A 55,389-nucleotide genomic window follows, 5' to 3' on the forward strand; every position below is an offset into this window, starting at 1 on the left:
GTTGCGGGAGCGGCACGGCGGCGCTCGTCGAGCGGCCCGCGGCGTCAGGCGCCGCCCGCCTCGCGGGCCGCCGGAACCGGGTACACCGAGCCGTCGTACGAGGCCGCGAGGAAGGTGTCCGCCTCAGGGGCGTAGTGGAGGCTGGAGATGCCGGCGGTGGTGGGCTTGCCGACGTACGGCCAGGCTCCGGTGCGCGTGTCGTAGACGGCGACGGTGCCGCCGTACGAGCCGGTGGCCACCAGGGCCCCGTCGGCGGAGGCGGCGACGCACTTGATGGAGTGGTCGTGGGGGGTGGGCACGGCCGTCGCGCCGTCGCCGTCCCACAGGCGCAGGACCAGGTCCCGGCTGACGCTGGCGAACCGGCCGCCGGGCAGAGGCGCGCAGCCGTTGGCGATCCGGGTGTGCGCTTCCTCCACGCGAGCGGTCTCCTGGAGGGTCTGTGTGCTGAACCAGCTGGCCGAGGCGTCCGCGCACACGGCGAAGATGGTGTCGCCGGAGACGGCCAGGCCCTTCACGGCGTTGGCGAGCAGCGGGAGGGTCGCCACGTGCTCGACCGCCCCGTCCGCCCGTACGGCGAAGACGAGTCCCTCACCGGTGTAGGCGCCGACGACCACGTGCGGTACGCCGTCGCGCTCGAAGGCGGCCGCGCAGTTCAGCGGGGAGCGGTGCTGGTGGAGCGTCTCGCCGGTGTCCGCGTCGAAGACCCGGCCCAGCTGGCCGCCGGTGAGGACCCGGCCGCCCACGGGGACCAGGAAGTTGCACAGGCTGTCCGGGCGTCCCCCCTCGACTCCGTCGACGCGGACGACGCCCGCGTCCCCGACGGTGTAGGTGCGCCCGTCGGGCAGGGTGGTGACGGCGTTCACGCACCGTGTGCCCTCCACCAGGTCCAGGTTCCAGGTCGCGGAGCGGGTGTCGTACGTCGCGTACGTGGAGCCGAAGGTGGCGAAGGCGAGCGTGTGGTCGTCGAGGAACGCGCAGGAGCGGGCCCAGATCTCCGCGGGGAACTCGGCGGTGTGCAGCGGGCGCAAGCCGTCGGTCGTGTCCCAGACGCGCAGGGAGCGGTCGTAGCTGAGGCTGACGAGGGCGCCGGTCACGGAGTTGAGGACGAGGCGCTTGATGCCGGCGTCGTGGGCCGGGAAGTACTCGGTCTCGCCGTTCTCGATGCGGATGATGGCGCCGTCGTCGTTGCCGGCGAAGACCACGCCGCCGCGCGTGATCGCGATGGTGTCGGTCTCGACGCCGTCGAGGTCGATGTCGGCGGTCATCTCGCCCGTGGCGAGCGACCAGCGCTTGATCGTCCCGTCGTCGCTGGAGGAGATGAGCTCGCCGGTGGCGGGCAGCCATTCGACGGAGATCACGTCGGCGGTGTGGCCCTCGAAGCGGCGGACCACGGCGCCGGAGAAGTCGTACACGCGGACCGTGTGGTCGCGGGAGGCGGTGGCGACCAGTTGCCTCTCCGGATGGAAGACGGACATCTCCACGTCGTCCTTCTGGTCCCCCAGGACCGCGCGCAGTCGCAGGTCGGGGACCGACCACAGGCGTGCGGTGTAGTCGCTGGAGGAGGTGACGAGCAGCGAGCCGTCCGGGCTGAACGCCACCTGGTTGACCAGGTGGTCGTGCATGCCGCGGGCCAGGGGCGTGTGCGCGGCGGCGTCCCAGAGGATGACCTGGTTGTCGTAGCCGGCGGTGGCCACGTGGCGGTCACCGAAGGTGGCGACCCCGCTGATCGGGCCCTGGTGTTTGATCACGCGATCTTCTCCTTGAGGCTGATGGTGTGCAGCGTCTTGTCGGCCTTCGCCGTGAGGTACGAGATGTTGTGGGGGTTGGCGAACACCCCGGTCGGCACGGTGTTGCGCACGGCGATGCCGTGCCGGTTCAACTGGCCGGATTTATCGGGGTTGTTCGTGAGCAGGTCGACCTCGGTGATCCCCAGGGTGCGCAGCATCTGCGCCGCGGCCGTGTAGTCCCGCAGGTCGTCGCCGAGGCCCAGGGCGCGGTTGGCCTCGTAGGTGTCCAGACCGTCGTCCTGGAGTCGGTAGGCGTCGAGTTTGTTGTAGAGGCCGATGCCGCGCCCCTCCTGCCGCAGGTAGAGCAGCACGCCGCCGACGCCGTCGATCATCCGCAGGGCCTCGTGCAGCTGCGGACCGCAGTCGCACCGGGCCGATCCGAAGACGTCGCCGGTCAGGCACTCCGAGTGGAGGCGGACCAGGGGGACGCCGTCGGCCGGGCGGGAACCGAGTTCGAGGGCCAGGTGCTCCTTGCCGTCGGCCAGCGCGTCGAAGGTCGTCACCTGCGCGTCGAGCCGGGGGCCGGGCCCGAGGCTCAGCGGGACGCGCACCCGGGAGCGGACCGTGGGGCGGGCTCGGAGGGGCCCGAGGTGGGTCGTCGTGCAGGCTGTTTCGGTGATTTGCCGCATGGTGATTCCTCCTGGACGTTCGATTCGGGGGCGATCGGCGCGGACGGCCGGGCCCAGTCCTCGCGGCCGCGCCTGAGGTACCAGAGGGCCGAGCACGCGCCCAGGCCCAGCACGAGGAAGGTCCCCCGTGCTCCGACGGCCTCGGTCAGCACCGGGGTGACGGCGGGCGACAGCAGCGCGGCGCCGCCGGTGATGAGCCACATCAGCCCCGAGGCGCGCCCCAGCACCGGACCGGGCAGGTACTTGACGCGCATCATCACGACGGTGCTCAGGACGGCGCCCTCGCCGAGCGCGCCGAGCGCGACCGCCGCGAGGAACACCGGCCACCACGGCACGGCCAGCAGCAGCAGCGACACGCCGCAGGCCGTCATGCCCAGCGTCAGGGTGATCCGCGGGCGGATCCGCTTGCGCTGGGCGACGAGCAGGTTGCCCGCGAGCATGCACGCGTTCATCACGGTGATGACGGCGCTCACGGCGCGGTCGGAGAGGTGCCAGGTGTGGCCCAGCGAGTAGACGACCAGGGCTTGGAAGCCCGCACCGCAGGTGATGGCGAGCACCACCTGCACGATGAGCATGTCGAGGACACGACGGTCCGCGACGATCGCCTTCCAGCCCTCGGAGAGCTTCCAGTTGCGGCCCGTGCCCGGCCCGCCCGGCCGGACGCGGGGCGGGTGCAATCCCATCGCCCAGACCGCGACCGGAGCGAAGAAGGTGGCCAGGTTGAGCCACAGCAGGCCCTCGTATCCCATGAAGGGCAGGCAGAGGGAGAAGACGACGGGGCCGATGAGGGTGGCGGCGAAGAAGAGGCTGTTCAGCGTTCCTCGCGCACGCACCGGGCAGTCGGGGAACATCGCCGGCACTCCGGTCATCCAGCCCGTCCGGTACGCGGCCGCGCCGATCGCGACGAGCAGCGCGCAGACGAAGAGCGAGGCCGGGGTGGGCGTGCCCGCGTGCAGGACGAGGTTCATGACCAGGGCCGCGGCGGCCTGCAGCAGCAGCCCCGGTACGACCAGGACCCGAGGCCCCCAGCGGTCGGCCACCCAGCCCAGGGACGGTGCGAGGAGCATTCCGACGGGGACCGCGGCGGCCAGCAGCGTCATGATGGCGAGCGAGCCGGTCAGCCGGTAGGCGAGCAACGGCAGGGCCGTGGCGTACATCGCCTCGCCGATGTTGTTGATCGCGTTCCCCGCGGCGAACACCGTGAACCGCGGGTTCTGGAAGGGCGAGGGCTCGATCACCGCGTCCGAACCGGAGGCGGGGCCGGCCTTGGGTGTGGTGGCCGCGGGGGAGCTCATCGTGGGCCGGCGTTCGGGTAGTCGCCGGTGGAGGTGGGCAGCCACAGGTCGCGCACGGCGGTCAGCACGCTGTCCTTGCGGTCGCGGTCCAGCCGGTAGAGCCGGAGGAATCCGCCGCGGCCGCCGATGACGACGTAGGTGGTGCCGTCCTGGCCGCGCAGCGAGGCGATGCCCTTGGGGAAGTCGGGCAGATCCTCGTGGAGCCCGAGGAGTTCACCGGATTCGTGGTCGTACGCGGCGACCTGGAGGCCGTAGGTGATCGCGACGAGGATGCCGTCGGCGATGACGCAGTTCTCACCGGTGTTGTCGAGCAACTCGGTGAAACGCTGCCCGAGTTTGGGCTGCCCGACCTCGAACTCCTTGATGCCGCCGCCACCGGTGGCGCGTACCCGGTTGCCGTCGACCAGGAGGCGCTTGGGGTAGCTGCCGAGTTCGGTGGTCCAGGTGGCCTCGCCGTCGGCGGAGTAGGCGGACATCACCCCGTTGCGGGTGGCGACGAGCCGGCTGCCGTCCTCCAGATAGGCGCTCGCCCAGGCGCTCGCGGGCAGATCGTCGATCCGGGACAGCTCCTCGCCGGTCGCGGCGTCGAGCTCGATCGCGCCCTCGTTGCAGGCGACGAGGAGGCGGCTGCCGTCGGGGGACCGGCTGAGCGTGTGCGAGATGGCGGGCATCTGCCGCTCCCACACCACTTGGCCCGTGCCGGAGACGCGACGTACGGTTCCCGGCCAGAACACTCCCGCCCAGCCGTCATCGAAGGTGACGAGGCGGCGGGTGAAGCCGAGGCCCGAGAATTCCTGTCCGGTCAGGACGAGCGCCGGGTGGCCCGGGACCTGCTCGACCAGGCGGAGCAGGGCGGTGCCGTCGTCGGTCGCGGCCAGCAGGGCGCGGTCGTCGCCCGGGACGGGCTGGAGGTCCCACACGCACTGGCGCTCGTAGCCGAGCCGGGCGCGTACGGTGCCGTCCGCCGTCAGCGCGGTCACCTCGCCGTCCTGGGTGAGGGTGTAGACGTCGCCGTGCTCGTCGATGGTGATGTCGATGATCTGGTGGCTGAAGCCGCCGACCCGCTTGGCCACGCGCAGCTCGGGGTCGGTGTTGTCGAAGATCAGCAGCTCGCCGTCGAAGCCCCCGGTGTAGACGCGGGAGAAGTCCGGTGAGAAGACGAGGCCTTCGACGTCGTTGCGTGCGTAGTCGAAGCGCTCGCCGATGGTGCCGTCGAGACCGACGGTGATCAGGCCGTTGGTGATGTTGTGGGTCTCCCCCATGCCGGCGTCGCCGAGGGCCCACAGACGGTTGTGTCGGGCGTCGTAGACGACCCGGTGGACGTTGGAGGTGTCGACCTGGACGACCGTCGGGAAGGAGAGCTCGGGCAGCGAGCCGAGGTGGATGCGGCCGGACCGGTCGGAGACGGCGTGCACCCCGGGGGCGTCGGTGCAGAACCATTCGAGCATGTCGTAGCCGTGCGGCCACTCGGTGATCCGCTCGATGGTGAAGGTCTCCAGGTCGATGACGACCACCTGGAAGTAGCCGTTGTTCGTGTAGAGCTTGCCGTCCCAGACGCCGATGCCGCGGAGCATGGTGGGGGCGGGCTGCTCGCCTTCGAGGAGCAGCGAGGTGTCGGCGGTCGCGGCGGCGTCGAGGCGGTCCGAGAGCCGCAGGGTGTCGGCGTGCCAGCGGGAGATCGTGCCCGTCTTGTCGCGCGTGATGATCCAGTCGTCGACGAAGGTGACGGCATAGACCGGGTCGCCGGCAGGGTCCTGTGACGGGGCGGAGGAATTGGACGAACTCAGCACATTGAGATCGCGGTCGAGCCAGTGCAGACCGCCACGGGCGTCCGCGCCCAGGAGGCCCCGGCCTGGACTGTTCACGATACGGGTCAGGCGCTCCAGGTTCGCCATGGAAATACCTCCTGTTGGTAGGTGGGTTCGATGGGACAGCCCCCGGGGAAAGCTTTCGCTTTCCCCGGGAGACATGTGCCCGAGGAGGTGTACCCCTCAGCTGGGATGCGGATTGCGCATCAGATGTCGTGACGGACGACACGGCGAACGATCTTCTTCATGGAAATTCACCTCCTTCCGCGGGTGAGATATCAGGAGCGATCCGGTCCCGGAGGACTCAGATCTTGTTACGGGTGACACGGCACACGATGCCCTTGGTCATGAAAGTCACCTCCATCACTGCGTGATACCGGGAATGGTCCGGCGGCCCCGGAGGAGACGGCTCAGATCTTGTTGCGGGTCACGCGGCGAACGACCTTCTTCACAGAAATCACCTCCTTCGCGAATTCGCTGGCGGAAGCGACCGATCCGGCCCGGAAGGGATCAGATCTTGTTGTTGATGACGCGACGGACGATGTTCTTCTTCACTCAAATCACCTCCTTCTGCGGGTGGAGAATCGCTGTGCCCGGCTGGAGGCCGCCGCCCCCTCGTGCATACCCGTGGGCATGCACGAGGGGGCCCGGCGACCTAGGCCGCGACGGGGACGCGGTGGTGAGCGCGTACCGCGTCGACTGTGGCGTCGACGAGGTCTTCGAGCTCGGCCACCACGGAGGGTTCGGTGATGGTCCCGTCACGGCCGACCAGGAATTCGGCGTTGCCGATGGCCACCCGCGCATGGTCGATCAGTACGGCGCCGCACCTTTCGAGGACCCTGCGCGTGTCGGGCTGCGCGTCGACGCCGCCGTACGTCCCGGGGGAAGCGGTCAGCAGCGCGACGGGCTTACCGGAGAGCGAACTCGCCTTCCACGGCCGAGAGAGCCAGTCGAGAGCGTTCTTCAACGCCCCTGTCATGGCACCGTTGTAGGACGGGGTACTGATGATGGCGGCATCGGAAGCGATGAGCAGCTCGCGTGCCGCATGCACCGCCACCGGCCCGGGACCCACGTCCAGATCCTCGTTGTAGTAGGGCAAGTCGGCGACCCTGATCACCGACGTGTGGAATTCACCGCCACGCCGGTCGAGAATGCCTCGGATGGTGGCGAGAGCAGCACTGTTCACCGAGTGCCGGCGCAGACTCCCCGACACAAGAACGATCCTGACCATCCCCCAACCCCCAACCGATCAGCGACCATCCGACTCCTTGGCGGCGGCCTTCCTCGTGGGAATGAGATTGCCACCTGCAGTTCAATGAAGACAGCGCCGATTTCACGATGAATCAAGTCGAAGGCAAACCGGTCCGGGAATCCGGACCGTCCCACCGGATTGGCATGAGTGTTGAATTCGCGAACGGCGCCGACCCCGGCGAGCCCCCCACGCCGCCCGTACGAAGGTCCACCGACGGACCGTTGCAGCCGGCTGACCGGAGCCCCCTGGTCCGCTGCTCCAGGCTTGGCAGCGGACCAGCCAAGCCTCATGACCGGCTTCGTGCTCCGAGTGCGAACGACGCCCGTTCCCGCCACTTCACTCCGTCGTGCACCATCAGTTCGACCGACGCGACGTGCGCCGTGAACGGGACCCTGCCGGCGAGGTCGGCCTCGATCTCCTCCAGAACGGCGTCTTCCTGTCCCTGAGCGACGGTCAGGTGCGGCACGACCTCGGCAAACCGGCCTCCATACGGCGGAGCCTCAGGCCAACGGCCCACGATCGCCTCCGTGAGCTGCCGCAACTGCGTGTCGGGCTCGGGGACGAGACACAACACTTCCGGAAGCCGTCCACACCTCTCGAACCGCAGGTCAAAGGCCTGGTGGTTGCCCAGCACGTCCGCGAGAGCGGAGTACACGAGCGCATCGATTCGGCTCTCGTCGAGGAACGGGAAGAGCACGGTGACGTGGGCCGGAACCCCGGCCTGGGCTGATGGGTCGAGCCGTTCACGCCACTCTCGGACGGACGGCTCCGCTTCCGGGATCCGGACGATGAGCCCCGTCTGGCCCGCCTGAAACGCACTGGTGCTGTCATCTGCCATGACACCGCATGGTGTCACCTGCGCCGCAGACGGCGAGGCCCCCGACGGCTCTGGAACGCGTCACCGGACGCAGGCCACACCCTTCAATCAGCCCAGCCCTCGGTGTTCGAGCATGACTCGTAGGAGTAGCGCGTGTCGCGGTCCCACTCCTCCCCGGTGATGCGTTGGTATGCGCGGTCCGGTGTGTAGAGCGGGTGCTCGGCCCAGATGAGGTCGGTGGCGCAAGGAGTGAAGGCCGCAGGCTCCCGGAGGACGCTGTCGAACGCGGTGCGGCCGGCGGCGGCGACGGCACGGGTGTAGAGGAAGGCGTCATCGGACAGGTCGTGTCCGTACTCCTCGCGGTCCAGCCGGTAGAGCGCCCATGACGGCTGTTCTGCCGGTACCCCTGGTTGCCGCTGGGTGCCTCATCACCCGGCCCGGGACCAACCGCGCCCGCAGGGAAGCTTGTTAATGTGCCTGCGTGACGACTTGCGTGGAATGCGGTTTCGAATACGACCTTGCCCTGGCTCCCACGGTCTCGGCGCTCGTCAAGACCACCGCGGGCGCATACGCGGATCTACTGCGAGCCGAACCGCGCGTATTGCGGCGGCGCTCGGCGCCGGACGTGTGGGCACCTCTTGAGTACGCCTGCCACGTGCGCGATGTGCTGATCGTCCAGCGGGAACGGGTACTGGCCGCGCGACGTTCCGATACGCCTGTTGCCGAGCCCATGGGACGCGACGAGCGGGTGGAGCACGATGGATACGTCCACCAGCAGCCCGCCGATGTCGCCCGCCAACTCCAGGACACGGCACTACTGTTCGCCAACGTCCTCGACCGACTGTCTCCCGCCGATTGGGAGCGCACACTGATCTACACCTACCCCGAGCGGGCAGAACGCTCACTGCGCTGGCTCGCCGTGCACACCCTGCACGAACTACGCCACCACCTGCTCGACAGTCATCGCGGGCTGGAACAGCAGGTCAGAGCCGATGGAGCTTCGGGAGCGGGAGCCGGGAAGGTGTGAGCTGCGCGTGGGCGCCCCGTGCGTTGCCGCCCGCCGCAGAATGCGGCCGTATCCATGTCCGTGCCGTGGGGGCCGGACGCCGGGATCCGCTTCTAGGATCGTCTCGACGCCCGCCGGATGCGCTGCAGCCGTTCCTGGTTGCGCGGGGCTGTATCGATGCCGAGCCGGGCTCGCCGCTCCAGGCGGTACTCGACCACCTCACCGAGGGGCCTGTCCGCGGATTTTCGCCACTGACCGGTCCCTCGGCGAGCGAACTGCACCTCCGAGTCGTCCACCGCCCCGCCGAACGCCCGAAGTCGCTCCAGCGCCAGTTGCTCGCCGCGGCGCAGCGCATGGTGCCTGGCCCGCCGCGAGCGCGGGATGTTCTTCCGGGAGCTCTTCTGGTTCTCGCCGTAGACGTTCCGGCGGTCCTTCAGATAGCTCAGCCGCTTCTTCTCCTGAGGTGACCTCTGCCGCATGCCCGCCATGCTCGCCGACCCGGAGCGGTCCCCGCACCACTTTTCCGGCGCGCAGCCGCCAGGGCTTGCCCATGCGCGGCGGTGGCGTGCCGGACAGCCGTGGCACCGTGGTCCGCAAACGCGCCCGGGTGCACCTTGTCGGCCCGGCTCACGCGCTGCCGGAAAGCTCCGCCTCCTGAAGGAAGTCCGGAACACGATGGTTGAAGACCTCCATGGGGATGCCGTGCCCCGCATGGGCCACCACCTCGGTCCGTACGTCCGGTATGAGGCGCCGCGCGCGGGCCTCCGCACGGCGGGAATCCATGACGCGGTCGGTACCGCCGAGCAGCACGAGGGTGGGCACCTTGATCGATCCCAGCTCCTCATCGCTCATGGGCCGCGGCTGCGGCAGCCGGACGCGGAAGCCGTTGATCGCCTCCAGAGACAGCAGCATTCCCGCCTCGGCCTCCTCCGCGGCCACGCCCGTCTCACCGATCAGGCGCATGAACCAACGGCGTTGGAAGCCCGAGGAGCCGCTCAGGGCGCCTGCGACGGCACCCAGCAGGAACCCGGGCTTGAGCGGGGCGAGGGCCCGGGGCGGTTCGTAGACGGCCACAGACGCCACCCTCTCCGGCACGCGCACCGCGTGCTGAAGCGCCACGCAGCCGCCGTACGAATGCCCGACCAGGTGAACGCGTTCCAGGCCCAGGCCGGCGAGGGTCTCCTCCAGCCAGGCGGCGGTGTCGTCGCCACCACCGATCGGAAGGCTCTGCGAGCTGTACCCGGGCTCGCCCACCCGGTCGACAGCCAGTACGCGCCGGCCTCCCCGAGCCAACGCTTCGACATGGGGTGCCCATTCGGCAGGTGTCGCGCTCTGCCCGTGCAGCAGCACGACCGGAGTTCCCTCGCCCGCACCGTGTGTGTGGACCCGTGTCGTTCCGAAGCGGGTCGGAACGTCCTGCTCCTCGCGCGGCTCAGGCCAGTACGCCATCGCCCGGTCGTAGGCGGCCAGGACACGCGTCCGCGCCGCGTCATCGGTGAAAGAACTGATTCGTGCCGTCATGGTTGCCTCCCCTGGAACAGCGGGCCCCGTGGCCCACGTTGTGATCTTCGCAAGGTGACCGGACGGGCAAACCGGCGGGCCTTCCGCGCCTACAGCGCGCGGCCGAGCCGGCCGACGCACGCCGGCCCACTCACCCACGGATGCGGTCCGCGCCCGGCGCGGGGATGCGTTCGAGTACTCCGCCCGCGAAGACGTCGTACAGGGGCAGGGTCTCCAGGTGGACATAGCCGATGTGACAGTCGCATGTGGCCAGCGGACAGGCACGCGGGCGCAGGGCGGCGCGGTAGGAATTGTCGTACAGGTTGCCCAGCTCGGCCTTCACGAAGTGGCAACGGCGGACCGTGCCCTCGCCGTCCACCGAGATCACCGACTCGCCGGTCCGGCAGGGCAGTCCGGCCGAGCGGTGCGGGTGGCGGCTGTAGGGAAAGAGCGGGTCCAGGGCGGTCCACAGCGCCGCCTCGGGGTCCGAGTAGCGATGGCCCTCCGCCGCGTTGATCCACAGGTACACCTCGGGCGGCAGCTCCGCCCGCAGCCGCCGCGCCTCCTCCAGGTGCGCCGGGAGGCCGACCACGCCCACGCTGAACCGGATGCCGCCGTCGGCCAGCTCGCGGCAGCGGGTGAGAAAGCGGTCGAACGGCGTCTGCCCCGGGTGGTACGTGCACCAGAGCGCGAGGGTGTCCGGATCGGCCTCGGCGGTCCAGCCGGTACGGCAGCTCAGGTTGGTCTGGATCGCGACGCGCCGGACGTGCGGGAGGTGTGACAGCTCCACCAAAGCGCGCCGGTACCAGGAACGGACCAGGCCCTCGCCCCACGGCGTGAACAGCACGGACAGCCGGTCGCCCGTGTTCGCGGCCGCCCAGTCGACGAACCGCTCCAGCGCGGCGCGGTCAGCGGTGAGCTGCGCCCGGCTGTCACGCCGCTTGGCGAACGGGCAGTAGGGGCAGTCGTAGTCACAGGAGGCCAGAGGGCCCCGGTAGAGGAGTGTGAGGTCCATGCCGTCGGCCCCGGTGACCTGGGCAGCCGCCTTCACTTGCGCTCGTACGCGGCCATCGCGGCGCGTACCTCCGCCGAGAACAGCGCCGGGCCCACCGCGTCCGAGTGGGCCAGGCCCTCAGCTGTGAGCCGGAGCAGGCCGGCCCGGTCCTCCAGCCAGCCGTGGGACGCGAAGGCCGCCAGTTCGCGCGGGAAGTCCTCCCACGGCCCGGTGCCGAACCGGTCCCGGTACTCCGCCTCCGGCATGCCCGCCGCCTGAAGGAGCGACTGCATCAGGTGGCGCCGCCGGGCCTCGTCCGCGTCGATCCACCGGCCGTACTCCGCCCGCGCGAAGTCCTCCCGGGGGCGGGCCACGAAGTCGTCGACGATCGTGCGTATCTCCCGCATGTCGACGGCGTAATCGAAGGAGTAGTGCAGCTCGGAGGTGTAGGAGCGGGCGCCGCAGCCGAGCCCCACCATGCCGTCCGTCTGGCACGCGTAGTCGTCGGAGGCCGCCGACGGGGCTCCCGGGCGACGGAACATCCGCATCGACACCTGCTCGTAGCCCGCGGCCAGGAGGTGGTCTCGACCCGTCCGGTACAGGCGCAGCCGCTGCTCGTCCCAGGCCCCGGCGGGCTCGTCCGCCCGGCGGCCGAGGCCGGTCAGCGGGCGCACGTACAAGGGGTACAGGTAGAGCTCCTCCGGGCTCCAGGCGAGTGCGGCGTCGAGCGAGTATCGCCAACTGGCCTCGGTCTGGCCGTCGATGCCGTAGATCAGGTCGATGTTCAGCACCGGGATGCGGGCGTCGCGGATGCGGGAGAGCGCCGCCTCCACCTCGGCGCGCTTCTGCGGGCGGACCGCGGCGCGGGCCTCCTCCGGCACGAAGCTCTGCACGCCCAGGCTCAGCCGGGTGGCGCCGCGGCCGGCGAGCACGGCGAGGCGGTCTGCGGTGGCCGTGGACGGCGATGCCTCCACCGACAGCGGGACGGCCCTCAGGTCGGCGCCCGCGTTCAGCTCCGCGATGTCGCACAGGCGTTCCAGCTCGGTGGCGGTCAGGAAGGTCGGGGTGCCGCCGCCGAACGCGGCCGCCGCGTACCTCACCGGCGCGGCTCCGTCGCTGCCGGTCAGCGCCTCGTGGACGGCGTCCGCCTGTCGTTCCAGTGCGTCCAGGTAGGCGGTGGTCAGGCCCTCGGGAGCGCCGATCCGGGTGAACAGGTTGCAGAAGCCACAGCGCACCTCGCAGAAGGGGATGTGCAGGTACAGGGAGAGGGCGTGGGTGGGCCGGCCCGCCCACAGGGCGCGCAGCTCGGGCCGTTCGGGCAGGGCCCGGTAGGCCGTCTTGTGCGGGTAGGCGTACACGTAGCTCTCGTACGGTCCGGCCGCGGTGGTCATGCCGGCGATGGTGGTGGCAGGCGTGGCCGTCATCGGGCGGCCGTCCTCTCGTGGGTGGGTTCGAGGAAGAACTGCGCGTACGGCACCGTCCAGACGGCCTCGTGCGCGAGGCGGTGCCCCGTGTAGCCGTCGTCCCCGTACGTGGTCCCGTGGTCGGAGCAGACGATCGCGAAGCAGCGGCGGCGCGAGCGCATGGCGTCGAAGAGCCGGCCGATGTGCCGGTCCACGTACTCCAGTGCGGCCGCGTGCGATTCCCAGGTGTCAGCGGTCTGCGCGGTGGCGCCTTCCAGGTGGAACCAGTTGGGCTGGTGCATCGCCGAGACGTTGAGGAAGAGGAACAGCTTCCGGTCGTGCGGGAGGGCGGCCACGACCTGCTCGGCGCGCGCCACCTGCGCCTCGAAGGAGGTCGGCGACGCCACCCCGAACTCCGGCTCCCAGTGGCTCTCCTGGAACATGCCGGGCAGAACGGAGCCGAGCGCGCCCTGGCGGTTGAAGAAGCCGACTCCGCCCACGCACACCGTGCGGTAGCCGGCTCCCGCCAGCCCCGAGACCAGGTCGGGGGTGTCGAACACCCAGGTGGGGCCGATGGTGGTCTCGCTCCCGGCGAACCGGCCGGCGAAAAGCCGGGGGTGCGGGCCGGGCGCGGCCGGGGTCGGCAGGAATCCGGCGAAGAGGGCCTGGTGGGAGGCGTAGGTGAAGCTGCCCGGCGCGTGCCGGCGCTCCCATCGACCGCCGGGGAGGTGGGCCGCGAGGTGGGGGATGCGGCCTTCCGCGGCCAACTGGGCGGCGACGTCGTGACGGAGGGTGTCGAGGGTGACGAGCAGCAGGTCGTCGCGGCCGACGACCTCGTTCATGTCGGGCGAGGTCGCGGCCGGGGTCGCCGACATGGGAGCGGGAGGAGGTGGTGCGTGGTGCATGGGGGTCCTGTCAGGCGGTTGCGTGTACGGCGGCCAGCTGTGCCGCATAGGTGTCGAGGCCGGCGGCGGGTGAGCCGGGCAGTCCGGTGAGCCCGGGGAGCAGGTCGCCGAAGGCGTTGACCTCCCCGATGGCGAAGGAGCGCCAGCCGGCGGCGGGCAGCAGGTCCACGCCGGTGCACAGGGTGGCGGGGAAGGCGGCCGCGGCGCGCTCGCAGACGGCGAGGGCGTCGCGCTCCCAGTTCCCTCCGGCGGCCGTCACGGCGGCGATGGCCGCGCCGAGGTCGCCGCGGGCGCCGCCGAGGTGCAGGTTGGTCATCGGCCCGTGTGCGGTGCGGACCACGGCGTGCGTGGCGCGGCCCGCGACGGTCACCACCCGCAGGTCGGCCGACCGCCCGTACTGCGCGGCCTTCGGCAGCCAGCGCTCCACGTGCAGGCCGTCCGGGGCGAGCGCGTCGACGACGGCCCCGATCACCCGCTCGTCCTCGTACCGGCGCACCCGCAGGGAGTTGTGCAGGGCCCCGGAGGGGGACCGCTCCACGGAGGTGGTGGCCCGGACGCGGCCGCCCGGGCCCGATGCGAGGGCCAGCACCCCCGAGGCGGAGGAACCGTGGGCGGGCTTGACGAACGTCCGGCGCAATCCGGGCCGGGAGAGCAGGTCCCGTACGTCCTCCCAGCCGCGCACCGGGACGGCGGCCGGCCCGGAGGTCGGCGAGGCCGGAACGGGCAGCCCGGAGGAGGCCAGGACGTGATGGCAGCGCCGCTTGTCGAAGAGGACAGCGAGGTCCGCCGGGTCGGTGAGCAGGCGCCCGCCGGCCGCCGCGACACCGGCGGCCACGGCGTGCGCTGCCTCGGTGAAGCGGCGGTACCAGCGGGCGGTCCCCTCGACCCTGGTGGTGTCGGAGACTCCGCGCAGCAGCTGCTCGACCTCGGGGTCCTCCCCGGGCGAGTCGATCCGTACGGTCTCGCCCGGGTGGAAGACGGCCCGGCCGTCCAGCACGTCGCGCCAGGCCACGACCCGTGCGGGCGGCAGCCCGCGGGCCCGCACGGCCTCCTGGAAGAGGGCGACCCGGCGGCCCGCCGGGTTGCCGACGACGGCTAGCGGGACGGCAGTGCTCACTCCGCCACCGCGGTGTACCGGTCCTCGCGGTCGGCACCGTCGGCGTTGCGGTGCGACAGGTCCACCTCCACTCCGTAGGGAGCGAGCGCCCGGACCAGGCGCTCCTCGAACGGAGCGCTGATGAAGTGGTGGTGCAGGTCGAGCTTGTCGAGGTGGGTGAGGGGCTGGCCCTCCAGCAGGGCCGTGACCCCTTCGTCGCCGAGGGTCCCCATGGACAGGTCGAGCACCTTCAGCCGGGCCACGACGGGGGCGCCCGCCAGTGCGGTGGCGATCTCGCTCTGTATCTCGCTGTTGCGCAGGGCGAGACGGCGCAGGGCGGGCAGCCGGACACCGCTGAGGATGGGTTCCACGTCGGAGACGTCGGCGTCCGCCCCGTACCAGGAGGTGCCCAGCCAGAGGTCGAGGTCGGTGAGGGCGGGCAGTTCACAGGCGGCGACGGCGCGCACCACCTCCTTCGGGAGCCCCCCGGTCTCGATCCGGAGCACGCGCAGGGCCTTGTGCTCCATCGGGCGCAGGACCAGGCCCTCGCCGCCGCGCACTCCGAACTCCTCCAGCGCCGGAAAGGCCTCCAGCAGCGGGGTGACGTCGGACTGGTGCAGCCAGGAGATCTCGCACTCCTCGTACGTCACGTCGCCGATGAACAGCGCGCGGAGCGCGTTGAGGTCGCCGGCCGCCTTCGCCAGGGCTTCGACGACCTCGGTGTTGGGGGTGTCGTACGCCTCGGCCCAGCCCCCCGCGATCAGGGACCGCACCTGCCGGGTGTCCACGGTCGCGAGGAAGCGGGCGAAGACCTCGGGCCAGTCCTCCTCGCCGTCGTACACGTCGGCCGAGATCCGCCAGGCGACGGAGTCCGCCGGGGGCAGCGCGGAGGCGTCACCCGGTCCGGGGAAGTCGAAGGCCGGCAGGCCGCCCAGCTCGCTGAGGTGATCGCCGATCGTCATGTGCGGTGCTCCGTGCTCCTGGTGTGGCCGCTTGGTGCGGTGCGACACCAGTTCTACCAAGTCGCGCCGACAGCCCTGTCCGCAGGAGGGCGACGGCCGCGGGCCGATTGTCGGACCCGTCCCCTACCGTCACTCCCACGACCGGCCCGAGGGAGGCCGGCGGGGAGGGGAACGCCATGTACAGGCAGGGGGACGTGCTCATCGTGCCCGTCGCCGAGGAGGCGGTCCCGGCGCACGCCGTGGACGCCGCCGGCGAGCAGCGCGACGCGCGGGGCCGGCTCGTGCTGGCCCTGGGCGAGGTCACCGGCCACGCGCACGCGGTTCCGGGGCCGGGCCGGCTGGTCCGGGAGGGCGGGCCGTTCGGGCCGATGCTGCTCCACTTGCCGCAGGGCGGCCGGGTGGTTCACGAGGAGCACGCGGTGGTGCCGCTGCCGCGGGGGTGGTTCAGGGTCGTCCGGCAGCGGGAGTACGTGCCGGGCTCCGTGCGGATCGTGGCGGACTGAGCGGCGGCGGCCCGGAGGAAGGACCGCCGGCTGCCGCGACACGACACCGCGGGGCAGGGCGCAGGACGGCGCGCGCACAGCGCCCGCATCGGCACGGCACATGACAGGACAGGGGCGGGACATGACGGACGGCAACGACACGGCGGCGTACGAGGGCGGCGGATGGCGGGCCGTCGCGGCGGCCACGGGGGCCGCCGACCGGGAGGCCGCGGAGGCCGGGATCCGGCTGGCCTACCGGACCGCGGGGCGCCCGGAGCCCACCCGCGTCCTGTGGACCGACTCCCCTCGGGCGGCCGTCGCCCTGCTGCGGGACGACCTGACCGACCGGGGGCCGAGCCTGCGCGAGGAGGTGCGGACCCGCCCCTGGGCGGCCGAACGGGACCGGGCCCAAAGGGAACTGGGGCCGGTCGGCTACACCGCGCTGTGGTCCTCGACGGGTGCCCCGCTGTGGGAGGCCACCCGCGCCCTGGCCGACCGGATCCGGGCCGGGGTGGTCGAGGAGTTCGGGGAGGACCCGGAGGTACGGCTGCTGCTGCTCGACGCCGTGCTGGGGCAGCACGACGCGGCCTGGCTCGCCGCCCTCGCGCCACGCGGCCGTGCCCTCGACGGGCTCGCGGCGGCCGCGCGGGCCGGGGGCTGGTGGTGGCCGTACGAGAGCGTGGCGGTCGCCTGCGAGCGGCCCGTGGAACTGCACAGGGACGAGGCCGGGCGGCTGAACCGTGCGGACGGCCCGGCCCTCGCCTACCCCGACGGGTTCGCGTTGTGCGCCTGGCGCGGCATGCCGGTCTCCGCGAACTTCCTGGCGAAGCTCCCGGCCCTCACTGCCGAACGCATCCGCAACGAGGACAACGCCGAACTGCGCCGGGTGATGCTGGAGTTCTTCGGATACGACCGCTACCTCGCCGAGTCGGGCGCCCGTCCGGTCCACCGCGACGAGTACGGCAGCCTCTGGTTCATCCCGCTCGACGGCGACGAGGACGTGATGATGGTGGAGGTGCTCAACTCGACAGCGGAGCCGGACGGCACCTTCCGCACCTACTGGCTGCGGGTCCCGCCCACGACCCGGACCGCGCGGGAGGGGGTCGCCTGGACGTTCGGTCTCACCGCCGAGGCGTACGCGCCGGTGCTCCAGACCTGACGTGGCGTCCTGTCCCCGCATCGGCGTCCGGTGGAGTCTTGGGCGAGGCGGGATGATGGGCAGGGCCGGTCGCGCGTGCGGACCGCGATGCACGGGTTTCCGGAACCCGCACGGCGCTGTTCGGCTGCACGAGACGGGCAGTCGTCACGCTCGAGGCGGCTCGGAGCTCATGTGCGGGACAGCCTCAGGTCCGGTCGAGGGCGGCGGCGCCGAAGGAGACGTCGAAGCGGTCGCACCAGATGGCGAGGCTGCGGTAGTCGGCGACGTTCACGTCAGCCGGGACGGGATAGTTCTGGTCGCCCTTGTTCCCTTTGAGCGCGCCCAGGCTGACGTATTTCCCGTCGTCAAAGACGTGCCAGCCGTCGCGGCCCTCGATGACCGGGGCGTCGGTCAGCCAGACCCGCAGGTCGGGACCGTTGCTGGTGTCCAGATTCTCCAGGCGCAGGACGTGGGAGCCGTCGGGGAGACGGAGGAGTTTCACCGTGCCGGTGGTGGTGTGTTCGTGGCTGATCAGGGTTCCCTGGGCCACCGTCCGTGGCTCGGCCGCGGGCGTGGCCTGTGCGTCGGGGGTCGGGGCTGCCGATACCGAGGGGACGGCCTCGTTCACGGTGTCGTCCACCCACAACTGCCAGGGCGCGAACCAGTACAGGCCGAAGGCCAGCCCGGCACTCACCACCACCGCGGCGCCGATCAACAGCGGCCTGCGCCGCCGTCCGCGCTCAGATACCACGCTCGGTCCTCCGTGCCACTGTGCACCGGGGGTCTTCTCGCCCCGTCGTGCCGTCAATGTACGCCCCCCAGCGTCAGGTCGGCCTCACGCCCGGCGGCAGGTCGATCAGCGGGAGTTGATCGTGGGGGGACCATAGCAGTGTCACGTGGTAGGTCATGTTGAACGCGAAGAGGTGCTGAAATCCGAACCGGCCCCGCAGGATCAGGCATCTGGGCGGCCCCGCACCGGTCGGAAGGTTCTGCGGCTCCAGTGTGACGGTGGCGAAGTCGACGCCGTGGGTCACGGCCTCGTCCTCGTCGTGGGCAACGGTTTCGGCACCTGCGATGACGGCCACGGAGGGATCCACCCCTTCCGGGTATTGCTTCACCATCGTGCCGGAGATCGGCAGGAAGGAGGCGAAGTCGATGTGCTGGAGATTCGGCCCTCCCGTCCCCAGCTCCACATTGATCCAGCCCGTGTAGATCTCCAGAATCGCGGGTTCGCCGTCGGTCCGTCGGGTCAGAACCTCGATGTGTCCGGTGTGCCGGACGTTTCCGATGGGGAACTCGCCCATACTCGCCATGCGCACCTCATTCGGGTCTTCCGAGCGTTCGGCCCCATCACCAGGGTGTCACCGGGTTCCGGACAGCGCAGTCCGAGGCGCCGTTCGTACGTTGACACTCCCCCGGTCTCCGCGATCGCCCATGAAGCCGCTCGAAGCCGGCGATCCCGGCCACATCCCGGCGGGGGTCATCCACCGCGGCCCGCCCCACCCGCCGACAGGCCGTCCCACAGGAGCCCAAGTCACCGGCCACAAGGGCGCGCGCCGACGGCGCCAAGGCTGACTCGGCATTGTTGCGCGACGGCAGGCGTTCCGACGGTTCGTCGGGCAGGACTCGCAGGACGCGGGGGCAGCGACCCTCGTGGGGCTGCTGTCCGTCGTGGCGGCTCTGGGTCCGTGGTGGCGGGCGGTTATGCGGGCCGGGGTTTGGCGGGGCGCGGGTCCGCCGCGGGACCCGCCGCCCGGTCCGGAGTACGGGACCGCTGAGAGCTGTCCTGTTCCCCGCCCGGTCGAGCACCGGGCGGGGAACAGGGCGGGGAACCGGGCGGGCGCCTGCGCCAGCACTCCGGAGCGCCTGGGCCTGGTCGCTTCACCTGCGCAGGCGCAGGTGTCAGGCTGCCCCGCGGCGCCTGAGGGCGTAGAAGGTGATGCCGGCGAGCAGGAGGACCCCGGCGCCGATACCGACCGGCAGCGCGAGCTTGCCCACAAGCGAGTCGTCGTCCTTCGCGGCAGCCGTCGTGCCGCCGGTCCCGCCCTGTTCGCCGGTCCCGTTCCCGTTCCCGTTCCCGCCGGACAGCGACGGGCCCTGGGCCGCGTCGTCACCGAAGAAGAACACCGGGCTGTTTCCGGAGCGGGGTGTGCCGGAGACGTCCACGGTCAGCGAGATCGGTACGACGATGCCCTTCGCCTTGGGGTCCGGCTCGGCGACCTGCGCCTGGATGTAGTACGTGCCGGGCACGTCGTAGCCCTTGGAGTCGGCGCTCTTCGCGTCGTCCTGCTCGGTGATCTCCCAGGGCCCGCAGACCCGCTCGAAGTGCCCGGTCTTGCCTGCGAAGAGCTTGGTCAGGTAGTTGTCCTCGTTGCACTGCGTCGACTCACGCATGGCGTTGTAGACGGTGACGCTCCACCCGGTGACGCTGGAGTTGGGGAAGTCGGCCGGGATGTCCACGCCGGCCGTGACCTTCAATTTCTGGCCCGCTTTCAGCTCCACCCGCCAGAAGGGGGCCTCACCGACGGCGATGGACTGCCGGTGGGTGCCCGGTCCGATCGGGGTGGCGCTGTTGAAGGAGAAGCCACCCTCGGCGTCGGCCCCGGTGCGGGGCTCCGGAGTCCGCGCGCCGGCCCCCTGGGTCGTCGTGTCGGCGATGCCGACGAGAAGCTCGACGGGCATCGGCTTGTCGCCGGACTTGGTCACCTGGTTCTCGACCCTGATGCAGCCGGTGTCGTCCGGCGCGGGCGACTCGTTGCCTGCTCCGGGCTTGCTGCGACCTCCGGTGGAGAGGATGTCCGACCACCCCATCGACTGCGAGAACTCGCGCAGCCAGTCACGGGGTTCGCCGTTGCCCGGAGGGCCGGCGGCGACGGTGATGATGGAACCGCGGTCGTACCCATCTTCGGCGACGGCGGTGGCGCTGACCTGGAGCCGCTGGTCCGGCCGCTTCTTGACCTTGTAGTAGAGGTCGCGTCCCCCGGTGAACTTGTCCAGGTACTGGCCGGGCGTGACCAGCGGAGCGTCCTGGCAGCCGCCCAGGGAGCCCTCGACCGGCTTGCCGGTGGCGTGGTAGGTCCGCCACCCCTTGCGGAACAGGGTGCCCAGATTGGCGGTCAGCGAGTCGGCGTCGGCGGCTTCCGCGTACGACCCGCCGGTCACCTCCGCGATGCACGTCAGCTGCGCACGTGCCGAGGAGGGCGTCCGGAACCCGACCACGTCCACGGCCAGGTCCACGCCCTGCGCCTTGAGCTCGCGGGCCACCTCACATGGAGGCGGCGGCGCACAGGTGTCCTCACCGTCCGAGACCAGGACGATCCGGCGCTTGCCGCTGGTGCCGAGGTCCTTGGCTGCTTCGCGGAGCGAGAAGCCGATCGGTGTGAACCCGACCGCCTTGAAGTCCGCGACCCGCTTCTTGGCGTCGGCGCGCGCCGCCCGGTCCATCGGCGTGACCGGCAGGACCTGCTGCGTGTCCGCGCAGCCTTGCTTCTTGTCCTCCCCGGGATACGTGGCGCCGTAGACGCGCAGTCCCAGCGGGGCCTGCTCGGGGGCGGTGTCGATGATCCGGGTGACCGCCTGCTTGGCGGCGGCGAGGCGGGTCTGGCCACCGGCGTCGTTGTCGTTCATCGACCCGGACAGGTCGAGAACCAGGTCGATCCGGGCAGGCTCCGGAGCCTCGGGTGCTGTGGGCGAAGCGCTCGCGGTCACCGCCGGCGACAGGAGCGCGCCGAGCATCAGCACGGAAACAGCGGCGAGCACGCGTCGTCGGCGTGGTATCGGATACATGAGGGTGATCTCCAGCAGGTTTGTCTGTCGGTCCCTCGGCACGTGCCGGTCAGGGAACGGGCACGTGCTCGGGGACGGTGGGACGTGTTCTCGGCCGCCTATCGGGGAGGGCGCGTCACGGCGGACCTCCGAGGCTCCGCAGCCGCACTCAGGGAGTTGCAGAACCCGTGCAGATCTTCTCCGAGTACCGGTACCAGTAGCCGTCGGCTGTGAGAGCTCCTGTATTGCTGCTGAAACCGCCGGGTCGGATGGTCGACATCGCGTACCAGCCCGTCGGCTCGGAGTGGTAGAGCGTCGCCTTGACCGGGAGGTTGTTCACGTAGGAGTTGATGCCGTTGAACGGGTAGGTCAGGCCGTAGTCGTCGAGTTCGAAGCACGCGCTCGTGCTGGCGGCCTCAAAGGACATCGTGCGGTACTCGGTGCTGCGATAGAGGCAGAGCTTGCCGGAGGGGCAACCGCCCACAGCGGCGGCAGGCGGTGCCGACGCCATCATGACGCCGCTCACCCCTGCTAAAACGGCCGCGAAAGCGGCGGCCTTGCGCCTTACATCCATGTCGTCCCCCCAGCCGAGTCTTCGCGCCCAACCCCAGGTGCCGGGCATCCGCCCACAGTACGACGAACGAAACTCGCATGACTGGGACAGCACACGCCTTTCAGGGGACCGGGCGCGTCACCTCCCCCTCGGCCCGGCGGCGCCGTTGCCGATCTGCGGGTCCGGCCCCCGGCCCCCCGGTCCGAGTATTTGACCCCGAGGTCAAATGATCACTACAGTAGCGGCATGGGCAGGCCGAAGAGTTTCGAACCGGACGTGGTCATCGCGCAGGCGATGGAGACGTTCTGGACCAAGGGTTACGTCGGGACGTCCCCTGCCGACCTCGCCGAGGCGACCGGAGTGGCCAAGGGCAGCCTGTACCACTCCTTCGGTTCCAAGCGGGAGTTGTTCGGCAGGGCGTTGGACCTGTACGGCCGGATGTGTTCGGAGTTCACCGAGGAGTCCCTCTCTCGACCGGGGAGCGCCAAGGAGTGCATTCGCGCGCACTTTGTGCTGCTCGTGGACATGAGCCTGGACGGGCCGGCCCGTCGCGGATGCCTGGCCCAGAAAACGGTCGAGGAGCTCGGCGGGCGGGACGAGGAAGCCACCCGCGCGGCGCACCGTATCGAGGAGCGCGGTATCGAGCAGTTCGCCGCGCGCATCGAGCAAGGACAGCGGGACGGTGACGTCGACCGGGGCATCGACGCCAGGGCGTATGCACTGTTTCTCCAGACCACCCTTGCGGGGCTGCGGGTCATGGTCAAGACGTTCGACCGGCCGGCGCTGTATCGGATCATCGACACGGCCCTGGCAGGCCTCTGAGGCACGATGCCCCGGGCGGTGGACTTTTTGCGCCCTAATTTTAGACCTTCAGTTCAAGAATCTGTCATTCAAGAAGGGGACATCATGGAACTCGGCATCAGCGGGAAGACCGCTCTGGTCACCGGCGCGAGTCGCGGCATCGGCCTCGCGATCGCTCAGGCCCTGGCCGCGGAGGGTGTCCGGGTGGTGGGTGCCGCCCGGACCGTCACCCCCGAGTTGGAGAAGGTCGCCGCCGCGGCCGTGTCCGTCGACCTGAGCACCCGAGACGGGGCACGGTCGATCGTCGATCAGGCGCTGGCCGCGGTCGGCGGGATCGACTTCCTCGTCAACAACGTTGGCGCGGGCGACCCGGAAGGCCTGTCCCTCGCCGGGTTCCTGGACGTCGACGACGAGCAGTGGCAGGGGATATTCGATCTCAACCTCTTCAGTGCGGTGTGGACCACCAAGGCGGCGTTGCCGAGCATCATGGAACGCCGAGGTGCGATCGTGAACATCTCTTCGATCAATGCCCGCGTGCCGGGAGGCTCGCCGGTGGGCTATGCGGAGGCCAAGGCGGCGCTGACCCAGTTCGGGAAGCGGCTCAGCGAGGAGCTGGCGCCGCGCGGCGTCCGCGTGAACACCGTCTCCCCGGGTCTCACTGCCAGTCCGTTGTGGACCGACGCGGACGGTTTCGGGGGCAAGGTGGCCGCCGCCTTCGGGGTGAATCACGGCGATCTGCTCGCCGGCCTGCCCGCGCAGCTCGGCATCTCCTCGGGGCGCGTCACCGAGCCCGCGGAGGTGGCCGACCTGGTCGCCTTCCTGCTGTCCGACCGTGCAGCCAACATCCACGGCGCCGACCACATCATCGACGGCGGCACCCTCAAGGCCGCCTGACCAGGCTCGGAGAGGGTCAGAGGGTCAGAGGGTCAGAGGGACCAGGGCAGTCGTACGGCCTCGATCTCCGTATCGTTGAGGAGGGCCTCGACGAGTGATGCTGGGTCGGCAACCTCGGTGGCCCACAGCTCGTAGTCCGTGCCAGGTTCTCGTCGGGCCGGAAGGTGTTCAGGTGCGCACGGGTCCACCGGCTGCGGAGCCACCGAAAGCCGGCCCGGCCCGGTCCGTATCGGGTGGATCCTGGGCCTGCCGGCGGCCCTACCCGATCACGCCCTGGTTTGACGCAGGACCAGGCAGAGGAAGCCGAAGCTGTCCCGGTAGCCGTGCAGCCACTGCGAACGCCGGGCGGTGGCCGTCTCCAGTACCTGTGGGCCGGCCGGAACGTCAGGGTGGTCCAGAGCCCACGAGGCCAGTGAGCCCCAGCAGGCCCACTCGTAGTTGTCCAGCTCGCCGCGGGTGCTGACATGGCCGTGGACGGGGGTCCAGCCGTCGGCGACGACGCGGTCCACCGTGGTCGCCAGGTCGGCGAGGTCACCGAACATCTCGACGGCCGCTGGTGAAGGGGCGCGGTCCCAGAACGACTCGCCGATCAGAACGCGGCCTCCGGGAGCCAGGTGCTCGCGGGCCGCGGCGAGGGTGGGGAGGAGACCGCCGAAGGCATGCGTGGCGCCGACGCTGATCACCAGGTCGAACGGCTGCGCGGAGACGAAGTCGGCGGCGTCCCGCTGGTGGAGGACCAGGCGCTCGTCGACGCCGAGTCGGCTCGCTGCCTGGCGGGCCTGCGTCAGGGCGACTTCGGAGACGTCGACGCCCTCGGCGTACAGGCGGGGGCGCGTTGCCAGGGCACGCAGCAGCCATTCCGCTGTGCCGCATCCGAGGTCGAGCACGCGCTCGTCGCCTCGCGGCAGGCCGCGTTCGAGCAGCCGACTGACCGAGTCGTCGTCGAGCGGAGATTTTATCGGGTGGTCGGCATGGGCGATCATGGAGATCTGTTCGCGGCTCACCGGCGCGACGTGCCCCGTCTCGAGGAGCAGCTTCGCGGCCACCGCCGTCCCGTCGGTGCGGATCGTGTCGGCGACGGCCTTCGCCCGTGCTTCCGTCTCGGGGGTCAGGGCCGTCCCGAGGGCGGCCGACAGGGACTCGAGGGTCGGGGTCGGGCCGGCGTGTGCCGCGCCGATGCCCAACTCGGCTACGCGGGCGGCCCAGTGCGGCTGGTCCACGAACTGGGGCACCACCACCTGGGGTGCACCGGCTCGGGCGGCGGTGGTCGTGGTGCCTGCGCCGCCGTGGTGCACGACGGCCGCGACCCGGCGGAACAGGGACTGGTGGTTGACGTCGCCGACGGCGAAGCAGTCGTCCGAGTCGTCGACCAGGCCCAGGTCTGCCCAGCCGCGGGAGACGAGCACGCGGCGGCCCTGCGCGCGGGCCGCCTCGACGGTCGTCCGGGCGATGTCGGCGGCTGTGCTCATGGGCATGCTGCCGAACCCGACGTACACCGGCGGAGTACCGGCGTCCAGGAACGCCTCCAGGTCGGCGGGCAGGGGGCGTTCGTCGGGCAGGATCCACGCACCGGTCTGCACGACGTCGAGGTCCGGCAGCTCCTGCCACGGGCCCAGGACCGGGTCCACCGCCAGCCACGGCCGTTCGGTGAAAACGTGGTCGCGGACGTTGTCCACCGGGGCGAGGCCGATCGCCTCGCGGTGGGCGTTCAGGGGCTGGAGGTAAAGGGCGTTGACCTTCTGGGCGTCCAGGTCCCACAGAGCGTGGTTGTCGGTCATGTCGGGCGGAGCCGGCGGGCCGGGCCGCGGCGACGGTCGGTAGTGCGGGGAGGGCATCTCGAACGGGTGGAAGCCCGCGTACACGTAGCGGATGCCCAACTTCTCGGCCACCGAGCGGACACCGGCCGGCATCAGACCGCTCGCCACCACCACGTCACAGCCCTCGGCCGCCTTGCCGACCGTGTCGAAGTGCGCGGCGACCAGCTCGGCAGCGAACGCGGCCGCGTCCGACGGCGGCGCTCCCGTGCGCAGCGCGCGCACGTCCCGCCCGAAGGGCACCAGTTCCGCGCCGACACCGGCCAGCAGTTCCGCGAACTCCTCGTCCGGCGGTGCGCACACGCGTACCTCCGCGCCGAGTTTCCGCAACTGCGCCGCCAGTCCCGCCAGCGGCGCGATGTCGCCGCGCGATCCGTACGCCATCAACAGCACACGCATGTCGTGCTTCTCATTTCCGTGGATGCCGGCCGAGGGAGCGGCCCGCGGGTGAGGTCAGGTCGTGGGCACGTCGAGCTGGAACTCGCGGGTGCGCCGGTAGGAGCGGAATCCCAGTCGGCGGTTGACGGCCAGCATGTGGATGTTGTCGTCGGCGTTGTCCGTCTCGATCTCGACGACGTCGGGATGCTCGGCGCGCAGACGACGCACCATGGCGGCCTTGACCCACAGGCCAAGGCCGTGGCCGCGGTGCGCGGGCACGACCGCCGTGTCGTACTGCTGGGCACGTGGCCCGGAGCCCTGCGGGAGCAGGATCTCGGTGTAGCCGGCCATGCTGCCGTCGTCGTGGACGGCCGCGATGGTCAGCAGCGTGTCACCGCGGTCGGCGATCACCTTGGCCATGGCACGGACGCGGTCGGCGTCCCACTCCACACTGCCGTAGTCCAGGTCGCCGACGGGCATGTCGTTCATGGCGTTCTTGGCCGCGGCGAACGCGTCGGCGAGCTCGTCGGGAACCGTGCCGGTCCAGCCGGTCAGCCGGTAGCCGGGGTGCTCGGCATCGGCGATCTGGAGCAGGTCGGCCCGGCCCGTCTCATTGAGGCGCAACATGAGGTGATTCAAGGTCAGCGCTCGGCGGAAGCCCCACCGTTCGCTGAAGGCTTCGCCCGGACCGTCGGCCGCGGCTTCGGCGATCAGGCTGCGCCGGTTCTCGGCGCGGCAGGCCGCCACGACCGCCGCCAGGAGGAGGGAGCCGGTTCCCTGGCGTCGGTGTGCGGGGTCGACGTGGAGTTCCAGTTCGGCCAGGTGCTCCTGGCCCGGGGAGGTGAACACCCGCAGGCCGGCGACGCCGACGGGGACGCCGTCCGCACCGGTGGCCAACCAGGTCAGCCGGTGGCTGCCCAGGGCGGGCTGGGTGAGCCGGGCGTGGATCTGTGCGGGGTCGGGGGTCGGTACTCCGGGCAGGTCGTGGGCCATCGAGGCCGCGACGACCTGATGCCACGCGGCGGCCTCCTCGGCAGAGACGCGCTGGAGCGGTATGACATGCACAGATGGGGACAAGGTGACGGCTTTCGTGGTCGAGTCGGTCGTACTTCGGGATGCGACGAGGTTCCCGGCGCAGGCGTCATGCATCGCGTACATCACGGTGAGGTCGATGGCATCGCTCATGGGCGGCGCGACATGCCGATAACGGGACGAAGGTGTTGTCGGGGCACCTCATCCCGCCCGACCGTACGAATGGGGGGTCTGCGCGCGTGACTGCATGCCCCAAACGATGTTGTGGTCGGCGCGTATGATCAAGGAAAACTTGTGCGCGGTTCGATAACCGCAGGGTTATGAACGAGGGGCCGGGGGGCCGGTGGAGCTGCGGGACATCGAGATCTTCCTGGTGCTGGCCGAGGAGCTGCATTTCGGCCGGACCGCACAGCGGCTGCACGTCTCCCAGGCGCGCGTCAGCCAGGCCATCAAGAAGCAGGAGCGGCGCATCGGCGCCGAGCTGTTCGCCCGCACCAGCCGCACGGTGCGCCTGACGGAGGTCGGCCGCCAGTTCCGCGACGATCTGCAACCGGTCTACGCGGGCCTGCACGATTCCCTGCAGCGGGCCCAGCTGGCGGCCCGCGGCATCACCGCCCAGCTCCGCATCAGTCTGATGCCCTTCAACGTCGCTGATCTGCACCCCTACTGGAAGGCGTTCCGGGCGCGGTACCCGCACTGGGGACTCCAGGTCCGCCAGGCGACCTTCACCGATGTGTTCGGCCAGCTTCGCAACGATGCCATGGACGTCATCGTCGTCTGGCTGCCGGTGGAAGAACCGGACTTCACCGTCGGACCAACCCTGTGCACCGACTCACGGATCCTCGCCGTGGCCGCCGACCACCGGCTCGCGCGGCGGGACTCGGTACCACTGGAGCTGCTCGCCGACTTCCCGCACGGCACCGCCCACGGTCTGCCGGACTACTGGGAGGACAGCTACCTGCCCTTCTACACCCCACGAGGCCGGTCGATCGAGCGCCTCACATCGGCGGCATCGGACAACGCCGACGAGCTGATCAGCCACGTCGGCATGGGAGAGATCATCCACTCCTTCCCGGGCCACGTCACCAGGTACTGGGGCATGTCGAACATCCGATGGCTTCCCCTTCCCGACATGGCAAGCCTGCACTTCGCTCTGGTCTGGCGGACCGAAGCGGAAACCGACCTCATCCGCGCTCTGGCCGACACGGTGCGAGACCTCGGGGTGTTCCGCTTCTGACCCGCCTTCCTCGTGTCGGCAGCCGGGGGTGTCGTATTTCGTTGCCGACCTGTCCGGCGGCCGCGGAGACCAGGAGACTCGTGCCCAGCAGATCGCGGACCTGAAGGCACTTCAGGTGCGGCCCGAGGGGGCGCGCCCCGTCACGGGGGGCGAAGGAGCCGAAAAACGGCTCCGACGACCACGGAGGCGGCCAGCGAGAGTACACCGTCGGCGCCGAGTCCGCCCTGGACCGCACGCCGATCCGCTGCCGGCTCTGATCTGGCCCGGAGCGGCATATCGTGTCCGTGCAAGGCATCTCAATCACCGGGGCGGACATGACAACAGGTGGCCAGGAAGCGGAGCCGCGGGTCGCGGCCGATCCCGACGCGGCGTCGCCTGCGGGTCTGGCTCGGCGCATCGAGCACATCGCACTGGCTCAAGGCTTCGACTTGGGCGAGGTGCGGCCTCGCTCGGGATGGGACGCCGGCGCGGAGGTGAGTACCGATCGGGGAAAGGTCGCCGTCTCCCCCTGCACGGAGGATGTCTTCCGTATAGAGATCCGCCGCCACCGTGGCTTCCCGTCCTCGGAGGGGTGGACGAACGACCTCGTCGCCGCGGTGGGGGTCGCGAATCTGTGGCATCAGGGCGGCAGTCTGCGGGAGCTGCACGACCGCTTTCCCTTCATGAGCTGGAGCGAGCTGGCGCAAGCGTTCGAGGATGGCGACCCTGCTCCCGTGAAGTGGCGCGAGCTCCTTTCCAGTGAGTGGCACCTGCGTGATCGATGGCTCCTTCAGGCGGCCCACGCGCACCCTCGACTGCGGAAGTTCTGGCCCGACATGAGTCACAGGAGTCTGATGCTGTGCCGGACGCCATGCGACTCGGAATCGGGCCTTGTGAAGATCTGGCCCTTGGAGGAAGACCGCTTTCGAGTGACCATGACACCGGGTGGGTTCCGGCGTGAGGTGTCCTCGTTGAGCGCGGCACTCGAGCTCGCCGCTGGCTGTTTCGCTTCGCTTCCGGATTCGTAGCCACCCGGCTCGCGGGCGGAGCAGCCGAGCTTCCTGAGCGCATCTCGGCATGGTCGGCTTCAACGAACGTGGCGCCGACGGAGAGGCACGACCTGAGCCACTCCTCTGTGGCCGAGGAGTGCGACGGGCTGGCCTACATCGCGGTCTCGTCCGGATCCCGGCCTCTCCGGAACTCATAGACGACCCTTTCCCTGGCCCTCACACCGCACCCGTCTCCGACGCGGACGACGTCGCGCCCCCTCATCACGCCACCAGGTGACCGCGGCGCCTGCCCGGCCCGGCACGTGATGTGCCGGGCCGGGCCGGCGGTCAGAAGTCCCAGCTCTGGCTCCTCGCGCCGTTGCAGCCCCAGCTCACCAGCAGTTGGCCGTTCTCAGTCCGGCCGCCCAGGATGTCGAGGCACTTTCCGTTGACGCGGTTACGGATCTCGCTGCCGTTGCGGAACCACTTCTGGTGGAGGCCGCCGTGGCAGTCCCACATGGCCACCGAACCCTGGTCACCCAGATAGGGACCGTAGATCTCCAGGCACTTTCCGTTCAGGTTGGAACGGATCTGCTCGCCGTCCCAGCGCCACTGCTGGTGGAGACCGCCGTGGCAGTCCCATGCCACGGTGGAGGCGCCGTTCTCCTGGTGGGCCATGAAGATGTCGGCGCACTTTCCGTTCAGGTTGGACTTGAGCAGCGGTGCCGCGGCGAACGCGGGCGCGCCCGCCAAGGTGGCGGCGGCCAGCAGTGCGGTGGTCGCCGCCAGCAGCGTCAGTCCTCGCACAGACCTCATGATTTCTCCTTCGTGTCGCCCTTGCGCGGTTGCGCTGACCCATCTCTAGCCGCCGGTTGATGTCCGGCGCCGGAACGGGGATTCCGGACATCAAAAGCTGGACAAACACCACCCATCACGGCTGCGGAAAGACGCAGAGAGGAAGTCATGCCACGCCCCGAACGCCCACTCGACCTGGACACCGGTCCGCTGACACGGTTCGCGGCCGACCTTCGGAAGTTGCGCGAGGCGGCGGGACGGCCGCCCTATCGGGCACTGGCCAAAAGGGCGCACTATTCGTCCACGACATTGTCGGACGCCGCGGGCGGGCACGCGTTTCCGAGCCTTGCCGTCACGCTCGCGTATGTCGAGGCGTGCCAGGGTGACCGCCACGAATGGGAAGCCCGATGGCATGCGGTCGCCGCCGAGATCGCCGCGAGCGCGCGGGTCGAGGAGCCCGGGGACACCAGCCGGCAGAACGCGCCGTACGCGGGGCTGTCGGCGTTCCAGCCGGAAGACGCCGACCGCTTCTTCGGTCGCGAGCGGCTGACCGGCGAGGTGTTGGAGAAGGTGCGGGAGCGCCGGTTCCTGGCGGTCTTCGGGCCGTCCGGATCGGGGAAGTCCTCTTTGCTGCGGGCCGGACTCGTCGCCCGCGCGCGGGCATCGGGGTGGCCGGTGATGCTCTTCACGCCGGGCCCGCATCCCGTGGAGGAGTGCGCGATCCACCTGGCCGCGGCGACGGGAGAAGCTCCCGGCGCGCTGATGACCGAACTGCTGGACGATCCCTCGGCATTCCACCTGCGGATCCGGCAGGTCGTGATCGACCGCACACCGGACATCGACACGCTGATCGTGGTCGACCAGTTCGAGGAGGTCTTCACCCACTGCAGGGACCGGGACGAACGGGACGCGTTCGTCGCCATGCTGATCGCGGCCACCACGGCGCCGACCAGCCGGACCCGGGTGGTACTCGGCGTGCGCGCCGATTTCTACGGCCACTGTGTCCAGGACCCCCGGCTGGTCGAGGCGATGCGCGACGCGCAGATCGCGGTCGGTCCGATGAGCAGCCAGGAGCTGCGCGAGGCCATCACCCGGCCGGCCGTGCTCGCCGACTGCACGGTGACCGGCCCGCTGCTGGCGGCCGTGGTCGCGGACGCGACCGGCCAGCCTGGTGCGTTGCCACTGGTCTCGCACGCGATGGTCGAGACCTGGCGCCGTCGCAGCGGCAGCCGCCTGACCCTGGACGGGTATCTGGCGGCCGGCGGCATCCAGCACGCGCTCGCACACACCGCCGAGGCCGCCTACCGGGCGCTGTCGCCGGTGCAGCGAGACCTCGCCAGATCGCTGTTCCTCCGGCTGACCGCGCTGGGCGACGGGACCGAGGACACCAGGCGCCGGATCACGAGGAACGAGCTGGACCCGAACCCCGACACCGGCTTCGTACTCGAATCCCTTGCCCGGCAACGGTTGGTGACGCTGGACGAGGAGTGCGTCGAGATCACCCACGAGGCGATCATCCGGTGCTGGCCGAGGCTGCGCGGCTGGCTGACCGAAGACCGGGACCAGCTGCTCTTGCACCGGCAGCTCACCGACGCGACCGCGGACTGGGAGGCGCAGGACCGCGACCCGCACGCCTTGTACCGGGGTGCCCGCCTGGCCGCGGCGCTGGACCTGGCCGCCGCGGACGCCGGCCGGCTGACCTCCAAAGAACGGCGCTTCCTCGACGCGAGCCGGGAAGCGCAGGAGCGAGAGATGGCGGCGGTCAGGCGGCGGACGGTCCGCCTGCGGCAGCTGGTCACACTGCTCACCGTGCTGATGGTCGTCGCGGCGACCGCCGGCGGGCTGGCCGTCGACTCGCGCGACTCGGCCATCCGGCAGCGCAACGTGGCCATTGCGCGGAAGGCCGCGGCGGACGCGGCCGAGGTGCGGCAGCACAACCCCTCGCTCGCCGCGCAGCTGAACCTGGCGGCGTACCGGCTGGCAGCCACCGGCGACGTCCGCGACCAGCTCATGAGCGCGTTCGCGACGCCGTACACGGGTCGGTTCACCGGCCACACCTCCGACGTGGTCTCGATCTCCTTCGCCCCGAAGGGCACGGTCCTGGCCACCGCGAGCTGGGACCGCACGGTCCGGCTGTGGGACATCGGGGAGGCCCACCACCCCGTACAGCTGGCCGTCTTGAAACAGCCGGAGCGGCTGATGTCGGTGGCGTTCGGTGCGGGCGGCCGTGTCCTGGCCACGGCGAGCGACCGATCGGTGCGGCTGTGGGACGTGGCGAACCCGCGCGCGCCCGCCGAGCTGAGCACGCTGCCCGATCAGTCGTCCGCGCCGACGTGGGTCGCGTACGGGCCCGGCGGCGTCATCGCCACCGGCCACACCGACGGCGCGGCGCGGCTGTGGAACGTGAACGATCCCCGCCACCCGCGGCTGCTGGCCGGCTTGCCGGGCCACACGCACGCGGTCACCTCGGTGACGTTCAGCCCGGACGGCCGCAAGCTGGCGACCACCGGCGACACCACCGCCAGGCTGTGGGATGTGATCGACCCCGCGAAGCCACTCCCCCTCGACGTCCTGCGCGGACACACCGACACACTGACCTCGGCCGCCTTCAGCCCTGACGGCCGGACCTTGGCGACCGGGAGCTGGGATCGCACCGCACGGGTCTGGGACATCGGCAGCAGCCCGCGGGCGCAACCACCGGCCGTCCTGCCCGGCCACCCCGCGATCGTCTGGTCGGTGGCATTCAGTCCGGACGGCAGCACGCTCGTCTCGGTGGGCGGGTCCACCCTGTTCTGGGATGTCGCCGCCCCGGCACGCCCGAAGCGGACCAGCATGATTCAGGGCGGGTTCTATCAAGCCGCGTTCAGCCCGGACGGCCGCGTGCTCGCCAACTCCGACCGGCTCCTGGACCTGCGGGATCTGTCGCTCGCGACCCACGACGACGTGGTGACCTCCCTGGCGTTCGGCCCCGGCGGCCGCCTGCTCGCCAGCGCCAGCTGGGACGGCACGGCACGGCTGTGGCAGGTCACCGGCGGCCGGGCCCTGTGGCCGCTGTCGGTCCTGCACGGGCACACCAGGTTCGTCCGGTCCGTGGCGTTCAGCCCGGACGGGCGCACCCTCGTCACCGCCGCCGAGGACACCACCGTCCGCGTCTGGGACGTGACCGATCCGCGCAAACCCCGGCTGACATCGGTCCTCGCCCCCGGCGGCGGCGAGGTCGGCGGGGCCTGCTTCGGCCCGGGCGGCAACCTGCTGGCCGTCTGGGCACAAGGCAAAGCCGGACTGTGGGACCTGACCGATCGCGGCAATCCCCGGGCACTCGGTCGGATCGCCGAGGACGGGCCGGACGTCACCATGGCCTCGTTCCGGCCGGACGGCCGCACGCTGGTGACGAGCACCGGCGAGTCCGGTTCGCTGCGGTTCTGGGACATCGGCGAACCGCGCAGCCCCCGGGAACGGCCGTCCCCGTTCCGCTCCGCCCCTCTGACCGGCGGCGTGTTCAGCCCCGACAACCGGAGGCTGGCCGCCTTCCACCGAACGGACAAGACCGTCTGGCTGATCGACGTCAGCGACATCGGCCGTCCGGCGAAGGTGAGGCAGCTACCGGCGTCCGGCTCCTGGCTCTACACGCTGACCTTCGACGCGGACGGCCGCCGGCTGGCCGCGGGCGCCGCGGACAGCAAGGCGCTGCTCTGGGACCTGAGCGGCGCGGCCACTCCCGCCGTCCTCACCGGCCACTCGAACCCCGTACCGGCCGTGGCATTCAGCCCGGACGGCCATACCCTGGCCACCGGCGGCAACGACTTCACGATCCGGCTGCGGGACACCGGCCTGGACAGGGTCGCCGCCCGCATCTGCGACAGCGCCCACCCCCGGATCAGCAGAGCCCAATGGGCGCAGTACTTCACGGCGGTCGACTTCCACCCACCCTGCCCCGCCGCATGACATGGCGACCTGCGGCGAGTTCCCCGTCAGCGTTCCTGCCTCCGCTGATCGCGCAGTGCCCATGCCACTCGCCACCAGAAGTGCGGCGTCCGGAGGTCGGCGGGGCGGCGCCGCATGTTGACGACGTCGAGGAACCGTTCGTTCACCCACGCATCCGTCGTGGACGCCTTCGCCATCCAGTCCGCCATCGCCTTGGCGGCTGCGTATCCGCGGGGGTAAGGACCCACGACGTGCGGTTGGGCCAGGTCCGAGAGGGTGGAGATCTCCCACGCCGCGTCCACCACAACCCTGATGTGGTTGAAGTACCCACGAGCCGGCGCGTGGAGGTTCGCCCCCTTGCGCAGATGCGCGACAAGGCACGACGCATGACCAACGTACGGCCTGCGTCCGACCCATGTCGAGCAACGCATGCAGCCCGTATTGCCGGTTCCTCTAAATCAAGCCGGACACCGCGGGCCCGGCTCGATCCGTATGACGGCCTGGAGGGCGTCGGGTCCGTTCAGCTCTCGAGCGGGTGCGGGTTCGCCAGGATGCGTTCGGCGAGACCGCCTCGTACGGACGCGGCCGGGGAACTCCGCGGCTTGCGGGCGGCCTGGTCACGGAAGCAGGCCAGGAACTCGTCGGCGAGGCCCTCGCGGGGGTATCGGGCCAGGACTTCCGCCCGGAACCCGGCGGTGAAGTCGTCCGCGTTCCGCCCCGAGATGTCCACGGCGGTGGACCGCTCCAGCAGATGGCCCTCCGGGTCCTCCCGCACGTCCACCGAGTCCCACATGTGCCGCACGATGACCTCGGACAGCCGCTGCCGGCGCTCCACCGGCCACCCTGCCCCGGCGCCGAACACCCAGGCCACGTGCCCACCGGCCTCGTCGAAGGCGACGGTGTGGCTGTCGAACTCCGGGACCAGCCCCATGTCGTGGAGCAGCGCGGCCACGTACAGCAGCTCGGCGTCGTGCTCGATGCCCCGGTCCGCGGCGTACGCGGAGGCCCACACATAGGACCGCACCGAGTGGTTCAGCAGGGCCGGGGTGCAGTAGGCGGTGGCGACTTCGAGAGCGGCGGCACAAGCGGCGGTGTCGGGGGCGGCGGGTACGGTCAGCGCTTCGCGGGGCGTGTGGAGAGTCATGGTGCCAAGTATGTCGACCGCCCCGATCCATTTCGATCACCGGCCGCCCCAAGGTCCGTGCGGCCGTCCCTGCGCCGGCACCACCCACGCCCCGAGTACGGAAACGCGGGTGGGACCACCGGCACCGCCTCCGTATGATCGCCCGCATGTCCTGGATACGCCGCCGCCCGCGCGCCACCGAGCCCCCCGAGGGCCGACTGCCCGATCTCGACTTCCTCGCCCTGGTCCGCGACGCCCTGGAGGAGGTCGCCCCCGGCTGTACGGCGGGTGCCGAGCTCAAGGGCAACTCGCTGCTCAGCCCGCAGGGTTGGGCCGTCGGTGTCGGACCGGAGGGGCACGGGGACGACCGGCACTACGACCTGATCGCCTTCCCGGATGTGAGCATCCAGCCCGACGTGCCCTGCTTCGTGGACTGCGTCGTGGTGGTCACCAACCCGCGCGACGCGGCCGGCCTCTGGGCCCGTTCCGCCGGCGTCTGCATGCTCGAACTGCTCGACGGGCGTGCACAGTTCGCCGAGCACTGGGGGCCGGACGAGGAGCACGGCGTGCCGGGTTGGCGGTCCATCACCTCGGGCGTGCTGGCCTACGGGCTCTCCGACCAGGAGAACCTCCGTCTCCAGCACGCACTGCTGGAGACCGACGTGCTCCGCGAGATCGCCCACACCTTCACCGCCGACCTGGAGTCGCCCTGGTTCAACGGTGTCCGGGTCTTCTACGGCGGCGCCCCGGGCGCCGTGGAGGCCGAGGTCCGGGTCAACGGCGAGCGGCACGAGGCCGCCTCCGCCGCGCTGGCCGCGCTCGGCCTGCCCGAGCCGACGGTCTTCACCGTCGCCCGGTCGTTCACCCTGGTGCTGCCCGTCGGCTCCGGCCAGGGGCGACACGACAGCGCGGCCGGCGGGTGCGGGTGCGGGTGTGACTGCGGCGGGACCATGGATCCCGAGCACCCCGGCTTCGCCCACCCCCTCCCCCACCTGATCGCCGAACTCTCCCCGGCCGAGCGGGCGGAGCGGGTCACCACCGACACCGGTGCGGTGATGGTCGCCCAGGATGTGGGCAACTTCCTCAAGGTCCGGCTGCCGATCCGCCTCGACGACGGCCGCACCGTGGTCCACCTGGCCTGGGTGTGCCTGCCCGCCGAGGTGATCGAGGAGTACACCCGCCGGGTGCACGACGGCACCCTGGACGGTCACCGCTTCGAGGGGCTGTTCTGCAACGCCATCGAGCCGTGGGGCGAGGAGCTGCTCCAAGCCCGCGTCCTGCTCGGCGGGCAGCGGATCGCGCCGGACGGCTCGATCCGGTTCAGCGAGGTTCTCGACTCCGAGCACCCGCTGCTGGCCCGGATCCTGCGCGAGAGCTGGCCGGCCGCGGTCGTGCTCGGCGACCGCGACCCCGGGCCGTCCCACTCCTGACCATCCGCCAGGTGCCCACTCAGCGCACCGTGGTGCCGCCCACCTGCCCGTGAGCAGGATGGTGGTCGCGGTGCGGTGGGCGCGGTGCACGGCGGCGAATCAGACACCGCTTGGGCTGCAGGTGCGGCAGCCGGTCCGAGGCAAGCCGGGGGCACTGACCGTCACTGCGCCCTGACGGCCGACGTACACGAAGGCCCGGTCGGCCACGAAGGCCCGGTCGGCCGGGGTTCCCGGCCGAGAGCGGGCACTATGCGGGGCGAAGGACGGGATCGATTTCTGCCAGAATCTCCTGCAGCTGACGGGCTCCCAGGGCAGCACGACCCTCGGTGTCCCGCGACATCTCCTCGGAAAGTCGCAGCGCCTCACGCAGGTCGTCGGAGTAGATGCCGAGTACTTCGACGATTGCGGTGTGGATCCAATCCCCGTGATTCGAATCGGCGACTGCCAGGGCGGAGGCCACTATCGTCAGCCCGACCCCGTCCTTTCGCCGAAGCAAGCCCTCAGCGGTCCGCCGGGTAACGAAGGTGTCAGTCGGGTCGAGCAACAGCTCGAGCAACGGCTCGACGGCTTCCTGCATCTCGGCGAACCCTGCCAGGCTGTGACCGGCATCCGCCCGGTCACGCCAGTCACGGCTTCGCCCGAGTTCGACCAGCGCCACGACAGCCGCACGCCGCAGGGCACGCCTTTGATCAGGCACGGGTCGGCGCTCAGCTCGCTGTCCCGGCGGCGGGAGTACCGGGGTTTCCAGCCCACCGGAATCGGAGCCCCCATAAGACAGAGGCGGGCCGTCCTGGTGTTCTGTGCGGCACGCGCACGCATGGTGGTGATCAGCAGACACGGCGCTGAGCAACTGCGAGTCGCGTGGTCGCATCCGTGTTCACCAGCTCAGCGAGTTGTCAGTGGGTTCGGCGGGAACCATGGGGTGGGCTGTGAGGCGGCGGGCTTCGGCCATGACCTCGGCATCGACCTGTGCCGCTGTTCTGTCGCCGTACTCGATCGTACTCGTCATCGAGTTCGGCGAGCCGCTCGGTCAGGGGCAGCTCATGTCCATAGCGCTGGTGAATCCGGAAAGTGAACTCTCGTGGTGTGAGCGCGCCGGCGAGCATACGACGTGCAAGCGCTCGAGTGCCTGCTTCTTGGCCGGCATCGCCGGCGACCGGATAGAAGCGCGAGAATTCGAAGAGCAGGGGTGTCGAGTCCGGCGACGAGCGCATCACACGCAGCGTCCACGACGTCCCCGGCGCGGATTTCTCCGATGCTCCAGAGGACGGCTTGGTCCTGTAGGGCGATTGCCGCTGCTTCGGTCGACGTCACTCGCTCACGATTGCCTTCATCGCGCATCCGGTCGAGCGGGTTTCATCGAAGCTGCTGTTTCACCGGCCTCTTCCAGCGGGACCCGCGCGGAGGGGTGGTGGCCTGGCCTCGAAGCGGTGTGGTTGGAGAGACCGCGCTGACCGGGCCGGTGCCCAAGGCGGCGTGACTGTAGCGGCCACCTTCACAATGCGCCCGGCGCGGATGACAGACTGCGCAGATGATCGATGATCTCCCCGCCGGCCTGAGGGCCCGGCACCTTGCCGAGGAAGACCATCTCCGCGTGCTCGCCGTACTGGACTCGTGGTGGGGCGGCCTGAAAGGGGAGGCAGGAGCGACGGAACGTGCGCTGCTGCTGCCCCGGCTGTACTTCCAACACTTCACCACCACCAGTTTTCTGGTCGAGCGCGACGGTGGAGAGGTTGCCGCCTTCCTGGTCGGCTTCCTGTCTCAGACCGAGCCCGAAGCCGCGTATGTGCACTTCGTCGGCGTCGACCCGGCACTGCACGGGATGGGCGTCGGGCGTGTCCTGTACCGGGCCTTCTTCACGCTCGCACGGGCGCACGGGCGCCGTTACGTGCACTGCATCACCAGCCCGGAGAACACAGCCTCGCGGGCATTTCACACCCGGCTCGGCTTCACGGCCTCAGCCGTGAAGCCGGACTATGACGGCCCCCGACTCGACCGGGTGGCGTTCAGCATCGACCTTTCCGCGGATCCGGTGGCCTTCCCCTGACAAGATGATGCCCCGGCTCATCACCAGGCGCCGGCGGCTGGGGTGACCCGAAGAGACGGATCCGGCCCGGACGCTCTCACGCGGAAGCCACGACTTCACCGGCCATGACCTGAGGTGGGTTGGGGAGCAGTGAGGCGAGGTTCTCCCGTACGAACTCTGCCGCCTTCGACACCGATTCCTCGGCACCGGCCCGGTCCTGGAAGACGCTGGTCGACACCATCACCCCGTCCCCGGCATCGACCCAGTAGTAGGCCACGAAGCCGGAGACCTGCCGCAGGAGCGGCACGAACCCCTCCTTCACCAGGCGTCCTGCCTCGGTCGGATCGCTCACCCCTTCGTACCGCCGGACTGCTGCGTACATCGTCGAGCTCCTCACTGGGGTTGCGCGTTGATCACTGCTGAGTCCTCGTACCCCCAGGACAGCGGCTTGGCCCGTCAGAGGTCCGGCAATCACCTGAAGGGTGGCCTCAGGTGGTCCGAAGGGCGGATTCCGCCCTCCGGACGGTGACGGGCACCATCGCCGTGTTTCTCGAGACCGCGTCGGAGCGCGTCGCCGGCCGGGGACAGGAACACCGCACGCGTGGCGTGACGGGCCCAGGCGTAAGGGGGACGTGTGATGAGCGGGCGCGCATTCGGGGATTTCCCGGCCGACGTTCGGCAGCGGGCACTGCTGTTCCTCGGCGAGCACGACGCGGAGGCGTTCGGCGAGGCGTCGAACACCGGGTCCGAGGGCAGTGAGGGAACCGAGGGCAGTGAGGGCAGCGAGCACAGCGAATCCACCGAGAGCAGCGAGTACAGCGAGACCACCGAGCGAAGTGAGTACAAGGAGATCGAGCGCGGCTGGGGCGTGGACTGGCTACCGGGCGGTCCGGGGACCGAGCTGACGTGGAAACCCCGCTAGGCAAGCCGGAGTGCGACGAGGAACCGCTGTTCATCCCGCTCGAGGCACGGCCGGACGTGGTGAGCGAGGTCGGGGTGCGCGCCTGGCAGGTCGCCGAGGCCCTGCATGCCTTCGAGGAGGGCGATGACGCTGCTGGTGCTGGCGGAGAGCGGTGACGAGACCGCCGTACGATTCGCCCGCTTCGCTTCGGACAGGGGTGTCGAAACCGTCGTGGCGGGCGGCTTCGACCGCCTCACGGTCACCGTCGAGGTGTCCCGCGACCTGCGCCCTCGCAGCACGATCCTCGTCGACGGCCGTCCCCCGGCCGGCATCTTCTGCCGGGGCCGGCTCCACTCCTCGCCGCCGCTGACGTCGGCCGCGCGGTTCGCAGCCGGCGAGCAGCAAGCCGCCGTCTGGGCCGCCGTGGCCCTGTGGCCCGGCCCGGTGATCAACCGGCCCACCGTGCACGGATACCCGCCGAGGCTGGACCCTCTGGAACTCGCCGCGTCAACGCCCGGCATCCGGCCCACCGGCACCATCGTCAACGGCCAGGACGCACCGGGCAACCACACCTACCGCATCAGCGATTACACGCAATTGGACCCCGCCACACGCGCCTCGTACGACGTCGTCCACATCACGCAGATCGACGAGAGGCGAACCCACCGGCTTCTCATGGCCGGAACGAGCACCTTCGACGTCAGTAACCCCGCACACAGGCTGGACCTCGCCCACCATGCCCCGCGCATCGCCCTGATCCGCCACTGGCTGCACGCCAAACAGACGGACTTCGCAATCGTCACCGTGGGCACCTCCGACAGGCCCGACGGCGCACTCCGGCTCATCGAAGCCTCACCATGGGCCAACCACCACCAGTTCACCTCCGTGGAAGACGCCGCCCACACGGCACTACTGACTCGGCTCGTCCGGTGATCCTGTGCGTCGGCGTGGCCGCCGACCCGACGTTCCTGGCCGGACTTCACGCCGTGCGCGCCGCGGGCCTGAGCCATGTGGCGGTAGACCTCCCCTCCCTGGCCGTGCGGGGATCGGTACGCATTCCCCTCGACGACCTGTCGAGCGCGACCGTCCACACCGGCCGCCGGGTCATCCGGCTGGACGAGGTCACCGCCGTCTGGTGCCGACTGCTGGATGTCTCGGCCCACGCTCCCGACCCCCACTCCCGGCACGCCGCCGCCGGCCACTACCAGGCATTCCTGCGCCTGTTCGAGCACCTGCCCATCAGGGTCATGAACCATCCGCTGCGCGAGGCCACCGGCTTCACCAAGGTCCTGCACGCGGTGACGTTGGGCGCCGTCGGCGGCTGGCAAGCCCCGAAGACCTGCCTGACCTCCAACCCCGACGAGGCACGCGCGTTCATCGCCGACTGTCCGCAGGGCGTGATCTTCAAAGGCGCGTCCGCCACCAAGACCTTCGCCCGGGCCTACGAGGCGAGTCACGAGGGGCTGCTGGACCGGGTGAGTCGGGTTCCGGTCCTGTTCCAGGAACGGATCGTAGGCCCGGACGTACGCGTCCACACGGTCGGCGACCAGGCGTTCGGCGAGGCGATCCACTCCCCCGAGCTCGACTACCGCACCATCGCGGGCGTCAACGACTACCGCCCCATCACGCTCCCGGAGCCTGTCGTCCGCGGCTGCGCCCGCCTGACCGCGCACACGGGGATCCCCCTGCTGGGGGTGGACTTCAAGATCGACCGGGCCACCGGCGAGTGGTACTTCCTCGAAGCCAACGCGATGCCCTGTTTCGAAGGCTACGACCGCCGCGCGGAAGGCGCGATCACCGGCGCGATGGCCCGCTGGCTGGGTGCCCCGGCCGGTCGGCCGACCCCGTGATCACCACGGTCTAGCGTGCGGCGAGCCGCTCCAGCAGGGCGGCGCTCCGTGCCAGCAACGCCCGCTCCTCATCCGTGAGTTCGGCCTCGATGGCCTGAGCGAGCCAACCGGCCCTGCGGCCGCGCTCCGCTTCGAGCGCGGCCCGGCCCGCGTCCGACAGCTCGACCAGCGACTTGCGGCCGTCCGTGGGGTGCGCCCGGCGCGTGATCAGGTTCTGTTCCATGAGCAGCCCGACCGCCCGAGCCATGGACTGGGGGCGTACGCGCTGATCGGCTGCGAGGTCGCTGGTGGTCATGGCGCCGTTGCGGTCGAGTGCACCGAGTACGGCTGCCTGGCCCAGCGGGATGTGGTCCTCGTGTTTGACGCGCCGGGTGAGCTTGCCCATCGCGGTGCGCAGTTCGGCGGCGATGGCGGCGGCTTCCGAGGTGGGCATAGGGCACTTTACCCCGTTGGGCAGCAAAGCTGTGCACCTGACCTGCGCAGCAATGCTGTACAGCAAAACTGCACAGCATTGCTGTATGGTTTGCCCTGTCGGGCTCAGCGTCAACGTCGTCGCAGCCGGGGCCACGGCACACGACAACGGGAAGGACCTCCCATGTCCGCAAACGCAGTCGGGACCGTCAACGCCACCATCGAGACGGTCACCGCCCGCCGGATCATCGACAGCCGGGGCAACCCCACGGTCGAGGTCGACGTCGTCCTGGCGGACGGGTCCCTGGGGCGCGCGGCTGTCCCCTCCGGCGCCTCCACCGGCGCCCGGGAGGCCGTGGAACTGCGCGACGGAGACTCCGCGCGCTGGCACGGCAAGGGCGTCGACCGCGCGGTGGCCCACGTCAACGGGGAGATCGGGGCGTCCGTGCGCGGCCGGGACGCGGCGGACCAGGCGGGTCTCGACGCCGCGCTGGTCGCCCTCGACGGCACCGCCACGAAGTCCCGGCTCGGCGCCAACGCGATCCTCGGCGTCTCCCTCGCCGCCGCCAAGGCCGCCGCGGCGGCCCACCGCCAGCCCCTCTACCGCTACCTCGGCGGCGCCGACGCCCACCTCCTGCCGCTGCCGATGATGAACATCGTCAACGGCGGCGCGCACGCCGACAATCCGCTGGATTTCCAGGAGTTCATGATCGCGCCCGTGGGCGCGGACACCTTCGCCGAAGCCGTCCGCATGGGCAGCGAGGTCTTCCACACCCTGCGCCGTGATCTGCTGGCCGCCGGGCACTCCACGGGCGTCGGCGACGAGGGCGGCTTCGCACCCGCGCTGTGTACCGCCGAGGAGGCCCTCGACTTCGTGATGGCCGCCATCGAGCGCACCGGCTACCGCCCCGGCACGGACATCGGCCTGATCATGGACCCGGCGTCGTCGGAGTTCTTCCGCGACGGGGTGTACGACTACGCGGGCGAGGGAGTGCGCCGCACCCCCTCCGAGAACGTCGACTACCTGGTCAAGCTCATCGACGCCTACCCGATCCTCTCCATCGAGGACCCGATGGCGGAGAACGACTGGGACGGCTGGCGCGAGCTCACCGCCCGCGTCGGCGACCGCTGCCAGCTCACCGGCGACGACCTGTTCTGCACCAGCGAGACCCTGCTGCGCGAGGGCATCCGCACCGGCGCCGGCAACTCGGTCCTGATCAAGGTCAACCAGATCGGCACCCTGACCGAGGCGCTGGCCACGGTGGCCACGGCCCACCAGGCGGGCTGGACGGCTGTCATGTCGCACCGCTCGGGCGAGACGGAGGACACCACCATCGCGGATCTGGCGGTGGCGACCGGCTGCGGTCAGATCAAGACCGGCTCGCTCTCCCGCTCCGACCGTACGGCGAAGTACAACCAACTGATCCGGATCGAAGAGGAGTTGGGTGACGCCGCGCGCTACGCGGGCCGCTCCGCACTGCGCCGGGCGTGAACAGTAGCCAGAGGTAGAGACCACGCGGGCCCCCGATCACGATCGGGGGCCCGCTCGCGTGCCGGGGAGACGAGGTCTTCCCCGGCTGTCCGTACGCGGGGAATGCCGGGTTCGGGCGTCCCGCCGCACCCCGGCGGGGCTGCGGGACCGCCGTCACCGATGCGGGACGTCGATGCCGGCTGCGCCGAGGTTCGCCTCGACCAGCGCGTTCAGCCGGGCGATGGCCGGCGCCTTGTCTTCGCGGTGGTGGTTGACCACTCCATACCGGGAGGCGGTGTCGGACTTGCCTCGGGCCCCGGTCGGCATCGCCAATAGCGCGCGGTTGGCCAGTAGTTTGTCGGCCAGTGCGGACGCCAGCTCCTCGATCCGCGGGTCGTCGGGATGCCAGGACGCCGCCTCCGAGCCACGCTTGGTCAGCTCGACGTACTCGGAATCGTCGAGCGAATGTTGGAGCCGGGTCAAGAAGGTGTCGAAGATCTCCGGGACCAGTGCCCGGGTCAGCACCAGGGCTTCTCGTTGAGTCGCCACGTAGTCGGAACTGAACCCGAGATCGGTGAGTCGATCCAGGACCGCACAGGCCCGGTCGGGGAGCAGGACCCGGTCGCCGTGGGCGAGCCGGTGCAGCGTGTCGCGGCGTGCGGTCAGGTCCTCGATCCGTTCGGTGAGCCGACGATGGACGTCGTCCAGGGCGGCGGTGAACCGCTCGGGCTCCGCGTCGAGCAGGTCACCGATCTCGGCCAGCGGCACGCCCGCCCCGGCCAGGGTCCGGACCTGGACCAGCCTGAGCAGGTCGGCCGAACCGTAACGCCGGTAGCCGGAACCGTCGCGCTCCGGCTCGGCGACCAGGCCGAGCCGGTGATAGTGCCGCACGGTCTTGATCGTGACGCCGACGAACGCCGCCGCCTGACCGATCGTGAGTCCGTCTGCCATCGACTCAGTGCACCTCCAGATCGTGGGCGGCTACATCGTGGGCGGCCGCGGTCCCGCGCACACCTCGGATGAGGTACGGGTCGTGGACGATCACAGGGGCGAGGGTAGCGCCTGGTCCAGAGGCCGAGGCAGCTGCGATCGGTGCCGGTCGCCCCACGATCGTGACAGGTGTTGACCTTGACCTTGGGTCAGGGTGCACGCTCCTCGCATGGCCGCCGCGAAGGGGCCCGGTAGCCACCAGGGCCGCCATGAAATCGAGCACCGTGGACAAGGAGATTCATGATGGGAACGGACAACAGCGGCTTCTCCGAAGCAGGACTGCGCAGACTGCGCGACGTGCTGACACGGCATGTCGAGTCCAAGAAGATTCCCGGGCTCGTCGCCCTGGTCAGCCGCGGCGGCCGGACGCACGTCGAAGCGATCGGGACGATGCGCCACGACGGTGGCGCGCCGATGCGCCGGGACACGATCTTCCGCATGGCTTCCACGTCCAAGCCGGTGACGATGGCGGCGGCGATGATTCTGCTCGATGAGTGCCGGCTTCGGCTGGACGACCCGGTGGATCCGTGGTTGCCCGAACTCGCCGACCGGCGGGTGCTGAAACGGCCCGACGGCCCGCTGGAGGACACCGTGCCGGCACGGCGGCCGATCACCGTTCGGGATCTGTTGACCTCCACGTTCGGGCTCGGATTGGACTTCGATTTGATGGACTCCCCGATCAGGGCCGCGACCTTCGAGCGTCTCGACTACAGCGTGGCATCCGGACCGGCGCCCGACCCGGACGAGTGGATGCGCCGCCTCGGCGAGCTGCCGCTGTCGTACCAGCCCGGAGAGCGGTGGCAGTACGACCTCAGCAACGAGGTGGTCGGCGTACTTGTCTCCAGGGTCACGGGCCGGCCGCTGGAGACGTTCCTGCGCGAACGCATCCTCCATCCGCTGGGGATGAAGGACACCGCCTTCCACGTGCCCGCCGACAAGATCGACCGGCTGCCGCCCCTGTACGGGCCCGATCCGCAAACCGGAGAGTTCCTCGTGTGGGACGAGGCGGCAGGCGGCAGGTCCAGCCGGCCTCCGGCGTTCCAGGGCGCCGGTGGCGGGCTGGTCTCCACCGTCGACGACTACCACGCCTACTTCCGGATGCTGCTGAATCACGGGGTACACCGCGGCGAACGGATCTTGTCCCGGCCCGCCGTCCAGCTGATGACCACCAACCGCCTCACGCCCGGGCAACAGACTTCCCGGGACACCATGTACCGGAAGATCGCCCATATGACGGTCGGACAGGGATTGCAGGGCGGTTGGGGCTTCGGGATGGCGGTACGCACCTGCCGCGGCGACTACGCGCCCATCGGCCAGTTCGGCTGGGACGGCGGGACCGGCACCAGCGTCTACGCCGACCCGGACAACCAGCTCATCGGAGTCCTGCTCACCCAGGTCGGGATGTCCACGCCGGATTCGCCGCGGCTCATCCACGACTTCTGGACCACCCTCTACCAGGCGATCGACGACTGACCCCCTGCTGTTCTCCGACGGGGGCGTCCTCACACCCGTCGGCGGGCGGGCCGGATGGACCGGTGGAAGCTATGTGGCGGACCGGGGGGGTCGGGGTGCTCGGCACCGGATGATCCAGGGGCGTCAGAATGGTGCGATGGAGCATCACTTCCTTGGCATCCCAGAGTTGACCGGCGTTCCCCGTGTCGCGGTCGTCATCGACGTCATGCGCGCCTTCACCGTGGCTGCCTGGGCCTTCTCGCGTGGCGTCGAGAGGATCGTCCTGGCCTCAACGCAGAGCGAGGCACTCGCCTTGAAGGACAGCCACGCGGGTTGGCTGGCTTTGAAGGACGGAGCTCCGGCAGCGGGCTTCGACGCGGTGAACTCACCCGGCTTGCTCAGGTCATGCGATTTCGCCGGGCGCACGCTGGTGCAGAAGACGACGGCGGGAACCGTGGGCGCGCTGGCCGTCGCCGACGCGCCTCTGGTCTTGTGCGCGAGCTTCGTGGTGGCCGGTCCGACCGCGCGATACCTGCGGTCCCAGGATTCCGGTCCGGTGACATTCGTTGTCACGGGCGAGGGAGGCCAGGCCGACGAGGACCTGGCCTGCGCCGAATACATTGGTCAATGCGTGGCCGGAGGAGATGTCGAGGCGGCTCCGTATCTCCACCGCGCGAGGACTTCTCGTGCCGCGGCAGAGCTCGCCGGTGGGCTGCGGAGCGGATTCCACCCGGACGACGTCGACCTCTGCTTGGAAGTCGACAGGTTCCCCTTCGCGATGGTGGCTCGCCAGGAAGACTCTCTGACGGTGCTCCGTCCCGTTGCGGTGCCTGACATCCCGTCCGGTATCCGCTGACCCGCTGAAACGTTGGACTCTCAGGCGGCGGAGCGCGGACAGTTCATCATCCACAGCTTCTCAGTCGAGACAGAACTCGTTGCCCTCGATGTCCTGCATCCCGAGACACGACTCGTCGACACCATCGGCAAGCAGTAGTTGCCCGCGTACCGCGCCGAGCGCGACCAGTCGTGCGCATTCGGCCTCAAGTGCGGCCAGGCGCTCTTCTCCCACGAGCCCGGTGCCGACCCGCACGTCAAGATGGAGACGATTCTTGACTGCCTTGCCTTCGGGAACACGCTGGAAGAACAGTCGCGGGCCCCCATCCGTGGGATCGATCGACGCGAACTCCGGACCCTGATGCCCAGATGGCAGTGCGCGATCGAAATCCCCCCAAGTGGCGAACCCCTCCGGTGGCGGCGGTACGTCGTACCCCAACACCGCGCGCCAGAACCGGGCGACGCGCTCAGGTTCCGCGCAGTCGAAGGTGACTTGGAACTGCTTGATCAACGTCATCGATCCATCGTAGCGGCGGAGTCCTCCGCCATCTCCACGGGCCGGCCCGCCCTGGCCGGCTTGTGGCGCGTACGGCCGACTCGCGGCGAGGAGCAGGACCTTGAGCCGTGGCGTCCTGAAGCGGCCGCGCAGACCGCAACCCCGATCGACACGACCAATCGCGTAGGGCCCTCGGGAGGAACCCGTGCACCCAGCCAGCCTTCTCGCAGTCTTCGCTCACCCCGATGACGAGTCCCTCGTCGCCGGCGGCGTACTCGCCCAGCACTCCGCAGGGGGCGCCCGCACCGCCGTCGTGACCACAACCTGGGCGCCCGGCACCCACCGGGCCGTCGAGCTCGGCGAGGCGCTACGGATCCTCGGGGCGGGCGAGCCCCGCATGCTCGGCTACGCCGACGCACACGTGCCGGAGTCGGCCCCTGGATCGTCCCGCTTCCTCGACGCACCGCTCGACGAGGCCGTGGAACGCCTCGTCCGGCACATCAGGGACTTCCGCCCGGACATCGTGGTCACCCACGACGCCTACGGCTCCTCAGGCCACCCGGACCACATCCATACCCACCGCGTGACCGTGCTCGCCGCGCACGCGGCCGGGCTGCCGGATCTCCACCCGCAGGCCGGGCTCCCGTGGCAGCCCGGCGCCCTCTACCTGTCCGCGCACCCGCGCTCGGCCGCCGGCGACCTCACCGACCTGGTGGCCGGCGTCGGAAAGAAGCTGTGGACCGTCCCGGACGAGGTCGTCACCGCGACGGTCGACGTCCGGCCCTGGGTCGACCGGAAGTGGGCCGCGATCCGGGCACATGCCTCGGAAACAGCACGGGGTCGTTCCCTGCCGGGGCTACTGGCCGGGCTGCCGGTGGCGGCCAGGCAACGGATCCTCGGGACCGAGTGGTTCGTCCGTCACGACCTTGCGCCCGGCCCCGGCGGGCTGAGCCGGCTGACCGCTTGACCGCGTCTGCAGCGGCACACGGGTCCCCTCGGGCCCGTAGCCGACCGTTTGGTCCACATCCTGTCCGGCAGTGACGGAACGATAAGGTTTTGGGCACGTCAGCCCGGCCCGGGCAGCCCGCCGGCCACGCGCAGCTCGGAGTTGCAGGTGGGAGACCGCACACAAGACCGCACACACAAACCGAACGAGAGACCATCTTGAAGATCCTCATCGCAGGCGGCGCAGGGTTCATCGGCAGCACGATCGCGTCGGCCTGCCGCGACAGCGGAATCCAGCCGGTGATCTTGGACAACCTCGTCACCGGGCGGCGGGAGTTCACCGATGGCCGGCCCTTCTACGAGGGCGACATCTGCGACGGCGACCTCATCGACCGCATCTTCGCCGAACACCCCGACATCCAGACGGCCGTCGATTGCGCGGCTCTCATCGTCGTCCCCGACTCCGTCGCCAACCCGCTCGGCTACTACCGCGAGAACGTCTCCAAGGGCATTCAGTTCCTGGAACACCTGGTCCGCAACCACTGCCGCAACCTCCTCTTCAGCAGCTCCGCGTCGATCTACCGGGCAGACGCCGGCGACTTCTCCGTCGACGAGAACTCCGCCATCGAGCCGCTGAGCCCCTACGCCCGCACCAAGGCTCTCTTCGAGACGATCCTGCGCGACATCGCCGCCTCCGGAGCCCTCAACGTCATCTCCCTGCGTTACTTCAACCCCATCGGTGCCGACCCCGAACTCCGCAGCGGCCTCCAGATCCGCACCCCCACGCACGCCCTCGGCAAGCTGATCGACGTCCACCACGCCGGCGAGCCCTTCACCGTCACCGGCACCGACTACCCCACCCGTGACGGCACCGGGATCCGCGACTACATCCACGTCTGGGACCTCGCCTCCGCACACGTCGAGGCCATCACCCAGTTCGACGAGGTCACCCGCACCGAGCCCTACCGGGTCATCAACCTCGGTACCGGCCGGGGCACCACCGTCCGTGAACTCGTCACCGCCTTCGAGGCCGTCACCGGTACGCCGTTGACCACCATCGACACCGCCCGGCGGCCCGGCGACTCCGCCGGCGCATACGCCCGCGTCGACCTCGCCCAAGAAGTCCTCGGCTGGAAGGCAGAGCACTCCCTCGAGGACGGCATCCGCGACTCCCTGCGCTGGTACGCCAAGCGCGACACCGTACTCGGCGACTGACCAGCGCCGCACGTGGAGGGCCCGGGCCGAAACACCGCGGGGGGGGACGCGGGACGCACGAGTGTCCTGATCTCAGGTGAGATGTCTTGGTGGTCGGGGCTGTTGGGAGGTGCGACCTGCGCCCCGAGGGCCGGGCCGTGCGCACGCGCACATACGCGAACCCCTACCCTGGTGCCCGCCACGTGGCGAATTTCGAACAGTGCGACGAACGGGATGTGACAGGTGACGGGGGCGAACGGCGCGGATCTGGTCGGCGAGGTTCTGGGCGGGCGGTACCGCGTGACCGCGACGATCGGCCGTGGTGGCATGGGGGTGGTCGCCCGGGCGGTGGACCAGTTGCTGAACCGCGAGGTCGCCGTCAAGGTCCTGCGGGCCTACACCGACGCCTCTCCCGCCGAACTGGCCGATCTGCGGGTCCGGATGCAGCGGGAGGCGCAGGCCGCCGCCCGTATCAGGCACAGCGGTGTGGTCACCGTGCACGACGTGGTCGAGGAGCAGGGGCTGCCGGTCATCGTCATGGAGCTGGTCGACGGGCCTTCCCTCGACGCCGTGCTGGCGGAGCGCGGCTCACTGGATCCGCGCGAAGCGGCCGCGATCGGCGCCAAGTTGATGGACGCGCTCGACGCGGCACACCAGGCCGGGGTCCTCCACCGGGACGTCAAGCCCGGCAACGTGCTGCTTGAGCGCGGCGGCCGGGTCGTGCTCACCGACTTCGGCATCGCCAGCATGGAGACCTCCGGCGACGAGGCCCTGTCCAAGCTGACCCAGAGCGGTCAGATCGTCGGCTCGCTCGACTATCTGCCACCGGAGCGCGCACAGGGCCAGGTACCGGGTGCCGCGTCGGACATCTGGGCGCTCGGCATGACGCTGTACGCGGCCGTGGAGGGCGCCGCGCCCTTCCGCCGTACGTCGGTGTGGTCCACGCTGGCGGCGATCGTCGGCGAACCGCTGCCGGAGCCCCGGCGCGCCGGACCGCTCACCCCGGTGTTGCAGGCGCTGATGGCCAAGGACCCGTTGCAGCGGCCCGACGCCGGGCAGGCGCGCGAGATGCTGGAGGCGGTCGCCGGGGGCCGGAGCGTGGACCTCGCGGCGGCACCGGAGCCCCAGCCCGTCGCTCCGCCGGGCTTCGGTCCCGCCCTCGCCGTGCCGCTGTCCCCGCCAGCCCCCCAGCCCGTCGCGCCCTACTCGGCCGGCGCGTACGCCGCCCCTCCGCCGGCGGGCGCCGCGCAGCCGGGCACGGCGCCCGGCATGCCCGTCGGTCACAACAGCCGTTCCGAAACCCTTGCCACGACCGTACGCACACGGCGGCGCCGCACCCGCACCATCGTCGCGGTGGCGACCGCGACCGTCCTCATCGGCGGCGGAGCCGCCTACGCTCTGATGGACACGCGAGGCGTCGGAGGCAGCGGCGGTTCGAACGCGGCGCTGCCCACGGCGAGCACGACCGATGGCCCTTCCTCTCCCGGGCGCCTGACGTCCGTCAGCCCCGGCGAGAAGTCGTCCAACACTCCCTCGAAGAAGGACGAGGACCGAAAGACAGGTCCCACGTCGGCGACCGGCAACGCGGGTGACAAGCCGACCGGGGGTCCGTCAGCCCCTCCGAAGGCAACGCCCGGTTCCACGGTGAAGGAGCCCACCCCGGTGTCGACGGCGTGCACCGGCTGGGCCCACTCGAACCGCAGCGATGGCTACGGCCACGCGACCCAGACCACCCACCTCTACACCGGGCCGTACGCGGAGTGCTCCGCCGTGACCGAGGTCAAGTCCGGCACGAAGGTCTACTACCACTGCTATGTCACCAATGCCCATGCCAACAAGTGGATCTACGCCCGTATCGCGGGCACGGACACCGAAGGCTGGGTGTTCGGCGACAAATCCTCCCTGGACAGCGGCACGCTCGCCCGCTGTCAAGCCTGATCCGCACTTCGCCGGAGGGTGAGTCGCGGGCCGCGGCCGGGGCGGCGCCCTGGCCGCTGCGGACTCTCCTCGGCCGCCTGAGTCCATGAGACCTGCGGCCGAAGGCGCCTGTGCTCCTGCGACGGAGTTGAGCTCCCGGGCACTTCACCGGACCGCGGCATCCCGCCTTCTCGCCTCGGTCACCGTCCACCGGCCGTCACTCGACCGGGCAGCCAGGCCTTGGCGTGTCAGGTCCTCGAGATGCCTCGCGATGGTCCGCGGTGTGTAGCCCACCGCGTCGCACAGTTCCTGCACCGTGTGCGCCCCGGCCTCGGCCAGCCGGATGTAGGTGCGCGTGACATGCCGGCCGAGCGGGGTCGGCGGGGTCGGCTCATGACCGCCGGGGCTGTCACCCCTCGCGGACGCGGCCACGGCTGCTTCGAACCGTGGAGCTTCCCGCTGCTGTCGGCGGACCGGGCGCGGAGTCCGGTTCACGCTCCGATGCTTCCGGCCCTTTTGGCGCTTGCTCATCCTCGGCCTCCTCACCACGTCCCGAACGCACGTCGAACACAACGATCCTGACCCTCGAAGGGGATCGGTGCGCGGGAATCTTCACCAGCACGGAGCACAGCTCCCGCGGGCGGCAGGGCAGGGACGTCGACGACCAGAGTCTCGCCTTCGGGTTCAGCCCCGCACGGCGACCACGATCCGCACCGCGCACGCCGCGAGCACCGCTCCGGATACGGCCATGCTGATGACCAGTCCGCGCGTGCTCTTGGGAAGTCGCTCGGGGAGCGTCACCTCCTGCGGGCGCTTCGGATCGTAGATCACATCGAGACGGCCCCCGACCCGCACGGGCGGGAAGACGAACGGGCCGACGGTGTACTGCCGCGCGGGACCACCCCGGGGCGTGTACTCCAGCAGCAGCATCGAACCCGCCGCGACCTGCCCCACGTTCACACAGACGGCAGAGGTCCGCACGCCGCGCTTCAGCAGCGGGCTGGAGTGAACGTAGAGACCCAAGGAGATCCCGAAAACCAACAGTCCGACCAGCACGGACATGGTGATCAACAAGGTCACCGACATCGCCCCCCGCCCTATGGAAAGCCCAGATCATCGCGTACGAGCAACAGGGGCACAAGGGGTGCCTGCTCTCTGACCACCCCGTCGCGTGCGGTGACTCACGAACGGACGGTGACTGCGGCGCAGTACGTATCGCCGCGTACGCCGAGGGGCTGACCGCCCACCGCTACGCCGACCCGGTCGGGGTGTCGCCCGCCGCAGCTCTCGCGGCCCTCGGCGAGCGCCCGCCCGTAGGCCCGTAGGCCCGCCTCACAGGTCGCTCACCCGATCGGGGGAGGGAGATCGTTCCGGCGGCTGACGCCACCCCTCCGCGGTCGGTGCGAGGTTCGGAACATGACCAATGTCGAACGGACGATCAAGGCCCCCTGGAGCACCTGGTGGCAACGATGGCCGCGCTGGGTGGCCTGGGCAACGATGGTGTGGGCGGTGCTGTACGCCGGCTTCGGCCTGGCGTGCGCCCTGAGCGGGACCCCCTTGCTCTACCATGGCGCCGATTCGGGGGCCTCCTGGCTGGGTTGGGTGGTCGTGGCGGTGGGTGCGCCGGCGGCGGTGGTCAGTGGAGCGGTGGTGGTGTACGGGCTGCGGCCGGCGTTACGGGTGCTGCTCTGGGTGGTTTGTGGGCTGGCCGGGATCACCGCGTTCAGTCTGCTGATGGATGTGATCTCTCTGATGCTCGGTCAGGAAGTGGACAGCCGGGCCTCCACTGCGAACAAGGCCCTCGCGGCGGTCGGGGCGGTCCTGCTCGCGGCCACGGCCAGGTCCGACCGCCGGCCCGCCGGTACTACCGTACGAGCACCGTCCGCCGCCCCGCGGCTCGTCCAACTCGCCGCCTGGGCAGGGACGCTGGCCTTTGTCCCTTACGCGGCGATGAAGCTCGTCTGGGCGTCCGGCGGAACGTTCGCCGGGATCTCCGGTGAGGAGATGCTCGCGGCCATGGAGCGGAACGGCGCCTCGGGTGTCTTCCTCACCCTGGAGTCCTGGGGGCTGGACCCCACGGCGCTGCTGGCCGTACTCGGCGTTTTCCTGCTCTGGAGCCTGGTCCGCCCGTGGGGGCAGGTCTTCCCGCGCTGGACGCTGCTCCTTCGCGGCCGACGGGTGCCGCGTCCGCTCCCGCTCGCCCCGGCTCTGCTCGGCGCCGCAACCCTCGCCCCGTACGGCGTTGTGGGGGTCGGATACTTGACCCTGGCGACGGCCGGTGTAGTGACGACGCGGCGCGGCGACTTCCCTTCCTCGGGCGACGCGCTGCTCGTCGGCTGGATCGGGATGGTCGCCTTCGCCGTGTACGGCATCGCGCTGACCATCGCGGCCCACTCGTACTGGCTTCGAACGCGCCCTGTCTGCCGGACGAGTGTCCACACGGACTGACCGTCCGCGGCCAGTCGGGTCCCCGCCGACCGGCCGCGTTCCGGGCACTGTGGCCGTGCCGGCCGGCGCTTCACCGGCGGCGTGCCGATCACCGCGGCCCCGTCCGGCGAAGAGGAGGCTGGAGCGGAGCACCCATGCGCAGCTGAGGGCGAAAACCGCCGGCACGTCATACACGTCGCCAACCCCCCTGCCGATCACTGGAGGTGACGGTGAGTCGGCAATGGCATGGCGAGCTGACGACCAAAACGGAAAAAGTTTTCCGCGGCCATCTATCGAATGGTCGTTCGCTGGGAATGCTGGGTGTAATCTCCCGCCTCCGCTCGACGCTCCGTCTCAGCGTTCCGCCCGGGCGGGCCTTCCGTTCTGAGCCTTCGGGAGGTAACACGCCATGCAGTCACTCCCCACTCCTCCGTCGGTCCCCAGCCGCCGCGACCTCCTCGCGGGCCTGGGTCTGGCCGCCGCCACGCCGCTCCTCCTCGGCGTCACGCCCCGCCCCGCACTCCGCGACCGCCCCTCCCGTCGGCCCGTTCCCGGTGGTCGGGCGGTCCTGCTCCGCGGGGCATCCCTGGTGCTCACCATGGACCCCGCCATCGGCGCCGGTCCCCTCGGCGCCGTCGAGAACGCCGACGTCCTGATGCGGGACGGTGCCATCGCCGCCGTCGGCACCGCGCTGCGGCCGCCGCCCGACGCCTGGGTGCTGGAGGCATCCGGCAAGCTGGTCATGCCGGGGTTCGTCGACACCCACAACCATCTCTGGCAGGCGGTGATCCGGGGCGGGTGTACCAACCGGGACCTGTTCGGATGGTTCCAGGGGTGTACCGACCCCCAACGCGGGCGGCTGACGCCCGCGGCCGTCCACAGCTTCGTGCGGCTCGCGGCCCTCGACGCCGTCCAGTCGGGCGTGACGACGCTGGTGGACTGGGTGGACATCTTCTCCTACGACCTCATCGAGAGCTACGTGCGGGCCCTGGCCGACACGGGGGTGCGGTTCACGTACGCGATGTTCCCGCCGGCGCCCGACGCGGTGCTGGTCAGAAAGGTGAAGAAGGAACTCGTAGACCCGGTGCCGCTGGGTTCCTTCCAGGTCGCCACACATGCGGCGCGGGCGGTCCAGGACCACAACCGCGCCCACTGGGAGGCCGCCCAGGACCTGGGGGTCATGCTCAACTCCCATGTCCTGGAACGCCCCGAGCAGCGCGCCGACGACCCCATCGGGGTGCTCGGCGACATCGGCGCGCTGGGGCCTCAGCTCCTCATCAACCATGCGATCCACCTGACGGACGCCGAGATCGCCGCCGTCGCCGAGCACGACGTACGCGCGGCCCACTGCCCGCTCAGCAACATGCGGCTGGCCTCCGGGATCATGCGGCTGTCCGAGCTCGGGCGGCGGGGCGTCAAGGTCGGTCTCGGCCTTGACGGTGGCACCAACGACAGCTCCGACTTTCACGCGCTGATGAAGACGGCCATCGGTCTGCAACGCGCCCGGACGACCGAGGTCGGGGTCTTCCCGCAGGTGAACGACGTCTTACGGATGGCCACGCTGGGCGGCGCCGAGGCCCTCGGTCTCGCCGACCGCGTGGGCTCCCTGACCCCCGGCAAGCGGGCCGACCTCGTGGTCATCGACCCCGCCGCCTTGAACTTCGCACCGCGCTTCGACTGGGTCGGCCAGATCGTCTTCAACGGGCGGCCCGAGAACATCGACGCCGTGTTCGTGGACGGGCGGGCGCTGAAGCTCGGCGGCCGGCTGGTCGACATCGACACGGACCGCGTCGTACGAGAGGCCGAGGCCGCCGCGACCCGCCTCCGCGCGGCCGGCTAGTGCTTCGCCCCGGACGGGTTCGAGCCGGGCGATCACATCGGCTCCAGCGGGGCCGGGCCGTGGACAGGCCCTTATGAGAGGGAGCGGCCCAAGTGCGTGAGGATCCGGCTCAGGGCGTCGGAGCCGTTGGGCTCGGCGAGGCTCGGAGCGAAGGCGGCGCCCGACTGCGTGCGTTGGGCGCCGTCGGGGACGGCCAGCGCGATGGGGAGGGCGGCATCGAGGATGTCGGGGTCCAGGGCGAAGGGCAGGTCGAGGGCGCGGGCGACGTCCCAGGCGTGGACCACGTAGTCGAGGAAGTGGAATGCGATGGCCCGGATCGCCGGGAAGACCGCGCCTGCTCCGAATTCGGGGAGGGCGAACTCCTGCTCTTCTGAGCCGACTTCGGCAAATGCGGCCAGGACCGCTTCCGCGGAGGCGAGGTATCGCCCCACGGCATCCGGCCCCGGCACCTCGGCCTTCCAGTGCGTCAGGCTGCCGCCGTCGGCCCTCGCCGCCGCCGCGAATCCCCGGTGCTGGGCCGTCATGTGCGCGAGCAACTCGCCCAGGTTCCAGGCCGAGCAGGGGGTGGGACGGGTGAGGTCCTCCACGTTCACCCGGCGGACCACGGCGATGCTCTCGCGTACCGCACGGTCATTGAAAGCCTTGATGGTCACCAAGTTCGTATGCATGCGCTTACGATAAGCAGGAGCGCATCATAGGTCAACGAGTATCTTCTTCTCCATGACTGGGAACACTGGGAACACTGGGAACACTGGGAACAGCGCACCCGAAGGGCGCCCCGACCTGGCGGCGATGATCGTCCCTCTGGGGCGCGCGCTGGTCGCCGCCGAGTTGCCGGTGCTCCGCG

54 protein-coding genes and 1 pseudogene (1 of these 55 only partly in view) are annotated in these 55,389 nt (G+C 70.5%); 23 read left to right on the top strand and 32 right to left on the bottom strand.

What is annotated here, in order from left to right; all coding sequences use genetic code 11:
* Positions 1-44 precede the first annotated feature (44 nt).
* From ACFV9H_RS01170 to ACFV9H_RS01195, 6 genes are all read right to left on the bottom strand, one after another.
* Positions 45-1,748 carry a WD40 repeat domain-containing protein gene (locus ACFV9H_RS01170; protein WP_385391595.1) on the bottom strand — a complete coding sequence of 568 codons (1,704 nt, stop codon included), beginning with the start codon at positions 1,746-1,748 and terminating at the stop codon, positions 45-47.
* Positions 1,745-2,338 carry a GTP cyclohydrolase II gene (gene ribA / locus ACFV9H_RS01175; protein ID WP_385391597.1) on the bottom strand — a complete coding sequence of 198 codons (594 nt, stop codon included), beginning with the start codon at positions 2,336-2,338 and terminating at the stop codon, positions 1,745-1,747. The genes ACFV9H_RS01170 and ribA overlap by 4 nt, the downstream gene beginning before the upstream one ends.
* On the bottom strand, positions 2,323-3,711 hold the full coding sequence (locus tag ACFV9H_RS01180; protein ID WP_385391599.1) for an MFS transporter: 1,389 nt from the start codon (positions 3,709-3,711) through the stop codon (positions 2,323-2,325). Before ACFV9H_RS01180 ends, ribA begins: the two co-directional genes overlap by 16 nt.
* The gene (locus ACFV9H_RS01185) at positions 3,708-5,606 is read right to left on the bottom strand and encodes a PQQ-binding-like beta-propeller repeat protein (protein ID WP_385391601.1); all 1,899 of its coding nucleotides are present in this window, start codon (positions 5,604-5,606) and stop codon (positions 3,708-3,710) included. Before ACFV9H_RS01185 ends, ACFV9H_RS01180 begins: the two co-directional genes overlap by 4 nt.
* Positions 5,607-6,174: 568 nt before the next feature.
* A complete protein-coding gene (locus tag ACFV9H_RS01190) occupies positions 6,175-6,750 on the bottom strand; it encodes an NADPH-dependent FMN reductase (RefSeq protein ID WP_385391603.1) in 576 nt (191 codons plus the stop codon).
* A 307-nt stretch (positions 6,751-7,057) separates the two neighbouring features.
* Positions 7,058-7,609, bottom strand: coding sequence for a 2'-5' RNA ligase family protein (locus ACFV9H_RS01195; protein ID WP_385391604.1), 552 nt, complete (start codon positions 7,607-7,609; stop codon positions 7,058-7,060).
* A 460-nt stretch (positions 7,610-8,069) separates the two neighbouring features.
* Here ACFV9H_RS01195 and ACFV9H_RS01200 point away from each other — a divergent pair, with 460 nt between their 5' ends.
* Positions 8,070-8,615 carry a DinB family protein gene (locus tag ACFV9H_RS01200; protein ID WP_385391606.1) on the top strand — a complete coding sequence of 182 codons (546 nt, stop codon included), beginning with the start codon at positions 8,070-8,072 and terminating at the stop codon, positions 8,613-8,615.
* Positions 8,616-8,707: 92 nt separating this feature from the next.
* On the opposite strand, the gene ACFV9H_RS01205 is transcribed toward ACFV9H_RS01200, so the two are convergent.
* The 7 genes from ACFV9H_RS01205 to ACFV9H_RS01235 form a co-directional block, all read right to left on the bottom strand.
* Positions 8,708-9,073 (bottom strand): hypothetical protein, encoded by a 366-nt coding sequence (locus tag ACFV9H_RS01205; protein WP_385391608.1) that lies wholly within the window; start codon positions 9,071-9,073, stop codon positions 8,708-8,710.
* Between the two features lie 148 nt (positions 9,074-9,221).
* Positions 9,222-10,115, bottom strand: coding sequence for an alpha/beta fold hydrolase (locus ACFV9H_RS01210; RefSeq protein ID WP_385391609.1), 894 nt, complete (start codon positions 10,113-10,115; stop codon positions 9,222-9,224).
* 130 nt (positions 10,116-10,245) lie between these two features.
* A complete protein-coding gene (locus ACFV9H_RS01215) occupies positions 10,246-11,109 on the bottom strand; it encodes an STM4011 family radical SAM protein (protein WP_385392105.1) in 864 nt (287 codons plus the stop codon).
* A gap of 32 nt (positions 11,110-11,141) precedes the next feature.
* Positions 11,142-12,512 carry an STM4012 family radical SAM protein gene (locus ACFV9H_RS01220; RefSeq protein ID WP_385391611.1) on the bottom strand — a complete coding sequence of 457 codons (1,371 nt, stop codon included), beginning with the start codon at positions 12,510-12,512 and terminating at the stop codon, positions 11,142-11,144.
* Positions 12,509-13,333, bottom strand: coding sequence for an STM4013/SEN3800 family hydrolase (locus ACFV9H_RS01225; protein WP_385392108.1), 825 nt, complete (start codon positions 13,331-13,333; stop codon positions 12,509-12,511). Before ACFV9H_RS01225 ends, ACFV9H_RS01220 begins: the two co-directional genes overlap by 4 nt.
* Before the next feature lie 73 nt (positions 13,334-13,406).
* The gene (locus ACFV9H_RS01230; protein ID WP_385391612.1) at positions 13,407-14,513 is read right to left on the bottom strand and encodes an STM4014 family protein; all 1,107 of its coding nucleotides are present in this window, start codon (positions 14,511-14,513) and stop codon (positions 13,407-13,409) included.
* Positions 14,510-15,454, bottom strand: coding sequence for an STM4015 family protein (locus tag ACFV9H_RS01235; RefSeq protein ID WP_385391614.1), 945 nt, complete (start codon positions 15,452-15,454; stop codon positions 14,510-14,512). The genes ACFV9H_RS01230 and ACFV9H_RS01235 overlap by 4 nt, the downstream gene beginning before the upstream one ends.
* 176 nt (positions 15,455-15,630) lie before the next feature.
* Here ACFV9H_RS01235 and ACFV9H_RS01240 point away from each other — a divergent pair, with 176 nt between their 5' ends.
* Positions 15,631-15,957: a hypothetical protein gene (locus ACFV9H_RS01240; RefSeq protein WP_385391616.1), complete on the top strand. Its 327-nt coding sequence runs from the start codon at positions 15,631-15,633 to the stop codon at positions 15,955-15,957.
* A 121-nt stretch (positions 15,958-16,078) separates the two neighbouring features.
* Positions 16,079-17,095, top strand: coding sequence for a DUF6745 domain-containing protein (locus tag ACFV9H_RS01245; RefSeq protein ID WP_385391617.1), 1,017 nt, complete (start codon positions 16,079-16,081; stop codon positions 17,093-17,095).
* 184 nt (positions 17,096-17,279) lie between these two features.
* On the opposite strand, the gene ACFV9H_RS01250 is transcribed toward ACFV9H_RS01245, so the two are convergent.
* The 4 genes from ACFV9H_RS01250 to ACFV9H_RS01265 all read right to left on the bottom strand — a co-directional run bounded on the left by ACFV9H_RS01250 (position 17,280) and on the right by ACFV9H_RS01265 (position 21,413).
* Positions 17,280-17,825, bottom strand: a complete 546-nt coding sequence (locus tag ACFV9H_RS01250) for a DM13 domain-containing protein (protein WP_385391619.1) — start codon at positions 17,823-17,825, stop codon at positions 17,280-17,282.
* A gap of 73 nt (positions 17,826-17,898) precedes the next feature.
* Entirely contained in the window at positions 17,899-18,387 is a 489-nt protein-coding gene (locus ACFV9H_RS01255) for a hypothetical protein (protein ID WP_385391621.1), read from the bottom strand.
* 589 nt (positions 18,388-18,976) lie between these two features.
* Positions 18,977-20,860, bottom strand: a complete 1,884-nt coding sequence (locus ACFV9H_RS01260; RefSeq protein ID WP_385391622.1) for a VWA domain-containing protein — start codon at positions 20,858-20,860, stop codon at positions 18,977-18,979.
* 148 nt (positions 20,861-21,008) lie between these two features.
* On the bottom strand, positions 21,009-21,413 hold the full coding sequence (locus tag ACFV9H_RS01265; RefSeq protein ID WP_385391624.1) for a peptidase inhibitor family I36 protein: 405 nt from the start codon (positions 21,411-21,413) through the stop codon (positions 21,009-21,011).
* A gap of 225 nt (positions 21,414-21,638) precedes the next feature.
* On the opposite strand from ACFV9H_RS01265, the gene ACFV9H_RS01270 reads away from it, so the two are divergent.
* Together ACFV9H_RS01270 and ACFV9H_RS01275 are read left to right on the top strand one after the other, a co-directional pair.
* Positions 21,639-22,214 carry a TetR/AcrR family transcriptional regulator gene (locus ACFV9H_RS01270; RefSeq protein ID WP_385391625.1) on the top strand — a complete coding sequence of 192 codons (576 nt, stop codon included), beginning with the start codon at positions 21,639-21,641 and terminating at the stop codon, positions 22,212-22,214.
* Positions 22,215-22,298: 84 nt separating this feature from the next.
* The gene (locus ACFV9H_RS01275; RefSeq protein WP_385391627.1) at positions 22,299-23,087 is read left to right on the top strand and encodes an SDR family oxidoreductase; all 789 of its coding nucleotides are present in this window, start codon (positions 22,299-22,301) and stop codon (positions 23,085-23,087) included.
* Positions 23,088-23,353: 266 nt separating this feature from the next.
* On the opposite strand, the gene ACFV9H_RS01280 is transcribed toward ACFV9H_RS01275, so the two are convergent.
* From ACFV9H_RS01280 to ACFV9H_RS01290, 3 genes and pseudogenes are all read right to left on the bottom strand, one after another.
* The gene (locus tag ACFV9H_RS01280) at positions 23,354-24,091 is read right to left on the bottom strand and encodes an SAM-dependent methyltransferase (protein WP_385392110.1); all 738 of its coding nucleotides are present in this window, start codon (positions 24,089-24,091) and stop codon (positions 23,354-23,356) included.
* An 18-nt stretch (positions 24,092-24,109) separates the two neighbouring features.
* Positions 24,110-25,300: pseudogene (locus ACFV9H_RS01285) on the bottom strand (glycosyltransferase); the annotation flags it as partial.
* A gap of 54 nt (positions 25,301-25,354) precedes the next feature.
* Positions 25,355-26,464, bottom strand: coding sequence for a GNAT family N-acetyltransferase (locus ACFV9H_RS01290; RefSeq protein ID WP_385391628.1), 1,110 nt, complete (start codon positions 26,462-26,464; stop codon positions 25,355-25,357).
* A gap of 190 nt (positions 26,465-26,654) precedes the next feature.
* On the opposite strand from ACFV9H_RS01290, the gene ACFV9H_RS01295 reads away from it, so the two are divergent.
* Both ACFV9H_RS01295 and ACFV9H_RS01300 read left to right on the top strand, forming a co-directional pair.
* The gene (locus ACFV9H_RS01295) at positions 26,655-27,548 is read left to right on the top strand and encodes a LysR substrate-binding domain-containing protein (RefSeq protein ID WP_385391630.1); all 894 of its coding nucleotides are present in this window, start codon (positions 26,655-26,657) and stop codon (positions 27,546-27,548) included.
* Positions 27,549-27,832: 284 nt separating this feature from the next.
* Complete coding sequence (locus ACFV9H_RS01300) at positions 27,833-28,555, top strand: DUF6193 family natural product biosynthesis protein (RefSeq protein WP_385391632.1); 723 nt, start codon at positions 27,833-27,835, stop codon at positions 28,553-28,555.
* A gap of 309 nt (positions 28,556-28,864) precedes the next feature.
* Here ACFV9H_RS01300 and ACFV9H_RS01305 read toward each other — a convergent pair whose 3' ends face one another.
* Positions 28,865-29,332, bottom strand: coding sequence for an RICIN domain-containing protein (locus ACFV9H_RS01305; protein ID WP_385391633.1), 468 nt, complete (start codon positions 29,330-29,332; stop codon positions 28,865-28,867).
* A gap of 147 nt (positions 29,333-29,479) precedes the next feature.
* Between ACFV9H_RS01305 and ACFV9H_RS01310 the strand changes: the two genes are divergently transcribed.
* Positions 29,480-33,256: a hypothetical protein gene (locus tag ACFV9H_RS01310; protein WP_385391635.1), complete on the top strand. Its 3,777-nt coding sequence runs from the start codon at positions 29,480-29,482 to the stop codon at positions 33,254-33,256.
* A gap of 26 nt (positions 33,257-33,282) precedes the next feature.
* Here the strand turns inward: ACFV9H_RS01310 and ACFV9H_RS01315 are convergent, their stop codons facing one another.
* Positions 33,283-33,537: a hypothetical protein gene (locus ACFV9H_RS01315; protein ID WP_385391636.1), complete on the bottom strand. Its 255-nt coding sequence runs from the start codon at positions 33,535-33,537 to the stop codon at positions 33,283-33,285.
* A gap of 218 nt (positions 33,538-33,755) precedes the next feature.
* A complete protein-coding gene (locus ACFV9H_RS01320) occupies positions 33,756-34,379 on the bottom strand; it encodes an HD domain-containing protein (protein WP_385391638.1) in 624 nt (207 codons plus the stop codon).
* Between the two features lie 146 nt (positions 34,380-34,525).
* Between ACFV9H_RS01320 and ACFV9H_RS01325 the strand changes: the two genes are divergently transcribed.
* Entirely contained in the window at positions 34,526-35,788 is a 1,263-nt protein-coding gene (locus ACFV9H_RS01325) for a DUF6348 family protein (RefSeq protein WP_385391639.1), read from the top strand.
* A gap of 247 nt (positions 35,789-36,035) precedes the next feature.
* On the opposite strand, the gene ACFV9H_RS01330 is transcribed toward ACFV9H_RS01325, so the two are convergent.
* Together ACFV9H_RS01330 and ACFV9H_RS01335 are read right to left on the bottom strand one after the other, a co-directional pair.
* Positions 36,036-36,446 carry a hypothetical protein gene (locus tag ACFV9H_RS01330; protein ID WP_385391640.1) on the bottom strand — a complete coding sequence of 137 codons (411 nt, stop codon included), beginning with the start codon at positions 36,444-36,446 and terminating at the stop codon, positions 36,036-36,038.
* Positions 36,447-36,665: 219 nt separating this feature from the next.
* Positions 36,666-36,797: a hypothetical protein gene (locus ACFV9H_RS01335; protein WP_385391642.1), complete on the bottom strand. Its 132-nt coding sequence runs from the start codon at positions 36,795-36,797 to the stop codon at positions 36,666-36,668.
* Positions 36,798-37,382: 585 nt separating this feature from the next.
* Between ACFV9H_RS01335 and ACFV9H_RS01340 the strand changes: the two genes are divergently transcribed.
* Entirely contained in the window at positions 37,383-37,835 is a 453-nt protein-coding gene (locus ACFV9H_RS01340; RefSeq protein ID WP_385391643.1) for a GNAT family N-acetyltransferase, read from the top strand.
* 76 nt (positions 37,836-37,911) lie between these two features.
* Here ACFV9H_RS01340 and ACFV9H_RS01345 read toward each other — a convergent pair whose 3' ends face one another.
* Positions 37,912-38,196 carry a hypothetical protein gene (locus ACFV9H_RS01345; protein WP_385391644.1) on the bottom strand — a complete coding sequence of 95 codons (285 nt, stop codon included), beginning with the start codon at positions 38,194-38,196 and terminating at the stop codon, positions 37,912-37,914.
* A gap of 255 nt (positions 38,197-38,451) precedes the next feature.
* Here ACFV9H_RS01345 and ACFV9H_RS01350 point away from each other — a divergent pair, with 255 nt between their 5' ends.
* From ACFV9H_RS01350 to ACFV9H_RS01365, 4 genes are read left to right on the top strand one after another with little or no spacing between them, the layout of a single operon-like run.
* Positions 38,452-38,736 carry a hypothetical protein gene (locus ACFV9H_RS01350; RefSeq protein ID WP_385391646.1) on the top strand — a complete coding sequence of 95 codons (285 nt, stop codon included), beginning with the start codon at positions 38,452-38,454 and terminating at the stop codon, positions 38,734-38,736.
* Complete coding sequence (locus ACFV9H_RS01355; RefSeq protein ID WP_385391647.1) at positions 38,721-38,891, top strand: hypothetical protein; 171 nt, start codon at positions 38,721-38,723, stop codon at positions 38,889-38,891. The genes ACFV9H_RS01350 and ACFV9H_RS01355 overlap by 16 nt, the downstream gene beginning before the upstream one ends.
* Positions 38,860-39,648, top strand: a complete 789-nt coding sequence (locus ACFV9H_RS01360; protein WP_385391648.1) for a hypothetical protein — start codon at positions 38,860-38,862, stop codon at positions 39,646-39,648. The genes ACFV9H_RS01355 and ACFV9H_RS01360 overlap by 32 nt, the downstream gene beginning before the upstream one ends.
* Positions 39,645-40,565: a hypothetical protein gene (locus ACFV9H_RS01365; protein ID WP_385391649.1), complete on the top strand. Its 921-nt coding sequence runs from the start codon at positions 39,645-39,647 to the stop codon at positions 40,563-40,565. Before ACFV9H_RS01360 ends, ACFV9H_RS01365 begins: the two co-directional genes overlap by 4 nt.
* A gap of 10 nt (positions 40,566-40,575) precedes the next feature.
* Here ACFV9H_RS01365 and ACFV9H_RS01370 read toward each other — a convergent pair whose 3' ends face one another.
* Positions 40,576-40,998 (bottom strand): MarR family winged helix-turn-helix transcriptional regulator, encoded by a 423-nt coding sequence (locus tag ACFV9H_RS01370; protein WP_385391651.1) that lies wholly within the window; start codon positions 40,996-40,998, stop codon positions 40,576-40,578.
* Between the two features lie 162 nt (positions 40,999-41,160).
* On the opposite strand from ACFV9H_RS01370, the gene eno reads away from it, so the two are divergent.
* Positions 41,161-42,468, top strand: a complete 1,308-nt coding sequence (gene eno / locus ACFV9H_RS01375) for a phosphopyruvate hydratase (RefSeq protein ID WP_385391652.1) — start codon at positions 41,161-41,163, stop codon at positions 42,466-42,468.
* Positions 42,469-42,621: 153 nt separating this feature from the next.
* Here eno and ACFV9H_RS01380 read toward each other — a convergent pair whose 3' ends face one another.
* Entirely contained in the window at positions 42,622-43,398 is a 777-nt protein-coding gene (locus tag ACFV9H_RS01380) for a MerR family transcriptional regulator (RefSeq protein ID WP_385391654.1), read from the bottom strand.
* A 282-nt stretch (positions 43,399-43,680) separates the two neighbouring features.
* Between ACFV9H_RS01380 and ACFV9H_RS01385 the strand changes: the two genes are divergently transcribed.
* Positions 43,681-44,910 carry a serine hydrolase domain-containing protein gene (locus ACFV9H_RS01385; RefSeq protein ID WP_385392112.1) on the top strand — a complete coding sequence of 410 codons (1,230 nt, stop codon included), beginning with the start codon at positions 43,681-43,683 and terminating at the stop codon, positions 44,908-44,910.
* A gap of 136 nt (positions 44,911-45,046) precedes the next feature.
* Entirely contained in the window at positions 45,047-45,745 is a 699-nt protein-coding gene (locus tag ACFV9H_RS01390) for a 2-phosphosulfolactate phosphatase (protein ID WP_385391656.1), read from the top strand.
* Between the two features lie 60 nt (positions 45,746-45,805).
* On the opposite strand, the gene ACFV9H_RS01395 is transcribed toward ACFV9H_RS01390, so the two are convergent.
* Positions 45,806-46,240, bottom strand: a complete 435-nt coding sequence (locus tag ACFV9H_RS01395) for a VOC family protein (RefSeq protein ID WP_385391658.1) — start codon at positions 46,238-46,240, stop codon at positions 45,806-45,808.
* A 184-nt stretch (positions 46,241-46,424) separates the two neighbouring features.
* On the opposite strand from ACFV9H_RS01395, the gene ACFV9H_RS01400 reads away from it, so the two are divergent.
* The 3 genes from ACFV9H_RS01400 to ACFV9H_RS01410 all read left to right on the top strand — a co-directional run bounded on the left by ACFV9H_RS01400 (position 46,425) and on the right by ACFV9H_RS01410 (position 50,296).
* On the top strand, positions 46,425-47,186 hold the full coding sequence (locus ACFV9H_RS01400; RefSeq protein ID WP_385391659.1) for a PIG-L family deacetylase: 762 nt from the start codon (positions 46,425-46,427) through the stop codon (positions 47,184-47,186).
* Positions 47,187-47,383: 197 nt separating this feature from the next.
* Positions 47,384-48,379: a UDP-glucose 4-epimerase GalE gene (gene galE / locus ACFV9H_RS01405; RefSeq protein WP_385391660.1), complete on the top strand. Its 996-nt coding sequence runs from the start codon at positions 47,384-47,386 to the stop codon at positions 48,377-48,379.
* A gap of 222 nt (positions 48,380-48,601) precedes the next feature.
* On the top strand, positions 48,602-50,296 hold the full coding sequence (locus tag ACFV9H_RS01410; RefSeq protein ID WP_385391662.1) for a protein kinase: 1,695 nt from the start codon (positions 48,602-48,604) through the stop codon (positions 50,294-50,296).
* Positions 50,297-50,440: 144 nt separating this feature from the next.
* Here the strand turns inward: ACFV9H_RS01410 and ACFV9H_RS01415 are convergent, their stop codons facing one another.
* Positions 50,441-50,806: a winged helix-turn-helix domain-containing protein gene (locus tag ACFV9H_RS01415; protein WP_385391664.1), complete on the bottom strand. Its 366-nt coding sequence runs from the start codon at positions 50,804-50,806 to the stop codon at positions 50,441-50,443.
* 153 nt (positions 50,807-50,959) lie between these two features.
* On the bottom strand, positions 50,960-51,361 hold the full coding sequence (locus ACFV9H_RS01420; RefSeq protein ID WP_385391665.1) for a DUF3592 domain-containing protein: 402 nt from the start codon (positions 51,359-51,361) through the stop codon (positions 50,960-50,962).
* Between the two features lie 330 nt (positions 51,362-51,691).
* Between ACFV9H_RS01420 and ACFV9H_RS01425 the strand changes: the two genes are divergently transcribed.
* Both ACFV9H_RS01425 and ACFV9H_RS01430 read left to right on the top strand, forming a co-directional pair.
* Positions 51,692-52,723 (top strand): hypothetical protein, encoded by a 1,032-nt coding sequence (locus ACFV9H_RS01425; protein WP_385391666.1) that lies wholly within the window; start codon positions 51,692-51,694, stop codon positions 52,721-52,723.
* A gap of 388 nt (positions 52,724-53,111) precedes the next feature.
* The gene (locus ACFV9H_RS01430; RefSeq protein WP_385391667.1) at positions 53,112-54,542 is read left to right on the top strand and encodes an amidohydrolase family protein; all 1,431 of its coding nucleotides are present in this window, start codon (positions 53,112-53,114) and stop codon (positions 54,540-54,542) included.
* A gap of 71 nt (positions 54,543-54,613) precedes the next feature.
* Here ACFV9H_RS01430 and ACFV9H_RS01435 read toward each other — a convergent pair whose 3' ends face one another.
* The gene (locus ACFV9H_RS01435) at positions 54,614-55,210 is read right to left on the bottom strand and encodes a TIGR03086 family metal-binding protein (RefSeq protein WP_385391668.1); all 597 of its coding nucleotides are present in this window, start codon (positions 55,208-55,210) and stop codon (positions 54,614-54,616) included.
* Between the two features lie 52 nt (positions 55,211-55,262).
* Between ACFV9H_RS01435 and ACFV9H_RS01440 the strand changes: the two genes are divergently transcribed.
* Positions 55,263-55,389: the 5' end (the start) of a MarR family winged helix-turn-helix transcriptional regulator gene (locus tag ACFV9H_RS01440; protein WP_385391670.1), read on the top strand. Its footprint extends 356 nt past the window's final position; only the first 127 of its 483 coding nucleotides appear in the window; it begins with the start codon at positions 55,263-55,265; the stop codon falls past the right edge of the window.

This window comes from Streptomyces sp. NPDC059874 (genome assembly GCF_042731135.1).
Taxonomy (GTDB): domain Bacteria; phylum Actinomycetota; class Actinomycetes; order Streptomycetales; family Streptomycetaceae; genus Streptomyces.

What these genes read in the sequence shown, in the direction of transcription:
- ACFV9H_RS01185 (WP_385391601.1), bottom strand. Translation starts at nt 5,606, where the DNA reads ATGGCGAACCTGGAGCGCCTGACCCGTATCGTGAACAGTCCAGGCCGG.
- ACFV9H_RS01205 (WP_385391608.1), bottom strand. Translation starts at nt 9,073, where the DNA reads ATGCGGCAGAGGTCACCTCAGGAGAAGAAGCGGCTGAGCTATCTGAAG.
- ACFV9H_RS01190 (WP_385391603.1), bottom strand. Translation starts at nt 6,750, where the DNA reads ATGGTCAGGATCGTTCTTGTGTCGGGGAGTCTGCGCCGGCACTCGGTG.
- ACFV9H_RS01360 (WP_385391648.1), top strand. Translation starts at nt 38,860, where the DNA reads ATGACGCTGCTGGTGCTGGCGGAGAGCGGTGACGAGACCGCCGTACGA.
- ACFV9H_RS01345 (WP_385391644.1), bottom strand. Translation starts at nt 38,196, where the DNA reads ATGTACGCAGCAGTCCGGCGGTACGAAGGGGTGAGCGATCCGACCGAG.
- ACFV9H_RS01310 (WP_385391635.1), top strand. Translation starts at nt 29,480, where the DNA reads ATGCCACGCCCCGAACGCCCACTCGACCTGGACACCGGTCCGCTGACA.
- ACFV9H_RS01305 (WP_385391633.1), bottom strand. Translation starts at nt 29,332, where the DNA reads ATGAGGTCTGTGCGAGGACTGACGCTGCTGGCGGCGACCACCGCACTG.
- ACFV9H_RS01380 (WP_385391654.1), bottom strand. Translation starts at nt 43,398, where the DNA reads ATGGCAGACGGACTCACGATCGGTCAGGCGGCGGCGTTCGTCGGCGTC.
- eno (WP_385391652.1), top strand. Translation starts at nt 41,161, where the DNA reads ATGTCCGCAAACGCAGTCGGGACCGTCAACGCCACCATCGAGACGGTC.
- ACFV9H_RS01255 (WP_385391621.1), bottom strand. Translation starts at nt 18,387, where the DNA reads ATGGCGAGTATGGGCGAGTTCCCCATCGGAAACGTCCGGCACACCGGA.
- ACFV9H_RS01320 (WP_385391638.1), bottom strand. Translation starts at nt 34,379, where the DNA reads ATGACTCTCCACACGCCCCGCGAAGCGCTGACCGTACCCGCCGCCCCC.
- ACFV9H_RS01325 (WP_385391639.1), top strand. Translation starts at nt 34,526, where the DNA reads ATGTCCTGGATACGCCGCCGCCCGCGCGCCACCGAGCCCCCCGAGGGC.
- ACFV9H_RS01395 (WP_385391658.1), bottom strand. Translation starts at nt 46,240, where the DNA reads ATGACGTTGATCAAGCAGTTCCAAGTCACCTTCGACTGCGCGGAACCT.
- ACFV9H_RS01180 (WP_385391599.1), bottom strand. Translation starts at nt 3,711, where the DNA reads ATGAGCTCCCCCGCGGCCACCACACCCAAGGCCGGCCCCGCCTCCGGT.
- ACFV9H_RS01370 (WP_385391651.1), bottom strand. Translation starts at nt 40,998, where the DNA reads ATGCCCACCTCGGAAGCCGCCGCCATCGCCGCCGAACTGCGCACCGCG.
- ACFV9H_RS01235 (WP_385391614.1), bottom strand. Translation starts at nt 15,454, where the DNA reads ATGACGATCGGCGATCACCTCAGCGAGCTGGGCGGCCTGCCGGCCTTC.
- ACFV9H_RS01425 (WP_385391666.1), top strand. Translation starts at nt 51,692, where the DNA reads ATGACCAATGTCGAACGGACGATCAAGGCCCCCTGGAGCACCTGGTGG.
- ACFV9H_RS01270 (WP_385391625.1), top strand. Translation starts at nt 21,639, where the DNA reads ATGGGCAGGCCGAAGAGTTTCGAACCGGACGTGGTCATCGCGCAGGCG.
- ACFV9H_RS01220 (WP_385391611.1), bottom strand. Translation starts at nt 12,512, where the DNA reads ATGACGGCCACGCCTGCCACCACCATCGCCGGCATGACCACCGCGGCC.
- ACFV9H_RS01260 (WP_385391622.1), bottom strand. Translation starts at nt 20,860, where the DNA reads ATGTATCCGATACCACGCCGACGACGCGTGCTCGCCGCTGTTTCCGTG.
- ACFV9H_RS01385 (WP_385392112.1), top strand. Translation starts at nt 43,681, where the DNA reads ATGGGAACGGACAACAGCGGCTTCTCCGAAGCAGGACTGCGCAGACTG.
- ACFV9H_RS01195 (WP_385391604.1), bottom strand. Translation starts at nt 7,609, where the DNA reads ATGGCAGATGACAGCACCAGTGCGTTTCAGGCGGGCCAGACGGGGCTC.
- ACFV9H_RS01210 (WP_385391609.1), bottom strand. Translation starts at nt 10,115, where the DNA reads ATGACGGCACGAATCAGTTCTTTCACCGATGACGCGGCGCGGACGCGT.
- ACFV9H_RS01290 (WP_385391628.1), bottom strand. Translation starts at nt 26,464, where the DNA reads ATGAGCGATGCCATCGACCTCACCGTGATGTACGCGATGCATGACGCC.
- ACFV9H_RS01335 (WP_385391642.1), bottom strand. Translation starts at nt 36,797, where the DNA reads ATGACGAGTACGATCGAGTACGGCGACAGAACAGCGGCACAGGTCGAT.
- ACFV9H_RS01430 (WP_385391667.1), top strand. Translation starts at nt 53,112, where the DNA reads ATGCAGTCACTCCCCACTCCTCCGTCGGTCCCCAGCCGCCGCGACCTC.
- ACFV9H_RS01350 (WP_385391646.1), top strand. Translation starts at nt 38,452, where the DNA reads ATGAGCGGGCGCGCATTCGGGGATTTCCCGGCCGACGTTCGGCAGCGG.
- ACFV9H_RS01265 (WP_385391624.1), bottom strand. Translation starts at nt 21,413, where the DNA reads ATGGATGTAAGGCGCAAGGCCGCCGCTTTCGCGGCCGTTTTAGCAGGG.
- ACFV9H_RS01240 (WP_385391616.1), top strand. Translation starts at nt 15,631, where the DNA reads ATGTACAGGCAGGGGGACGTGCTCATCGTGCCCGTCGCCGAGGAGGCG.
- ACFV9H_RS01435 (WP_385391668.1), bottom strand. Translation starts at nt 55,210, where the DNA reads ATGCATACGAACTTGGTGACCATCAAGGCTTTCAATGACCGTGCGGTA.
- ACFV9H_RS01245 (WP_385391617.1), top strand. Translation starts at nt 16,079, where the DNA reads ATGACGGACGGCAACGACACGGCGGCGTACGAGGGCGGCGGATGGCGG.
- ACFV9H_RS01225 (WP_385392108.1), bottom strand. Translation starts at nt 13,333, where the DNA reads ATGAACGAGGTCGTCGGCCGCGACGACCTGCTGCTCGTCACCCTCGAC.
- ACFV9H_RS01390 (WP_385391656.1), top strand. Translation starts at nt 45,047, where the DNA reads ATGGAGCATCACTTCCTTGGCATCCCAGAGTTGACCGGCGTTCCCCGT.
- ACFV9H_RS01415 (WP_385391664.1), bottom strand. Translation starts at nt 50,806, where the DNA reads ATGAGCAAGCGCCAAAAGGGCCGGAAGCATCGGAGCGTGAACCGGACT.
- ACFV9H_RS01420 (WP_385391665.1), bottom strand. Translation starts at nt 51,361, where the DNA reads ATGTCGGTGACCTTGTTGATCACCATGTCCGTGCTGGTCGGACTGTTG.
- ACFV9H_RS01215 (WP_385392105.1), bottom strand. Translation starts at nt 11,109, where the DNA reads ATGGACCTCACACTCCTCTACCGGGGCCCTCTGGCCTCCTGTGACTAC.
- ACFV9H_RS01275 (WP_385391627.1), top strand. Translation starts at nt 22,299, where the DNA reads ATGGAACTCGGCATCAGCGGGAAGACCGCTCTGGTCACCGGCGCGAGT.